52 protein-coding genes (1 of these 52 only partly in view) are annotated in these 56,126 nt (G+C 70.5%); 20 read left to right on the top strand and 32 right to left on the bottom strand.

Annotation, left to right across the window (positions count from 1 at the left end):
* Together SPOPO_RS29315 and SPOPO_RS0112665 are read right to left on the bottom strand one after the other, a co-directional pair.
* Nucleotides 1-2,063 carry the 5' portion of an acyl-CoA dehydrogenase family protein gene (locus SPOPO_RS29315; RefSeq protein ID WP_019875174.1) on the bottom strand. Its footprint begins 181 nt before the window's first position, so only the first 2,063 of its 2,244 coding nucleotides appear in the window; its start codon is at nt 2,061-2,063; its stop codon lies beyond the left edge, outside the window.
* A gap of 10 nt (nt 2,064-2,073) precedes the next feature.
* Nucleotides 2,074-3,231: an acetyl-CoA C-acetyltransferase gene (locus tag SPOPO_RS0112665; RefSeq protein ID WP_019875173.1), complete on the bottom strand. Its 1,158-nt coding sequence runs from the start codon at nt 3,229-3,231 to the stop codon at nt 2,074-2,076.
* A 135-nt stretch (nt 3,232-3,366) separates the two neighbouring features.
* On the opposite strand from SPOPO_RS0112665, the gene SPOPO_RS0112660 reads away from it, so the two are divergent.
* Complete coding sequence (locus SPOPO_RS0112660; protein WP_019875172.1) at nt 3,367-4,005, top strand: TetR/AcrR family transcriptional regulator; 639 nt, start codon at nt 3,367-3,369, stop codon at nt 4,003-4,005.
* A 24-nt stretch (nt 4,006-4,029) separates the two neighbouring features.
* Here SPOPO_RS0112660 and SPOPO_RS32795 read toward each other — a convergent pair whose 3' ends face one another.
* Nucleotides 4,030-4,665 (bottom strand): TetR/AcrR family transcriptional regulator, encoded by a 636-nt coding sequence (locus SPOPO_RS32795; protein ID WP_084671053.1) that lies wholly within the window; start codon nt 4,663-4,665, stop codon nt 4,030-4,032.
* Between the two features lie 63 nt (nt 4,666-4,728).
* On the opposite strand from SPOPO_RS32795, the gene SPOPO_RS0112650 reads away from it, so the two are divergent.
* From SPOPO_RS0112650 to SPOPO_RS0112635, 4 genes are read left to right on the top strand one after another with little or no spacing between them, the layout of a single operon-like run.
* The gene (locus SPOPO_RS0112650; RefSeq protein WP_019875170.1) at nt 4,729-5,778 is read left to right on the top strand and encodes a phosphotransferase family protein; all 1,050 of its coding nucleotides are present in this window, start codon (nt 4,729-4,731) and stop codon (nt 5,776-5,778) included.
* Nucleotides 5,760-6,761 (top strand): DUF7064 domain-containing protein, encoded by a 1,002-nt coding sequence (locus SPOPO_RS0112645; RefSeq protein ID WP_019875169.1) that lies wholly within the window; start codon nt 5,760-5,762, stop codon nt 6,759-6,761. The genes SPOPO_RS0112650 and SPOPO_RS0112645 overlap by 19 nt, the downstream gene beginning before the upstream one ends.
* Entirely contained in the window at nt 6,758-8,224 is a 1,467-nt protein-coding gene (locus SPOPO_RS0112640) for an ABC transporter substrate-binding protein (RefSeq protein ID WP_019875168.1), read from the top strand. Before SPOPO_RS0112645 ends, SPOPO_RS0112640 begins: the two co-directional genes overlap by 4 nt.
* Nucleotides 8,225-8,261: 37 nt before the next feature.
* Nucleotides 8,262-9,542, top strand: a complete 1,281-nt coding sequence (locus SPOPO_RS0112635) for a PucR family transcriptional regulator (RefSeq protein WP_019875167.1) — start codon at nt 8,262-8,264, stop codon at nt 9,540-9,542.
* Nucleotides 9,543-9,573: 31 nt separating this feature from the next.
* Here the strand turns inward: SPOPO_RS0112635 and SPOPO_RS0112630 are convergent, their stop codons facing one another.
* From SPOPO_RS0112630 to SPOPO_RS0112600, 7 genes are read right to left on the bottom strand one after another with little or no spacing between them, the layout of a single operon-like run.
* Nucleotides 9,574-9,957 (bottom strand): hypothetical protein, encoded by a 384-nt coding sequence (locus SPOPO_RS0112630; RefSeq protein WP_019875166.1) that lies wholly within the window; start codon nt 9,955-9,957, stop codon nt 9,574-9,576.
* 10 nt (nt 9,958-9,967) lie between these two features.
* Entirely contained in the window at nt 9,968-11,317 is a 1,350-nt protein-coding gene (locus tag SPOPO_RS0112625) for a hypothetical protein (RefSeq protein WP_019875165.1), read from the bottom strand.
* Entirely contained in the window at nt 11,314-12,099 is a 786-nt protein-coding gene (locus tag SPOPO_RS0112620; RefSeq protein WP_019875164.1) for an ABC transporter ATP-binding protein, read from the bottom strand. The genes SPOPO_RS0112625 and SPOPO_RS0112620 overlap by 4 nt, the downstream gene beginning before the upstream one ends.
* Nucleotides 12,096-12,872, bottom strand: a complete 777-nt coding sequence (locus SPOPO_RS0112615) for an ABC transporter ATP-binding protein (RefSeq protein WP_019875163.1) — start codon at nt 12,870-12,872, stop codon at nt 12,096-12,098. The genes SPOPO_RS0112620 and SPOPO_RS0112615 overlap by 4 nt, the downstream gene beginning before the upstream one ends.
* Nucleotides 12,869-14,035, bottom strand: coding sequence for a branched-chain amino acid ABC transporter permease (locus SPOPO_RS32790; protein WP_019875162.1), 1,167 nt, complete (start codon nt 14,033-14,035; stop codon nt 12,869-12,871). The genes SPOPO_RS0112615 and SPOPO_RS32790 overlap by 4 nt, the downstream gene beginning before the upstream one ends.
* The gene (locus SPOPO_RS0112605) at nt 14,035-14,913 is read right to left on the bottom strand and encodes a branched-chain amino acid ABC transporter permease (protein WP_019875161.1); all 879 of its coding nucleotides are present in this window, start codon (nt 14,911-14,913) and stop codon (nt 14,035-14,037) included. The genes SPOPO_RS32790 and SPOPO_RS0112605 overlap by 1 nt, the downstream gene beginning before the upstream one ends.
* Nucleotides 14,914-14,916: 3 nt before the next feature.
* Complete coding sequence (locus SPOPO_RS0112600) at nt 14,917-16,482, bottom strand: ABC transporter substrate-binding protein (protein WP_156869853.1); 1,566 nt, start codon at nt 16,480-16,482, stop codon at nt 14,917-14,919.
* A 279-nt stretch (nt 16,483-16,761) separates the two neighbouring features.
* On the opposite strand from SPOPO_RS0112600, the gene SPOPO_RS0112595 reads away from it, so the two are divergent.
* From SPOPO_RS0112595 to SPOPO_RS0112585, 3 genes are all read left to right on the top strand, one after another.
* On the top strand, nt 16,762-18,039 hold the full coding sequence (locus SPOPO_RS0112595; RefSeq protein ID WP_019875159.1) for a PucR family transcriptional regulator: 1,278 nt from the start codon (nt 16,762-16,764) through the stop codon (nt 18,037-18,039).
* A gap of 135 nt (nt 18,040-18,174) precedes the next feature.
* Nucleotides 18,175-19,497: a cytochrome P450 gene (locus SPOPO_RS0112590; RefSeq protein ID WP_019875158.1), complete on the top strand. Its 1,323-nt coding sequence runs from the start codon at nt 18,175-18,177 to the stop codon at nt 19,495-19,497.
* 49 nt (nt 19,498-19,546) lie between these two features.
* A complete protein-coding gene (locus tag SPOPO_RS0112585; protein ID WP_028984739.1) occupies nt 19,547-21,010 on the top strand; it encodes a flavin-containing monooxygenase in 1,464 nt (487 codons plus the stop codon).
* Here the strand turns inward: SPOPO_RS0112585 and SPOPO_RS32785 are convergent.
* Nucleotides 21,007-21,606, bottom strand: coding sequence for an acyl-CoA-like ligand-binding transcription factor (locus SPOPO_RS32785; RefSeq protein WP_019875156.1), 600 nt, complete (start codon nt 21,604-21,606; stop codon nt 21,007-21,009). The two genes, SPOPO_RS0112585 and SPOPO_RS32785, sit on opposite strands and share 4 nt — an antisense overlap.
* Nucleotides 21,607-21,682: 76 nt before the next feature.
* Between SPOPO_RS32785 and SPOPO_RS32780 the strand changes: the two genes are divergently transcribed.
* Entirely contained in the window at nt 21,683-22,831 is a 1,149-nt protein-coding gene (locus SPOPO_RS32780) for an aromatic ring-hydroxylating oxygenase subunit alpha (RefSeq protein WP_019875155.1), read from the top strand.
* On the opposite strand, the gene SPOPO_RS0112570 is transcribed toward SPOPO_RS32780, so the two are convergent.
* From SPOPO_RS0112570 to SPOPO_RS0112550, 5 genes are read right to left on the bottom strand one after another with little or no spacing between them, the layout of a single operon-like run.
* Nucleotides 22,825-23,058: a hypothetical protein gene (locus tag SPOPO_RS0112570; protein ID WP_019875154.1), complete on the bottom strand. Its 234-nt coding sequence runs from the start codon at nt 23,056-23,058 to the stop codon at nt 22,825-22,827. The two genes, SPOPO_RS32780 and SPOPO_RS0112570, sit on opposite strands and share 7 nt — an antisense overlap.
* A 13-nt stretch (nt 23,059-23,071) precedes the next feature.
* Nucleotides 23,072-23,596 carry an aromatic-ring-hydroxylating dioxygenase subunit beta gene (locus SPOPO_RS0112565; protein ID WP_019875152.1) on the bottom strand — a complete coding sequence of 175 codons (525 nt, stop codon included), beginning with the start codon at nt 23,594-23,596 and terminating at the stop codon, nt 23,072-23,074.
* A complete protein-coding gene (locus tag SPOPO_RS0112560; protein ID WP_019875151.1) occupies nt 23,596-24,846 on the bottom strand; it encodes an aromatic ring-hydroxylating oxygenase subunit alpha in 1,251 nt (416 codons plus the stop codon). Before SPOPO_RS0112560 ends, SPOPO_RS0112565 begins: the two co-directional genes overlap by 1 nt.
* A complete protein-coding gene (locus SPOPO_RS0112555) occupies nt 24,843-26,030 on the bottom strand; it encodes an acetyl-CoA acetyltransferase (RefSeq protein WP_019875150.1) in 1,188 nt (395 codons plus the stop codon). The genes SPOPO_RS0112560 and SPOPO_RS0112555 overlap by 4 nt, the downstream gene beginning before the upstream one ends.
* Nucleotides 26,020-27,408, bottom strand: a complete 1,389-nt coding sequence (locus SPOPO_RS0112550; RefSeq protein ID WP_019875149.1) for an OB-fold domain-containing protein — start codon at nt 27,406-27,408, stop codon at nt 26,020-26,022. The genes SPOPO_RS0112555 and SPOPO_RS0112550 overlap by 11 nt, the downstream gene beginning before the upstream one ends.
* Before the next feature lie 263 nt (nt 27,409-27,671).
* Between SPOPO_RS0112550 and SPOPO_RS0112545 the strand changes: the two genes are divergently transcribed.
* From SPOPO_RS0112545 to SPOPO_RS0112530, 4 genes are all read left to right on the top strand, one after another.
* Nucleotides 27,672-28,847, top strand: coding sequence for an enoyl-CoA hydratase-related protein (locus SPOPO_RS0112545; protein ID WP_019875148.1), 1,176 nt, complete (start codon nt 27,672-27,674; stop codon nt 28,845-28,847).
* Between the two features lie 65 nt (nt 28,848-28,912).
* Nucleotides 28,913-30,076 (top strand): acyl-CoA dehydrogenase family protein, encoded by a 1,164-nt coding sequence (locus SPOPO_RS0112540; RefSeq protein ID WP_019875147.1) that lies wholly within the window; start codon nt 28,913-28,915, stop codon nt 30,074-30,076.
* A 32-nt stretch (nt 30,077-30,108) separates the two neighbouring features.
* Nucleotides 30,109-30,729, top strand: a complete 621-nt coding sequence (locus SPOPO_RS0112535; RefSeq protein ID WP_019875146.1) for a TetR/AcrR family transcriptional regulator — start codon at nt 30,109-30,111, stop codon at nt 30,727-30,729.
* Nucleotides 30,726-32,009, top strand: coding sequence for a phytoene desaturase family protein (locus SPOPO_RS0112530; protein WP_019875145.1), 1,284 nt, complete (start codon nt 30,726-30,728; stop codon nt 32,007-32,009). Before SPOPO_RS0112535 ends, SPOPO_RS0112530 begins: the two co-directional genes overlap by 4 nt.
* Before the next feature lie 164 nt (nt 32,010-32,173).
* Here the strand turns inward: SPOPO_RS0112530 and SPOPO_RS0112525 are convergent, their stop codons facing one another.
* Genes SPOPO_RS0112525 through SPOPO_RS0112505 form a run of 5 tightly spaced genes read right to left on the bottom strand, consistent with a single transcriptional unit; the run spans nt 32,174 to nt 36,214 of the window.
* Nucleotides 32,174-32,911 carry an SDR family NAD(P)-dependent oxidoreductase gene (locus SPOPO_RS0112525; protein WP_019875144.1) on the bottom strand — a complete coding sequence of 246 codons (738 nt, stop codon included), beginning with the start codon at nt 32,909-32,911 and terminating at the stop codon, nt 32,174-32,176.
* Nucleotides 32,911-33,729: an enoyl-CoA hydratase/isomerase family protein gene (locus tag SPOPO_RS0112520; protein WP_019875143.1), complete on the bottom strand. Its 819-nt coding sequence runs from the start codon at nt 33,727-33,729 to the stop codon at nt 32,911-32,913. Before SPOPO_RS0112520 ends, SPOPO_RS0112525 begins: the two co-directional genes overlap by 1 nt.
* The gene (locus SPOPO_RS0112515) at nt 33,726-34,487 is read right to left on the bottom strand and encodes an enoyl-CoA hydratase/isomerase family protein (protein ID WP_019875142.1); all 762 of its coding nucleotides are present in this window, start codon (nt 34,485-34,487) and stop codon (nt 33,726-33,728) included. The genes SPOPO_RS0112520 and SPOPO_RS0112515 overlap by 4 nt, the downstream gene beginning before the upstream one ends.
* Nucleotides 34,484-34,936 (bottom strand): MaoC family dehydratase, encoded by a 453-nt coding sequence (locus SPOPO_RS0112510; RefSeq protein WP_019875141.1) that lies wholly within the window; start codon nt 34,934-34,936, stop codon nt 34,484-34,486. The genes SPOPO_RS0112515 and SPOPO_RS0112510 overlap by 4 nt, the downstream gene beginning before the upstream one ends.
* 21 nt (nt 34,937-34,957) lie before the next feature.
* The gene (locus tag SPOPO_RS0112505) at nt 34,958-36,214 is read right to left on the bottom strand and encodes a cytochrome P450 (protein ID WP_019875140.1); all 1,257 of its coding nucleotides are present in this window, start codon (nt 36,212-36,214) and stop codon (nt 34,958-34,960) included.
* 149 nt (nt 36,215-36,363) lie between these two features.
* Here SPOPO_RS0112505 and SPOPO_RS32775 point away from each other — a divergent pair, with 149 nt between their 5' ends.
* From SPOPO_RS32775 to SPOPO_RS0112490, 3 genes are read left to right on the top strand one after another with little or no spacing between them, the layout of a single operon-like run.
* Nucleotides 36,364-37,098, top strand: a complete 735-nt coding sequence (locus tag SPOPO_RS32775; RefSeq protein WP_019875139.1) for a hypothetical protein — start codon at nt 36,364-36,366, stop codon at nt 37,096-37,098.
* Nucleotides 37,095-37,685 carry a cytochrome c oxidase subunit 3 gene (locus SPOPO_RS0112495; protein WP_019875136.1) on the top strand — a complete coding sequence of 197 codons (591 nt, stop codon included), beginning with the start codon at nt 37,095-37,097 and terminating at the stop codon, nt 37,683-37,685. The genes SPOPO_RS32775 and SPOPO_RS0112495 overlap by 4 nt, the downstream gene beginning before the upstream one ends.
* Before the next feature lie 3 nt (nt 37,686-37,688).
* Nucleotides 37,689-37,985: a cytochrome C oxidase subunit IV family protein gene (locus SPOPO_RS0112490; RefSeq protein WP_051098357.1), complete on the top strand. Its 297-nt coding sequence runs from the start codon at nt 37,689-37,691 to the stop codon at nt 37,983-37,985.
* 18 nt (nt 37,986-38,003) lie between these two features.
* Here SPOPO_RS0112490 and SPOPO_RS32770 read toward each other — a convergent pair whose 3' ends face one another.
* From SPOPO_RS32770 to SPOPO_RS0112460, 6 genes are all read right to left on the bottom strand, one after another.
* Nucleotides 38,004-38,696: a TetR/AcrR family transcriptional regulator gene (locus SPOPO_RS32770; protein WP_019875132.1), complete on the bottom strand. Its 693-nt coding sequence runs from the start codon at nt 38,694-38,696 to the stop codon at nt 38,004-38,006.
* Between the two features lie 61 nt (nt 38,697-38,757).
* Entirely contained in the window at nt 38,758-40,311 is a 1,554-nt protein-coding gene (locus SPOPO_RS0112480) for an ABC transporter substrate-binding protein (protein WP_019875130.1), read from the bottom strand.
* On the bottom strand, nt 40,308-42,260 hold the full coding sequence (locus SPOPO_RS29280; protein WP_156869849.1) for a branched-chain amino acid ABC transporter permease: 1,953 nt from the start codon (nt 42,258-42,260) through the stop codon (nt 40,308-40,310). Before SPOPO_RS29280 ends, SPOPO_RS0112480 begins: the two co-directional genes overlap by 4 nt.
* Nucleotides 42,257-42,862, bottom strand: coding sequence for a hypothetical protein (locus SPOPO_RS0112470; RefSeq protein ID WP_019875126.1), 606 nt, complete (start codon nt 42,860-42,862; stop codon nt 42,257-42,259). Before SPOPO_RS0112470 ends, SPOPO_RS29280 begins: the two co-directional genes overlap by 4 nt.
* 19 nt (nt 42,863-42,881) lie before the next feature.
* Nucleotides 42,882-43,196, bottom strand: a complete 315-nt coding sequence (locus SPOPO_RS0112465) for a hypothetical protein (RefSeq protein WP_019875124.1) — start codon at nt 43,194-43,196, stop codon at nt 42,882-42,884.
* Entirely contained in the window at nt 43,184-44,629 is a 1,446-nt protein-coding gene (locus SPOPO_RS0112460) for a hypothetical protein (protein ID WP_156869847.1), read from the bottom strand. The genes SPOPO_RS0112465 and SPOPO_RS0112460 overlap by 13 nt, the downstream gene beginning before the upstream one ends.
* 207 nt (nt 44,630-44,836) lie before the next feature.
* On the opposite strand from SPOPO_RS0112460, the gene SPOPO_RS0112455 reads away from it, so the two are divergent.
* Nucleotides 44,837-45,655, top strand: coding sequence for an ABC transporter ATP-binding protein (locus SPOPO_RS0112455; protein WP_156869845.1), 819 nt, complete (start codon nt 44,837-44,839; stop codon nt 45,653-45,655).
* A 30-nt stretch (nt 45,656-45,685) separates the two neighbouring features.
* Nucleotides 45,686-46,387, top strand: a complete 702-nt coding sequence (locus SPOPO_RS0112450; RefSeq protein ID WP_019875118.1) for an ABC transporter ATP-binding protein — start codon at nt 45,686-45,688, stop codon at nt 46,385-46,387.
* A 47-nt stretch (nt 46,388-46,434) separates the two neighbouring features.
* Here SPOPO_RS0112450 and SPOPO_RS0112445 read toward each other — a convergent pair whose 3' ends face one another.
* The gene (locus SPOPO_RS0112445) at nt 46,435-47,901 is read right to left on the bottom strand and encodes an ABC transporter substrate-binding protein (protein WP_019875116.1); all 1,467 of its coding nucleotides are present in this window, start codon (nt 47,899-47,901) and stop codon (nt 46,435-46,437) included.
* A 109-nt stretch (nt 47,902-48,010) separates the two neighbouring features.
* Between SPOPO_RS0112445 and SPOPO_RS32765 the strand changes: the two genes are divergently transcribed.
* A complete protein-coding gene (locus tag SPOPO_RS32765; protein WP_211210892.1) occupies nt 48,011-48,625 on the top strand; it encodes a TetR/AcrR family transcriptional regulator in 615 nt (204 codons plus the stop codon).
* Nucleotides 48,626-48,703: 78 nt separating this feature from the next.
* Here SPOPO_RS32765 and SPOPO_RS0112435 read toward each other — a convergent pair whose 3' ends face one another.
* From SPOPO_RS0112435 to SPOPO_RS0112420, 4 genes are all read right to left on the bottom strand, one after another.
* Entirely contained in the window at nt 48,704-50,119 is a 1,416-nt protein-coding gene (locus tag SPOPO_RS0112435) for a phytoene desaturase family protein (RefSeq protein ID WP_019875112.1), read from the bottom strand.
* A gap of 13 nt (nt 50,120-50,132) precedes the next feature.
* Nucleotides 50,133-51,995 (bottom strand): DUF3556 domain-containing protein, encoded by a 1,863-nt coding sequence (locus SPOPO_RS0112430; RefSeq protein WP_019875111.1) that lies wholly within the window; start codon nt 51,993-51,995, stop codon nt 50,133-50,135.
* 140 nt (nt 51,996-52,135) lie between these two features.
* Complete coding sequence (gene menD, locus SPOPO_RS0112425; RefSeq protein ID WP_019875110.1) at nt 52,136-53,797, bottom strand: 2-succinyl-5-enolpyruvyl-6-hydroxy-3-cyclohexene-1-carboxylic-acid synthase; 1,662 nt, start codon at nt 53,795-53,797, stop codon at nt 52,136-52,138.
* Nucleotides 53,794-54,753: an o-succinylbenzoate synthase gene (locus SPOPO_RS0112420; RefSeq protein ID WP_084671037.1), complete on the bottom strand. Its 960-nt coding sequence runs from the start codon at nt 54,751-54,753 to the stop codon at nt 53,794-53,796. Before SPOPO_RS0112420 ends, menD begins: the two co-directional genes overlap by 4 nt.
* Before the next feature lie 67 nt (nt 54,754-54,820).
* On the opposite strand from SPOPO_RS0112420, the gene SPOPO_RS0112415 reads away from it, so the two are divergent.
* The gene (locus tag SPOPO_RS0112415; RefSeq protein ID WP_019875108.1) at nt 54,821-55,720 is read left to right on the top strand and encodes a 1,4-dihydroxy-2-naphthoyl-CoA synthase; all 900 of its coding nucleotides are present in this window, start codon (nt 54,821-54,823) and stop codon (nt 55,718-55,720) included.
* The last annotated feature ends 406 nt before the right edge of the window (nt 55,721-56,126 follow it).

Genomic DNA, 56,126 nt, shown 5'->3' with positions numbered 1-56,126 from the left:
GTGAACCGGGCGAGGTGCGCGGCGCCCATCTTCGAGATCGAGGCGAAAGGACCCGGGTCCTGACCCGGCTTCAGGGACGCTGCGACCTTGTGCCCGAGCAGCTGCAGACCCCGTTCGAGGACGAACACCTCGGCGAGCTGAGTGCGCGCCGTCGCGTCCTCGCCGAGCCCGCGCTCGACGATCAGCTCCCGCAGCATCGCGAAGTTGACCGGCGGGCTCATCGAGAGCGGGTCGCGCCCGATCTGCACGCGCTCATTCATCAGCATGACGAGCGCGGCGGTCCAGCCGCCGTTGAGCTCGCCGACGATCGCGCTGTTGGGGACGCGGACCTCGTCGAGGAAGATCTCGTTGAACTCCGCGTCGCCGGTCATCTGCCGCAGCGGCCGCGCCGTGATCCCCGGCGCCTTCATGTCGAGCACGAACATCGTGATGCCCTTGTGCTTCGGGGCGTCCGGGTCCGTGCGCGCGAGCACGAGGCCGTAGTCGGCGTGGTGGGCGTAGGTGGTCCAGACCTTCTGGCCGGACAGCACCCAGTCAGCGTCCGGGCCCGAGCCGTCGCGCACTGCCTTCGTCCGCAGTGACGCGACGTCAGAACCGGCCCCGGGCTCGCTGAACAGCTGGCACCAGATCTGCTCGCCGCGGAGCAACGGCCCGATGTAGGCCTGCTTCTGCTCCTCGGTGCCGAGCGTGAGCAGCACCGGCACGCACATGCCGATCCCGATCCCGCAGACGTCCTCGAAGGTGTGCATGCCGCGCGCGGCGAGGGCCACCGCGGTGTCGTGCGCGATCGACAGACCCTGGCCGCCGTACTCCTTCGGCACCGTGACGCCCGCGAGCCCGGCATCGGCGAGGGCCGCCCGGAACGCACGGGCCGCGGCGACGTGGGCGGCCTCGTCGGCGTCCCGACCGCGCGCGTGACCGTGGGTCGCGAAGAACCCGCGGGCCCGCTCGGCGATCGCGGCGACGTCGTCGCTGGTCGCCCGCACCGGTTCGGCGATCCCCTTGCCGGCGATCAGCAGTTCGGCGAGCGCGTCCTTGACGGTCGCGGTCGACCCGGTGAGGACCGCATTGGCGCGAGCGCGCCGGAAGTACAGGTGGGCGTCGTGCTCCCAGGTGAAGCCGATGCCGCCGAGGACCTGCACCGCGCCCTGGGTCGCCTGCGCGGCGGCCTCGGCGCACGCGACCGCGGCCGCGTTCAGCGCCGTCCGGGCCGGGCCCGAAACCTCCCCGCGGCAGAGGTCGACCGCGGAGACCAGCAGCGCGCGGGCGACCTCGGTCGCGAAGAACATCTCCGCGCACAGGTGCTTCACGGCCTGGAAGGTGCCGATCTTCACGCCGAACTGCTCGCGGGTCTTGGCGTACTCGACCGCGGTCGCAACGCACCAGTCGGCGATACCGAGGTTCTCCGCCGCGAGCAGCAGCCGCGCGACCTGCCGGGCCGCCGACAACGCCGGCTTGGCGTCGGCCGCCAGTTCGCGGGCGCGCGTGCCGTCGAACTCGACGCGGGCCTGCGGCCGGCCGAGGTCGAGGGTGTGCAGCGGCGTGCGGCGCACGGTCGAGGCCTCGACCACGAACAGCGCGACCCCGCCGGCGGCCTTGGCCACGACCACGAGGACGTCCGCGGTCAGGGCGTCGACGACGTCGACCGAGCCGGTCAGCGTTCCGCCGACCGCGGTCACGGTGACCGGCGAGCCGTCGAGCGGCGCGGCGAGCACCGCGGAGCGCTCGCCGCTCGCCACCACCGGCAGCACCTCGGTGTCACCCACCGCCGTGAGCGCCGTCGTGGCGATCGCGGTGGACAGGAACGGGACCGCCGAGCAGGCCTTGCCGATCTGCTCCGCGACCGCCGCCAGCGCGCCGACGTCCGCGCCCGCACCGCCGCGGTCCTCGTCGACGGCGAGCCCGGCCGCACCGAGCTGCGTCGCCAGCTGCTTCCACGCGACGTCGTGCCGGATGTCCGTCGGCTGGACCGCCGCCTTCAGGTCCTCACGGGAGGCGGTGCGCTCGAGGAGCCGCGCGACCTCGGTCGCGAGTGCGGCCTCGTCCTCGGTGGGCCAGGTCATGGTCGTCCCCTCAGAGCCGCTCGAGGATGGTCACGTTGGCGACGCCGCCGCCCTCGCACATGGTCTGCAGGCCGTAGCGGCCGCCGGTGCGCTCGAGCTCGTGGAGCAGCGTCGTCATGATGCGAGCACCCGAGGCACCCACGGGGTGTCCGATCGCGATCGCGCCGCCGTTGACGTTGACCTTCTCGTGCGGGATGCCGAGCTCCTTCTCCCAGGCCATCGGCACGGAGGCGAAGGCCTCGTTGCACTCGAAGAGGTCGATGTCGTCGATGCTCAGGCCGGTGCGCTCCAGGGCGCGCTTGGTCGCGGGGATCGGCGCGGTCAGCATGAGCACCGGGTCGGCACCCATCACCGAGATGTGGTGGATGCGGGCGCGCGGCGTGAGGTTGTGCGCCTTCACCGCGGCCTCGGACGCGACGAGCAGCGCGGCCGCGCCGTCGGAGATCTGTGACGAGACGCCCGCCGTGAGCTTGCCGCCCGGCGCGAGTTCCTTGAGCCCGGCGAGCTTCTCCAGGCTGGTGTCGGCGCGCGGACCTTCGTCGGCGGTGATGGTGTCGAAGGCGAGGATCTCGCGGTCGAAGTGGCCGTTCTTCTGGGCGTCGAGCGCGCGCTGATGCGACGTCAGCGCGAACTGCTCCATCTCCTCGCGGGTGATGTTCCACTTGTCCGCGATGCCCTCGGCGCCGGCGAACTGCGAGAGGACGTCGGTGCCGTAGCGGGCAGCCCACTTCTCGGAGCCGGTCCACGGGTCGGTGCGGCCGAGGCCGTAGTGCTCACCGGCGGCGAAGGCGCACAGGATCGTGTACTGCGTCATGTTCTGGATGCCGCCGGCGATGATCAGGTCGTTCGTCCCGCTCATCACGGCCTGCGCGGCGAAGTGCACGGCCTGCTGGGAGGACCCGCACTGGCGGTCGATCGTCACGCCCGGCACGGCCTCGGGCAGCCCGGCCGCGAGCGCCGCGGTGCGGCCGATGTTGCCGGCCTGCGAGCCGAGATTGTCCAGGCAGCCCAGAATCACGTCGTCGATCGCGTTCGGGTCGACGTTGTTGCGCTCGACCACGGCGGAGATGACGTGGGCGCCCATGTCCGCGGGGTGGACCTCGGCGAAACCGCCCTTGCGGCGCCCGACCGGGGTGCGGATGGCATCAACGATGTAGGCCTCGGGCACGACAGAACTCCTCGACAGCAGGGCTCGGAATCGGACGGTGCGTCCAGACACATCCTACGACCCGTGGCCAAAATCTCGGACATCCCGTCCAGACACATAGTGGATCCGGACCGTCCGTTCGGTCACAATGCGCCCATGCCCTCGATCACGCGCAAGGCCCAGAGCAGCCGGGCGCAGCGGCGCGACGACATCCGCGCGAAGCTGCTCACCGCCGTCGAGCAGATGCTGGCCGAGGGCGAGAGCTTCACCGAGCTCTCCGTCGAACGCCTCGTCGCCCAGGCCGGCGTCGCCCGCTCCACGTTCTACGTGTACTTCGAGGACAAGGGCGAGCTGCTCCGCGCCTGGCTCGAGGACATCACCGACTCCCTCGACGACTCCGCCACCGACTGGTGGAACCTCGACGCAGCCGCCGACCGCGACGACCTGCGCAAGGCCCTGTCCCGGATCGTCATGATCTACCGGCCCCACACCAACCTGATGGCCGCCGCCTTCGACGCTGCCGCGTACGACCCGGCCGTCCGCGAGGCCGCGATGGGCCTGATCGCCCACAACACCGCCGGCCTCCGCAAGCACATCAAGGTCGGCCAGCGCGAGGGCTTCGTAGACCCGGACCTCCCCGCCGCCGAGGTCGCCCAGTGGCTGACCTGGATGGCCGAGCGCGGACTCCACCAGCTCGTCCGCGGCGCCACCGACGCCACCGTCGAGTCCCTGATCGACGCCTACACCGCGATCGTCTGGAACACCCTGTACGCCCCCTGCAAGGGCGTCGCCTGACAGACCTCACCCGTCCCAGCGAGGTCAGTGGGACAGCGGGGCGTCGGGGTCGCGAAGGCGGCTGAGGATCGCGGCGGTCATCTCGGCCTCGAGGCGGGCGTCGGAGGGACGGTCGGCGCCGCGGGGGAAGATCAGGTCGTCGAGGAGCGCCATTCCGAGCACCATGGCGGCGGCGCTCGCGCGGGTCGCAGGGCCGACGGGACCGAAGCCGGGAACCTCGGTGAGCTCGCCGATGCCGAGGATCTTCTGCAGCTCGGCGGCGAGCCGGTCGAGCAGGTCGTCCTCGGCCGGGCCGGTGCCGTCGAGGCGGTGACTGATCGCCGCGATCAGGATCGGGCGGTACTCGCGCGCCAGCGCGGACAGGTGGTCGACGAACCGTTCGACGCGTTCGGCCGGTGAGGAGTTCTGCGGGTCGTTGCGCGCGTCGAGGTACTCGGCGACGACCTCGCCGAACGGGCTGACGAACGCCTCGGTGAACAACCCGGTCTTGTCGCCGAACTGGTTGAAGATCACCGTCTCCGAGACCTCGGCCCGGGCGGCGATCGCCTTCGTGGTCGCTCCCGCGTAGCCCTTCGCCAGGAACTCGTCCCGGGCCGCGCGCAGCAAAAGCTCCCGCACGTCGGCGGACGCGCGGCGCGGTCGTTTCGTCGTCGGAGCCATTGACTAGTGACACTACACAAGTCCACGATGTGGTGCGGCACTACACAAGAACTGGGAGACGACGTGGCCCTGGCGAATCGGATCGACCCGGCGACCGCCGCCGCGACCCTCGAACGCTGGATGGGCGCGCCGGTCCGCGACCTGTCCGTCCCCACCGCGAGCGGGCTGTCCTGCGAGACCGTGCTGTTCACCGCGGGCGGGCGCCCGTACGTCGCCCGCGTCGCGCCACCGGACGGCACCGGCCTGTTCCCGACGTACCGGCTCGAGGACGAGGCCCGCATCATGCGGACGCTGGCGGACTCGACGCCGGTGCCCGCCCCGCACGTCGTGGGCGTCGAGCTCGACCCGACCGTCCTCGGCGACCGGTTCCTCGTCATGGACCGCATCGCCGGCCGTGTGCCACCGGACGACCCGCCGTACTCGCTCGCCGGGTGGGTCCTCGACCTCTCCCCCGCCGAGCAGCACCGCCTGCTCGACAACGCACTGGCCACGATCGTCTCCGTCGCGCAGGTCGACTGGGCCGCGCTCGACCTGGGCCTGCGCCGCGTCGGGATCGGTGAACAGATCGGCTTCCTCGAGCACCTCTATGTGACGGGCCATCGGAACCGGCCGCACCCGGTCATCGAGGCCGGCCTCGAACACCTGCGCACGCACGCGCCGACGGACGAGCGGCTGGCGCTCTCGTGGGGCGACGCCCGCATCGGCAACATGCTCTTCGCCGACGACCTCACCGTCGCCGGCGCCCTGGACTGGGAGCTCGCCTCGATCGGGAGTCCCGAGGTCGACCTCGCGTACTTCCTCTACGCGCTACGCCTGTGGTCCGAGGGCTACGGCGCCCCGAGCCCCCCCGGATTCCCCGGCCGGGACGCGATCCTGGCGCGCTGGACCGAACTGTCCGGCCATACGCCGCAGCACCTGGACTACTACGAGCGTTACGCAGCGACGTTCGGCGCGCTCGCCGTGATGCGGGCCGGCATCCTGATGACCAAGGCCGGAATCCTGCCGCCGGACTCGACGATGTGGTTGATCAACCCGGCCAGCGTGATGCTCGCCGACTACCTCGGCGTCGAGGTCCCCGCCGGCGAGGTCACCGGATGGGCGGGGCACCGCTGATGACCCATCACCTCCTGCCCGGCGAGACCGACCTGATCGGCCTCGACCCCCGCGAGCACGCCGGCGCCTACGCACCCCACACCACGCACACGCACTACTTCGGGTTCCAGATCCCCGAGGCGGAGATCGGCTGCTACAGCTACATCCGCTACCAGCCGTACTTCCCGCTGATGCAGGGCAGCGTGCAGATCTTCCAGGGCCTGGACAACTCCTGCGTCCTCGACATGGCACACCTCGACTACTCGATGACGCTCCCCTGGCCCGAGGTCGACGGCAACGTCATCACCACCAGCCGTGGTTACCGCATCGAGTTCGGCGAACTCGGCCGCAAGGCCCGGATCACCTACCGCAGCGCGGACGGCCGCGCTGCGTTCGAGATCGAGCAGACGGCGCTCAGCCCCCTCGTCGGCCGCGCCGCCGTCATTCCCGGCGAAAACCTCGTCGGCCCGATCAGACCCGGCGGCAGCGAGCAGTTCATGCACTGCGTCGGCGAACTGACGCTGCACGGGCGGACGTACGGGATCGACTGCAACACGATCCGCGACCGCTCGTGGAACCAGGACCGGACCGAGGACCGCCGCGGCCGGTTCGACGCCCCGATCTCGTGGACGCCGGTGTACCTCGACGACGGCCGGTACTTCAACCAGGTCGGGTTCGAGGGCCCGAACGCGATGTTCTCCTTCCTCGGCCGCGGCGACGAGATCCGCGAACTCGTCCGCGTCGAACGCACCGTCACCGAGATCCACCCGCAGCTGTTCTACCCGCTCGCACAGGAGATCGAGGCCGAGGACGCGGCGGGTCACGTGCTGCGTCTGACCGGCCGGGCGATCGCCGGATCCCCGATCGTCTCCTGGCCGCACGCCTTCACCTACGACAGCGTCTACCGCTGGGAGACCGACGACGGCGGGGTCGGCTTCGGCCCGTGCCAGGGCATCTGGTTCGAGGCGCATCAGCACGCGATGAGAGGACACGCGTCCCGATGAGGCGTCAGGTTTCCGCCCTCATCGGCGTTCTGACGCTGAGTCTCGCGCTCGGCGGCTGCGGGACGCGGATGTCGGAGGACGCGATCGAGGCGGCCGACGGGACCGCCGCGATGCGCGCCGCCGCTGCGGCCCCGGTCCACGCGAGCGCGTCCCTCCCGGCCGAGCGGGACGTCGCAGCACCGCCGACGACCGGCGGGGGCGCCACCGGCGATCGGCCCGCCACCACCACGGCCGCCGGCACGACGACCGCCGCCGCACCCGCGGCCCGGCGCGACCGACCGGCACCAGAGATGTTCTCTCCAGTGCAGGCGGGGGCGGCCTCGCCCTGCACGACGGCACTGGCGCCCGTCGTCATCGGCCAGACCGCGCCGAGCTCGGGAATCATCGGTGCCTCGAACTTCAACATGCGCACCGGGCTCGCGCTCTGGCTGCGCGACGTGAACGCCCGCGGCGGGGTGCAGTGCCACCCGGTGCAGCTGTACCAGATGGACGACGCCGCGGACCCCGCGCGCGTGACGTCGAACCTCAACGAGCTCGTGCACAACAAGAAGGCGATCGCGATCGTCGGGGCCGGGGTCCCGACCACCTTCGCCGCCGCGAAGCGGTTCGCCGAGCAGCACGAGGTGCCGTTCGTCGGCGGCGACCTGATCGAGGCGCCGTGGTTCTCCAGCCCCTGGTTCTTCCCTCAGGGCGGCGGGCCGCTCGCCGCGTACGCCGGAGCGATGAAGGAGGCGGCGCGCGCCGCGCGGTCGGACCGGATCGGGCTCGTCTACTGCGTCGAGGCCTCGATCTGCGGCCAGATCAACGCCAACTTCGAGGCGATGGCGAAGGCGTCGCGTCTGCAGGTCGTGCTGCGCAAGATCTCGTCGATCACCTCGCCCGACTACACGGCCGAGTGCCAGGCCCTGAAGTCCGCCGGCGCCGACGCGGTCTTCGTCGCGCTCGAGGGCTCCGGCAACGCGCGCTTCGCGCGGTCCTGCCTCTCGCTCGGATACACCCCCGCCGTCGCGACCTCCGCCCTGGCGGTCACCGCCGAGGCGGCGCTCGACCCCAACGTCCGCAGGCTCGGCGCGTTCCTCGGCGCCGGCAACGTCCCGTTCCTCGCGACCGAGGGTGTGGGTGTCCGCGCGTTCCGGGCCGCCTACGAACGCTTCGCCCCGGGCACCTCGATCGACCAGAACACGATCAGCCAGTACACCTCGGGACGGCTGTTCGAGCAGGCGTTCGCGAACGTCGCGACGCAGGCCCGCGCCGGTGCCCTGACCCGGGGACTGCTGCTCGAGGGACTGTGGCAGGTCCGGAACGAAACCCTGGACGGACTCGCGCCGCGCATCACGTTCCACCGCGAAGCGCCTCCATCGCCCAACGACTGTTACGGCCTGCTCCACCTGACGAACACCGGCTACACCGCGCCCAGCGGAGGCCGGTTCACCTGCCTCTCAGGTCTTCCGAAGGGCTTTTGAACCCGACTCATCAACAGCCCGGCGTATATTGCGCCCCATGCCAGTCGACGTCGACGCGGTCGTCTCCGAGATCGCGCGCGTCATCGACACCAATCTGCCTGAGCTGACGACCGAACTGACGGACTACTTCGTCGAGGTCATCCCCGAGTTCCAGCACGACGAGACCGTGCGGCAGCTGATGGTCGCGAGCACCTCCTCCAACCTGGAGGCCATCGTCGACGTGCTCGCCCACAAGATTCCCGTCGACAGCATCGCGGTCCCGGCCGCCGCCGCCGAGTACGCCCGTCGGTTCGCCCAGCACGAGCTCTCGCTCGAGGCCCTGCTGCGGGCCTACCGGCTGGGTCAGCACCGGCTCACCGAGTGGTCCCTCGCGCTGCTGCGCGAGATGCCTGACCTCGAGACGGACCGCGCGCTCGCCGCCGTCGCCGAGATCACCCAGCGCGTCAACCGCTACATCGACCAGGTCATCGCCGGGCTGATCGACATCTACGAGGCCGAGCTGCGACGCTGGAACAGCCGCACGGGCGCGGCCCGCACCGCCCAGGTGCGCACGATCCTGGAGAACGAGAACCTGACGGACAGCTCGGCCGAGCACCTGCTGGGCACCCCGCTCTCGGGTCGGCACCAGGCCGCGATCGTGTGGGTGGCGCCGGCGACGCCCGATCCGGACGCCGCGTTGCAGGCGGCGAACCGCCTGCTGATCGAGGCCTCGGGCCGCAATCCCCTGACTCTGCTGGCCGACGACCACACCATGTGGGCCTGGCTCAGCGGACCGAGCGAGCCGCTCGTCGACCTCCCGCTGCTCCGGGAGCGCCTGATCGCCCACCCGGGACTGCGTATCGCGCTGGGTTCGCCGGGGGCCCGGCTGAGCGGGTTCCGGAGCACGCTGCGCGAGGCCCAACGGGCCCGCAAGGTGGCCGAGACGATGAGCGGCAACGACCAGCTCGTTGTGTTCGACGAGGTCGCGATCGCGGCGTTGCTGACCGACCACCCGGACGAACTGTGGAACTGGACCGAGCGCGTCCTCGGCGGTCTCGCCGCGACGGACGACTCCACCGCTCGGCTCCGCGCGACCGTCCGCTGCTTCCTCGACGCCAACGGCAGCTTCACCGAGGCTGCCGCCCGGCTGCATCTGCACAAGAACACCGTCAGCTACCGGATCCGCAAGGCCGAGGAGGTGCGCGGCCGGCCTCTCGGCGACGGCCGCCTCGACCTCGAGGTGGCCCTGCTGGTGTGCGACCTGCTGTGGAATCGCGTCATCGCGATTGCGGCACCGGCCCCCAGCACGCCGAAGTCCCGCAGCGTCCGCTCGGTCTGAGCGGCGCTACGGGACTCGACGGGGGTAATTGCTAGACGTGGTCCCGGGGGGCGCCGACGCTGCTGTTCTCCAGGCGGTGGGCCGGTGCCGGGTTGCGGACCTCGAGCTCGAGGGTCGCGCTCTCGAGGAAGGCGCGCAGCTCCGCGAGAGCCGCTTCCTTCCACTCCTCCAGCGACTCGGTCACCGCCGCGGCCCGCCGGCTCTGTTCCTGCATCTGCTGCTGGATCATCACCATGGCGCCGAGGCCGATCAGCGCCAGCCCCACCAGGCCACCGGACGCGAGGTACGGCATCTGGAGCACGATGTCGTCGTTGCGGCGCACACCGAGGAACCCGAGCAGCACGCCCACCAGGCCGCTCAGGACCAGAGCACCGGCGAGTGCCTTCAGTCGGAGATCTCTCACGCGGTCGTTCATCGGTGCTCCTCTATGCGATGGGGCGCTTGCGAAGGATGGCGAGCAGGCCGGCTATGCCCAGCGCCGCTGCCAGGAGCAGGTAGCGGTACCCGTCCTTGAACTGGTCCGGGGCGAGGCTGGGCCGGGTGAGGGTGAAGCCGACCGGAGCCGCGGCGGCCGGGGCGGCGGCGTTGATGCCCACGGTCGGCAACGCGCCGGCCGTGGCCGGCAGCGCGCCGAGGTCGGCCGTGGCGGGGAGGTCCGCGCCGGTGGCGGTGTCGACGCCCGGGAGCGCCGAGCCGTCGGTCCCGGCGGCCGGCGCCAGGTCGGGACCGCCGAGCGAACCGAGGGCGCGCGAGGTCACCTTGGCGGTGACCTTGCCGTACTCGAACGTCTCGTCCGACCCGATGTCGCTGGGCTTCTCGATGTCCGACTCCGGGAGCTTGTACCGGAAGGTGAAGGCCGACCCGTACAGCTCGGCCTCTCCGTCGCCCACCTTCACGGTCTCCGTCGAGGCCATGAAGGTCAGGCCCTGTTCCGCCAGTCCGGCCACGCCCGCGTTGAAGGCCGCGATGCTGGAGGCCGGGAGCGGGATCTGGTCCGAGATCCGCAGGCCGTTCTTGTCGAGGATGACCGGCACGCCGGCCAACGACGCTCCGGACGTGTGCACCTGCAGCGAGGTGACCGGCTTCTGACCCGGCGCGATGGTGATCGTCGCGATGCTGTCGACGTTCGCGATCTTCAAGCCCGTCGGGCCACCGATCAGGAGGTTCTGGATCGAGCTGATCGCCTTGGTCTGGACGGTGCCGTCCGGCAGGACCGCGCTCTCGCTGCGCGAGATGCCCGCGCCGGCCGTGTACACCGGCGTGGTGACGCTCTGCCCGGAGGCACTGGCGATGGCGTTCGGGCTGTCACTGGCGCGCGCGGACAGGTCGGCGTTGCGGACCTCGCTGCCCAGGCTCGGGCCGCCGCCGTTGCCGGCGGACAGCGAGTTCTCGCGCGGCGCGAGCTCCGACGGCGGGTCCTGTGCGTTGACGACGGTCGGGAACTGGGTCATCGTGCCGGGCGGCGCCGAGGTGACCACGAACGCGTCGCCGAGCGGACCGAGGGTGAACCCGGCGGCCAGGGCCTGGGACTTGCCGAGCTGTACCGAGCTCTGCGAGAGCAGGTAGCCACCGGCCGTCTCGACGGGCACGCGGCTGACCACACTGGCCGGGGTCGCCTGGCTGGCGGCGTAGTACACCGCGAGGTTGTCCGGTGCCGCGGCCCGGGCGGGAGCGTCCCACAGGATGGCCACGCCGGCGGTGAGCAGCAGGGCGGTCGATCCCGCCGCCGTCTGCACTCCCCGCTTTCGCAGCAGCTGTCTCTTCGAGTTGCTCATAGGTGGTAGGCCTCCTCGACCGCGCCGATCCGGATGGCAGCCGCCGGTGTTCCGCTGAACGCCACGTGCCCCTTCTTCAAGACGTACACCCGGTCCGACACGTCCATGGCCCGGTGCACGAACTGCTCGATGAGCAGGATGGACAGTCCTTCCTTGTTCAGCTCCAGGAGCCGGGCAAGGATCTCGTCGACCACGAGAGGGGACAGACCGAGGCTGAGCTCGTCGATGAGCAGCAGCTTCGGATCACTCATGAGCGCCCGGGCGATGGCGAGCATCTGCTGCTCGCCGCCGGACATCGAGCCGGCGAGCTGCGCGCGGCGCTCGGCCAGGCGGGGGAACAACGCGTAGGCGTCGGCGAGGCGCGACTCGACGACCTTCGACCGGCGACGCACGGACCAGGCCCCGAGGCGCAGGTTGTCCGCCACGCTCATCTCGGGGAACACCCGGCGGCCCTCGGGCACGTGCGCGAGCCCGGCCTGCACGGCCACGGCCGGGCCGCGGTTGTCGATCCGGACGCCGTTGACACTGACGGTTCCGGCCTGCGGCCGCACCAGACCGGTGATGCCACGGAGGCTGGAGGTCTTGCCCGCGCCGTTGGGTCCGAGGAGAGCGACGATCTCGCCGGGGTTGACCTGGAGTGTGAGCCGACGGACGGCGAGCACGTTGCCGTACCCGACGTCGAGCGCGCGGGTGGCGAGAATCGGCTTGGCCGCCCCGGTCACGGCGGCGACGGCAGCGGGAACCGGGGAGCTGACCGGATCGCTCTGCGACGTGACTGTCATACCGCGGCCTCCTGGACCGTGCTCCCGAAGTACGCCGCACGGACCTCGGCGTTGGCCCGGATGTCGGCCGGGGTGCCCTGGGCGAGCAGCTTGCCGAAATTCAGAACGTAAATTCGGTCGCAGATCGACAGGATCATCGCGACATCGTGCTCGATGATAAGCACCGACATGTTCCGTTCACGGCTGATTCGGGCAAGAAGTGCCCCGAAATAGGCCGATTCGGTGCTGTCCATCCCGGCGCCGGGCTCGTCGACCAGCAGCACCGTGGGTTCGAGCACGATTGCTCGTGCCACCTCCACCATCCGCTGGGTGCCGAAGGGCAGGTCGCCCACGGGGGCTTCGAGCACGTCGGTGAGCCCGCACTGGGCGGCGATCGAGTGGACGATCTCGCGCGACTTGCGCTCCGCGGCGCCGGCGAGGCCGAGTGCCGCCCGAAGCGCGCCCGCGCGGTAGTGGCGGTGGCGGCCGAGCAGCAGGTTCTCCTCCACCGACAGATGCTTGAAGAGCTGCGCCTGCTGGAAGGTGCGGGCCAGGCCCATGTTCGCCCGCTCGCTCGCGGGCATGTTCGAGATGTCCGTACCGTCGAGCGTGATCGAACCTGACGTCAGTTTCTGAGCACCGGTCAGGCAGTTGAAGCAGGTCGTCTTGCCGGCACCGTTCGGGCCGATCAGCCCGACGATCTCGCCCGGGCGGACCTCGATGTCGACGTTGTCGTTCGCCACGAGGCCTGCGTACCGCTTCGTCAGGCCGGTGCCGATCAGATGGCCACTCATGAACGCACCCCCGGCACGAGCCGAACCCGAAGAACGCTGCCCACCGGCGGGGGGCTGTCGGAGACCGTGGCGTGCACCCGCGGCGGCGTGTGATCCACCTCGTCGTGCGGGACGAACGAGCCGTAGCGCACCGGTTCGCCGCGCACCGCGTCCGCCACGGCCTTGCGAGCCGCCTTCAGGGCGCCGGTGACGCCGTCGAAGCCGGAGAGCAGGGTCAGGAGCAGCGCGATCGACGTCACCAGGAACAGGCGGACGTCGAACATGTTGACCAGCGGCTGACCGACGGCGAGGAAGGTCCCGCCGACGAGGGCCCCGAGCAGCGCCTCGGCACCGCCGAGCACCGGCATGGCCAGGTAGAACAGCGACTGCAGCACGCTGAACTGCTCGGGAGCCGGCGTCGCCTGGAACAACATCCCGTAGAACAGACCCGCGATGGAGGCCAGCGCCGCGGACGCCGCGAACAGGCCGATCTTGTACGGCGCGATCTTGATCGCCATGGCCTGGGCGGCCTGCTCGGAGTCACGGATGGCGAACAGCACGCGGCCGACGTCGGTGCGTCGGGTGTTGTAGGCCAGCACCAGGGCGATCGCCAGGATCACCAGGACCGCGTAGTACAGGCCGCGGTCGGAGGTCGTCTGGATGCCCACCAGGTTCGCACGCGGGACCTGGTCGGCGGCGATCCCACGAACCTCGGGGCGGGTGAAGAAGTACTGCTGGCACGCGGCGCCGAACGCCAGCGTGGCGATCGTGAAGTACACGCCGCGGAGCCGCAGGGAGGGAATGCCGAGGATCAGGCTGACGGCGGCACCGATGAGCCCGATCAGAGGAACCGTCAGAACCAGGGGCACGTCGTTGTTCAGCAACTTGGCGCCGAAGTAGCACCCGACCCCGACGAAGGCCGCGTGCCCGAGACTGATCTGGCCCGTCCACCCGACGAGGATCACCAGCGAGAGACCGATCAGCGCGTAGATCGCCGACAGGCTGCCGTAGAAGTGCGCGACCTGCGGGGTCAGCAGTGGCCAGACCAGCAGGCCGATCGCGATCGCCGTGACGGTGCCCACTTCGAGGGCCTTGCCGTTCATCAACGGACCGCCGGTGAGCCGAACGCCGCGATCCGCCGCGTTCTGGACGCTCTTCACGCCCGCCTGCACGCCCCCAGCCATCAGAACTCCGAAACGACGTCGAGGGTCGGCTTGTTCGACCGCACCAGCAGGACTCCCAGCAGCGCGATGAAGACCAGCAGTTGGCCGATGCCCGCGACCGGCTGGTACCCCTGGCCGAAGCTGAAGATCAGCCCGACCGCGACCCCGCCCGCGCCGGCCAGCGGCAGGCTGTTGAACCCGCCGAGAGCCGCCGCGACCAGGGAGGAGATCAGCACGAAGGTCAGGCTGATCTGGTCGAGGCTGTTGAGGTGGATGTACATCAGGCCGGCCAACGCGGCGCTCGCGCCGCCGATGGCCCAGGTCAGCGTGACGATGGAGCGGACCGGTAGCCCGACGATGCGGGCCGCACCCGGGTCCTGCGCGATGGCGGTGATGCCGACACCGACCCAGGTCTTGGCGAGCATCCAGTAGAGCGCCCCCGCCAGCGCGATGACCAGGCCGGCCGTCGCAATCTGGTGGACCGTCACACCGGTGTTGCCGATGCGGACGAGCGTGTCCGGGAAGACCGAGGCGATGACCGGGTTGTTCGGGCCCCACAGCTGCACGGTCAGTTCGGTGAGCAGCAGCAGGACGCCGGTAGTGGCGGTCAGGGTCGCGAGCGCGCCGCGCGACTGCACGGGCCGGACGACGAACTTCTCGACCCCCGCACCGAGCACCGCACCGACGAGGATCGCCCCCGCCGTGGCGACCGCGACCGGAAGGCCGAAGTCGCCCATCAGCGTGTAGTGGAAGACGAACGCCGAGAAGACGCCGATCGCACCTTGGGCGAGGTTGATCACCCGGCTGACCCGGTAGATCACCACCACGCCGAGAGCGACCAGGGCGAAGATCGCTCCGTTGGCCAGTCCCGTGACGAGGTATCCGAAGAACCGCTCCATGGATCAGAACGTCCGCGCCGGGGCGATCCGGCTGCGGGTCCGGTCCGCGACGAAGTCCGGACGGACGCTCTCCGAGACGCTGGACTTCGCCCCGGCCGGCGAGAACCGCTTGGACTCGATCTGCCAGGCGAGGTTGTCGTCGGCCTTGAGGATGATCCCGCTCGGCACCGCGTTCTTCAGGTTCGCGAAGTCGAGCTTGAGGCCGAGCCCCACGTCGAAGGAGCGCATGGTCCTGAGCTGCTTGACGAAGTCCGTACGGGTCACCTTCGGGCCGATCGCCTTCAGCGTGGCCACGATCGCGGCGGCGCCGACGTAGGCGGCCTGCTCGTAGAAGTGGTGGAAGGTGTTCGGGTAGTAGAACTCGGTGATCTTCTTGTACTCGCGCAGCCCGGGCGAGTCCGACTTGTAGAAGTCGTACATCGTCAGGCCGTACATGCCCTTGCCGTACGCGCCGGCGGCCAGCGGCACGTCGTCCGCGGCGACGAACCCGCCGAAGAAGATCGGCTTCCAGCCGGTGCGCTGCGCGGCCTGGATGAACTTGATCGTGTTCACCGGGTCGTTGCAGAACAGGACGGAGTCGACGTTCGCGTTCTTCAGCGCCGCGACCTGGCTGTCGAGGCTGGTCTCGACGTCGGCGTTGAGCGCGACCGACACCATCTGGGCCCCGAGGGCCTCGGCGGTGGACTTGACCTTGCCCGTGCAGGACGGACCGGCGCCGTTACGGAGCTGCGAGACGCCGATGCGCTTGACGCCCAGCGTCTTCACCGCGTGGGTGGTGATGAGGGCGCCGACCGAACCGCCGGGGATCTGCGTCGGGTACATCCACGGGCTGGTGAACTCCTGGTCGTACAGACCGGAGGAGCCGACCCACGGCAGCTTGTTGTCGGCCAGGGTCTTCTGGACGATGTCCAGGTTGAAGTCCAGGGACGGGCCCATCATGAAGACCTTGTCCTGGGCGGCCAGCTTGGACAGGCAGCCGGTCGTGCCGTCGGCGGTCCCGCCGGTGTCGCACGGCGAGTAGACGATCTTGCGCCCGCAGATGCCGCCCTGGCTGTTGATGTAGTTGAAGTAGGCGGTGGCCGCGTTCTGCGAGACCTGGCTGTACTTGTCCAGGAAGCCGCCGTTGAAGAACGTGGCGCCGATCTTGATGGTCGTCTCGGTGACCCCGGTGTCCGTGGCGCCGCCGTTGCCGCCGGCCGGCGCGGCCGCGCCACAGGCGACGGTGCCGCCGGCCGGCTTGGTGGCCGTGGCGCCGGTGTCGTTGGTCGTCGCCGACTTGTTCTTGTCGCCGGCGGCGGCCGCGTCGGGGGCGGTGGCGGGGCCGGCGCCCTGGGCCGCCGGCGCCGCGCCCGCGCCGGGGACGACCGCTCCCGGAACGTCGGCGCCGGCCGCCGGGGCCGCCGCGCCGCCACCGAGGTCCGGCCCCGCGGCACCGGCGGCCGGACCGGCCGCCCGCTGCGCGGCGACGGACTCCTTGACCTCCTGGGAGGCACCACAGGCAGTGACCAGGGCACCGGCCGCGAGGAGCGCGACCAGTCGGACCGATGAGAGCGAGCGGGAGGAGGGCACGTTCAACTCCGGGGACTTGTTGTGCTGCGGGACCAAAGACGTGTGGTCAAAGGTACGAATCGACGTGATTGGGGTCACTGTCACACGGGCACAATCTCCGTCGCCCCCTTTGGGCTCACCGGACCAGCCCCGCGGACGCCCGGGGCCGGCCCGACCGTTCGGTTGCACAATCGTGACGAAATCGGACACCGAATCGCGCGCCGGCGACTGCGGAGTGTGAGATCGGGAATTCGAGCGGACGCCGGTGACCTGGGTCGCGGGACGTGGTTGTGTGGGGGCGTGTCCGGCGGCGCTGACCTGACCGCGGCCGCGCAGATCGCCGCGGCGGTCCGACGTCTCGCGGCCTCCCGTGCGGCACTGACCGCGGACCTGGTCGCGCTGTTCGCCGCCGAGATCGCGCCGCTGCAGCACGACGACCCGATGCGCAGCCTGCTGGCTGCGTCCACCGACGAGAGCGTGGCCGCCGGCCTGTACGTGCTGGAGCAGGGCGTGGACCCCCGCCTGCTCGGTGCGCCGCCGGCCGCGCTCGCCTACGCGCGCCGACTCGCCCAGCGGGGCATCCCGGTGTCCGCCCTGCTGCGCGCCTACCGCCTGGGCCACGCGGCCTTCATCGAGGCCGCCCTGTCCGAACTGGCCGCCGATCCCGACTGCAGCCCGGCCGAGACCGCGGCCGCGGGGGTGCACCTGCTGCGCGTCTCCACCGCCTACGTCGACTCGGTCTCCGAGCTCCTCGTCGTCGCGTACGAGGAGGAACGCGCCACGTGGACGCAGCACCGCTCGTTCGTGCGGACCGCGCGGATCGCTGCGCTCCTGGACGGCGAACCGGTGGACCTCGCCGCCACCGAGACCGCGCTCGGGTACCGGCTCGGGCAGACGCATCTGGCCGCCCTGCTCTGGTTCGAGGCGCCGTCCGCCGAACCCGGCGAGCAGCTGCGCCGACTCGAGCAGCTGACGGCGGCGGCCGCGGCCGTCCACCAGGGGCAGCATCTTTTCCTGCCGACCGACGAGGCCAGCGCTTCGGTCTGGATCAGCGTGCCGGACGAGTTGGAGGACCTCGACGACCTCGTACGGGTGCTGGGCGGACGAGCGGGGGCCCTGGGGGAACCTGCCCCGCGGGTCGCGCTCGGCCGCCCCGAGTTCGGGGTGGACGGTTTCCGCGCCAGCCACCGGCAGGCCGACCAGGCCCGGAGTGTTGCGCTCGCGGCCGGTCCCGCCGCAGCCCGGGTCACCTCGTTCTCCGACGTCGGGGCGATCGCGCTGCTGTGCGCCGATCTGGCGGCCACCCGGGTCTGGGTGGCCGACACCCTCGGCGCGCTCGCCGTCGACGACGAGGACACCGAACGCCTGCGCGAGACCGTTCGCGTGTTCCTCAACCTCGGGTCCAGCCACACCGCCGCGGCCCGGACGCTGAACCTGCACAAGAACTCCGTGCAGTACCGGATCGCGAAGGCCGAGGCGCTGCGCGGGCGGCCCTTCCGCTCGGACCGCGCGGACATCGAGCTGGCGCTGCGCGCCTGCCGGGTGCTCGGACCGGCCGTGCTACGGCCGTCGACGTGACGCCCCGTCAACAGCTGTTGTGCCCCGGCCACGGCGGACCGGGCGACCTCTGGTGCGGCGGACCATGGGCACCGGGTGTCGTCAGTTCCTAGCGTCGTACCACCCGAACTGCAGCGCTGCGGAAGGTGACGGCCGATGACCACCGACATCTGGTTCGACAACGAGGAACTGTCGAACGCGAGCGGCAATCCCGACCGGCCCTACGACGAGATCAACCTGTCGGCGGAGGCCTTCTGGTGGGCGACCGCGGCCGAGCGGGAGAAGACATTCGCGGTGCTGCGCCGGGAGCGGCCGATCACCTGGCAGCCGCCGTTCGAGGCGCAGCTGATCGAGGTTCCGGACGACTACGGGTACTGGGCGATCACGACCCACCGTCACCTGATCGAGGTCACCCGCCGGCCGGAGGACTTCCGCTCCGCGCCGTCGATCCTGATGGAGAATCTGCCGGTCCAGGTCATCGACGCCGCGCAGTCGATCATCGCGATGGACCCGCCGCGGCACACCGGCCTACGCCGGTTGCTCGCGTCGGCCTTCACCCCCAAGCAGATGCGCCGGATCGAGGATCAGATCCACGCGAACGCGGCGCGGGTCGTCGACAACCTGATCCAGAAGGCGAAGGAGTCACCGGACGGGTGGGTGGACTTCGTCGCCGAGTGCGCCTCGCTCCTGCCGATGCACAACATCAACGACATGATGGGCATCCCGGACGGCCAGCGGCAGGAAGCCGCCGAGTGGATGATGAAGGCGACCTCCTGGGGCGATCCGGAGTACGCGGAGACTCAGGACGAGACGATCGAGATGCTCTTCGACGCCGTCGTGTACATGCACGACCTCGCCGAGGACCTCATCGAGCAGCGCCGGGTGAACCCGGGACCGGACCTGTTCTCCTCGCTCGTCCTCGCCGAGGTCGACGGTGAGCGACTGACCAACCACGAGATCGGGTCGTTCTTCGTCCTGCTGACGATCGCCGGCAACGACACGACCCGACAGTCGATCGCGCACGGGCTCAAGGCGCTGACGGACTTCCCCGAGCAGCGCGCGTGGCTGCTCGAGGACCTGCCGAACCGGATGGGCACCGCGGTCGAGGAGATCGTGCGCTGGGCGACCCCGATCGCGACGTTCCGCCGCACCGCCGCCCGCGACTGCGAGCTCGACGGCGTCCAGATCACGCAGGGCGACAAGGTCGTGCTGTTCTACTCCTCCGCCAACCGCGACGAGCTGGCGATCGAGCGCCCGCACGAGCTGGACCTGTCCCGGCACCCGAACCCGCACGTCGGGTTCGGCGGCGGCGGGATCCACCACTGCCTGGGCAACCAGCTCGCCCGGTTCCAGGTCCGGGCCCTGTTCTCCGAGCTGCTGACGCGGTGCCCGGACATCGTCGCCGGGGAGCCGGAGATGACGCCCAGCAACTTCTTCCACATCGTGAAGCGGATGCCCTGCCGGCCGTTCCCGGCCTGATCGGACATTGGTACTTACTCGGAGTAAGAAACGGGGTTATGGTGGTCTCATGAGCGATTCCGTGGACGTCCTCATCATCGGCGCGGGCCTGTCCGGCATCGGGACCGCGACGCGCCTGCAGCGCGAACGGCCGGGCAGCACGTACGAGATCCTCGAGGCCCGGGACGCGATCGGCGGGACCTGGGACCTGTTCCAGTACCCCGGCATCCGCTCCGACACGGACGCCTTCACCATGGGCTACTCGTTCCGGCCCTGGCGCGGGCGCGAGTCCATCACCTCCGGCGACTCGCTCCGCACGTACATCCGCGACATGGCCCGGGACGCCGGCGTCGAGCAGCACATCCGCTTCCGCACCAAGGCGCTCGGGGCGTCGTGGTCCTCGGAGACCGCGCGGTGGACCGTGCGCGCCGAGAGCGACGGACAGCCCGTCGAGATCACCGCGAGCTTCCTCTACGTGTGCGCGGGCTACTACGACTACGACAAGGGCCACACGCCACACTTCCCCGGCCAGGAGGAGTTCGCCGGGACGCTCGTGTACCCGCAGTTCTGGCCGAAGGACCTCGACTACGCGGGCAAGCGCGTCGTCGTCATCGGCAGCGGCGCCACGGCGATCACGCTCGTGCCGTCAATGGCCCCGACGGCCGCTCACGTGACGATGCTTCAGCGCACGCCGACGTGGGTGCTCTCGCTCCCCGAGGTCGACAAGGTCGCCGTCGGCCTGCAGAAGGTGCTGCCGGCGTCGGCCGCGCACCGGATCGTGCGGGCGAAGAACGTCCTGACGCTGCAGACGATGTACGCGCTCAGCCGGCGGCGCCCGCAGACGTTCAAGAACATCTGCCGCAAGACCGCGCTGCACTTCCTCAAGGACCCGGCGTACGTCGACGAGCACTTCACACCGCCGTACGAGCCGTGGGACCAGCGGCTGTGCCTGGTGCCGAACGGCGACCTGTTCAAGGCGATCCGCGACGGCTCCGTCGACGTGGTCACCGACCACATCGAGCGGTTCGAGCAGGCCGGCATCCGCCTGAAGTCGGGCCAGTTCCTGGAGGCGGACGTCATCGTCTCCGCGACCGGCCTCACCCTCAAGCCGCTCGGTGGCCTGACCCTCGACGTCGACGGCCGACGGGTCGACATCTCCGACACCGTCGCCTACCGCGCCTGGATGCTGTCGGGCGTCCCGAACTTCGGGTTCTGCTTCGGCTACTCCAACAACTCCTGGACGCTGCGCGCCGACCTGTCGGCCCGGTACCTGATCCGCCTCCTCGACCACATGGAGGCTCACGGGTTTCGCACCGCGCTCCCGACCCCGCCGCCGGGCATGGAGCGCCGGCCGTTCCTGGATCTGACGTCGGGTTACGTCCAGCGGGGCATCGACCAGTTCCCGAAGTCCGGCACCGTCGGGCCGTGGGTCGTCACCCAGAACTACCTGGGCGACCTCCTCGCCTCCCGCCGCGCCGACGTCACCGAGGACATCGTGTTCTCCGCGACCGCGAAGGTCCCGGCACCGGCCTAACGTCCGCCGGGGCGGCGCAGGCCCTGTTCGAGGAGTGTGATCGCTCGCGCGACGCGGTCGGTGAAACTGTCGCGCTCCTGACCGTGCGCGTAGACACAGGCCCGCAGCGAGCTGACGATCGCGCCGCCGACGACGTGGCAGTACAGGTCGGCTCGCTTGCGCCCGGTCGCCGTCGCGAAGGTGGCCGCGATGATCTCCTCCCACTTCAGGAGGTTGGTCGCCATGGGACCCTGCAGCGCCGGGTCGGTGAGCCAGAGCGCGAACTGAGCGGCGAAGAAGTCCGGATCGGCTTCGGTGAAGCTCTCGACCGCCGCGATCACGGCGTCGCGGACGACCGGCCAGGCGTCGTCCCCACGCTTCACCACGGCGCACGCGGCCCGGAACCCCTCGGTCGCCTCGGGAACGCCGAGGAAGACGGCCTCCTCCTTGGTCGCGAAGTACCGGAAGAAGCTGCTCGGGTGATAGTCGGCGGCCTGGGCGATCTCGGCAACGGTCGTCGCGTCGAACCCCTGCTCGGTCATGAGCGTCACGGCGCGGTGCGCGAGATCCCGCCGGACCCGGGAGCGGCGCAGTTCGACCTTCGTCCGTCCGGGCACGTCGTCGACTGTAGGCCATCGCAAGATTACGAGTGACTCTTGTTATTGCGAGTCACTCTTACTTAGGCTGTCGCTCATGGACCGCGCCCTCGAGATCGACGTCACCACACAGCTGCTCGACCTGATGGCCAATCCCTCGATGGCGATCGGCGACGAGATGACAGAAGTGCCGGTCGCCGTCTACACCGACCCGGAACGCTTCGCCCGGGAGCAGCAGCGCCTGTTCGCCGGCCTCCCGCTGCTGGCCGGGCTCTCCGGCGAGCTGCCGGAACCGGGCGACTGGAAGTTGTTCGAGCCGCCCGGGACGTCCCTGCTGCTGGTGCGCGGCGACGACGGGGTGGTCCGCGGGTTGCGGAACGCCTGCCGTCATCGCGGCGCCCCGGTCGTCGAGGAGGCGAGCGGATCCAACCGGAGCTTCACCTGCCCGTACCACTCGTGGACCTACAACCGCGCCGGCGAACTCGTCGGCGTCCCGCAGGCGGAGACGTTCCCCGGGTTGTGCCGGGAGGCGCGCGGCCTGTCGGCCGTGTCGGTCGCCGAGCGCGCCGGCGTCCTGTGGGTGCTGCCGACCTCGCAGGGCGAGCCGTTCGACCTCGACACCCACCTCGGTCCGTTCGACGCCGAGCTCCACCGGTGGAACCTCGGCGACCTGCACTACTTCGACCGTCGCGTGCACCGCATCGCGGCGAACTGGAAGCTGGCGGTGGACACCTTCACCGAGGGCTACCACATCCCGAACCTGCACCAGAACACGATCAACATGTTCGCCGCCAACGGGCTGCTACTGGCGGACAGCTTCGGCCGGCACCACCGGCAGGCCGTCGCGATGCGCTGCCTGACCGACTCCACCGAGGGTCCGACCGAGACCTGGACCGGCTTCGACGACGGCGGCATCGGGTTCGTCTACCTGATCTTCCCAAACACGATCCTGCTGTTCTTCGGCGACCACGCCGAGCTGTTCCAGGTCTTCCCCGACGGCATCGACCACTCGGTCACCGTGCAGTCGCTGTACTCCTACGACCCGATCGAGACCGAGGACCAGCGCATCATTCTCGAGACCGCCCTCGACTTCTTCTACGAGATCATCGGCTCCCAGGACTACCGCATGGCCGCCGGCGTCCAGCGCCTGATCGCCACCGGGGCGAACGAGACCTATCTCCTCGGGCGGTGCGAGGCCCTGACCCAGGCCCTCCACCGCGACTGGGCCGCCGCGACCGGCTACTGACTGCGATCGCGCCAGCGGTCGTTGGACGGATCGAGGAGGGCGCGGATGCGGTCGTCGTCGGCCCAGGCGAGGGCTTCGAGGGTGAGGGCGTCGAGATAGCCGACGTGCTCGGTGGTCAGGTCCTCGATGCGCAGCCGCGGCCCGTTGCCGCGGCGGTCGATCGAGAGATGGACGGCCGCGAACTCGTTCTCGACGACGCCCAGCGGCTCGAGCTCCGGTTCCTCCATGAGATCGACCCGATCAGATCAGGAACGAGAGCGTGTACAGGGGCATGTCCCGGTCGACGAGCGTGACCTTCTTCCAGGACAGTTTGATCTCGTCGCCCACCCGACGCAGGCGGTACTCGACACGGCCGGCCCAGAGCACGGTGCCGCGCTCGCGGCACTCGACCGCGAGCAGAGCGGCGGCGACCTCGGTGTCGCCGTTCTCGTGCCGGCCGAGGATCTCGACGTTGCTGATCGAGTGGACGACGTTCGACTTCGGGATCTGCGAGTGCCGCTTGCCCGACTTCAACTGACGGACGCGGGTGCCGATCCGGGACCGGTTGTCGAACAGCACGGAGACCTGGGTGGTGGGGTCCTCGGCGGACTCACCGCCGGCGGGCACCCAGTAGATGGCGTCGTCGGTCCACAGCGCCTCCCACCCGTCGTAGTCGTGGGCGTCGGAGAGCCGGGCCTCCCGGTAGACGAACTGCTCCGCCTCGGTGAGCGGAATGACGCCCGGGCCGGTCGAACGATCGGCCAGCCGTTCGGACACCGCCGTCATCACTTCTCCATCAGGGACTTGTAGTGGCGCCAGATCGCGCGGATCGGCACCTCGTCGGTGTTGTAGCCGATGAGCTTGCCGTTCTCGTCGACCCGCTCGCGGTTGGCGCCGCGGTTGACGACCAGCCACTCGGGGTCGCGGGCCCGGACGCCGCGCTGGTTGCGCTCGTACATCTCGGAGTCGTCGGCGAGCAGGAAGCCGGCCGGGCCGACCGAGCCGATCGTCTGCTGAAGCAGACGGCGGTTCATCTCCTCGCCGCCGTCGAGCTGAATGGCCGTCACGTGCTGCACGGTCTCGTCGACCGCCATCGGTTGGATGACGAAGATCTGGATCTCGGCGATGAACAGGTTGGGGAAGACCATGAGGTGCGGCGAGCCCTCGATGAGGATCTCGTCGGTCTTGTCCCCGTGAACCTCGCGCATCTTCGCGATGTAGTTGGGGACCTTGTCCGGGGTGGTGCCGAACCAGCCCATGACGTTGCCGAGCCGCCGGAACTCGGGGCGCAGGTCGTTCTCGGTGTGCCCGTTGCCGAGGTCACGGCTGACGGCCTCCGCGGTGTCGGAGTACAGCGCGCCGATGCCGCTCTCGGCGGAGACGAAGACCGAGGAGTGCACGAACTGCGGGTGGTACCCGTCGGTCTCGTTCTCCAGCAGCATCTTCCAGTTGGCCTTGACCTTGTGCTTCAGCCAGCCGGCGGTCAGTTGGATCTTGCCGTTCGGCGAGAGGCGGACGAGGCGGTCGATCTCCTTCGCCGCGTCCCCGAGGTGCTCCAGCAGTGACGGGGCGTCCGGGTTGAAGCAGCCGAAGACGAAGCCCTGGTAGGACTCGACGCGCGGGACGCGGCCAAGGCCGAGCTTCGACTTGTCGACGATGCCCTCGTACCCCTTCTTGTAGGGGAAGCCGAGCAGGTCGCCGTTGTTGGCGTACGTCCAGCCGTGGTACTGGCAGCGGAAGCCGGTGGCGTTGCCCTTCGGCGCCTCGCAGACGAGGTTCGCGCGGTGCGCGCAGCGGTTCTGGAGCAGGTGGATCGAGCCGTCCTTCGCGCGGCTCATGATCACCGTCTGCGGACCGAACGGCTTGACGACGTAGTCGTTGATCTCGGCGATCTCGGACTCGTGCCCGACGTACACCCACGTCGAGTAGAAGATCTTGGCCATCTCGTCGGCGAAGATCTCGGGGTCGGTGTACAGCGAGCCGTGGATCCGGTCGGGCCGGATCAGCTCGTCGTACTTACTGCCCGTGGTGGTCATGACAGCTCCTTGCCGACGATGGACACGAACGAGACGCAGCTGCCCGGGCGGCCGCCCAGGTTGTGCGTGAGACCGAGCTTCGGGTCGTCGAGCTGGCGCTCGCCCGCCTCCCCGCGGAACTGCAACCAGCACTCGAACAGCATCCGGAGACCGGACGCGCCGACCGGGTGGCCGAAGGACTTCAGCCCGCCGTCGGGGTTGACCGAGATGCGGCCGCCGAGGTCGAAGTCCCCGTTGAGGACGTCCTTCCAGGCGCTGCCGCGCGGGGAGAACCCGAGGTCCTCCATCAGCACGATCTCGGTCGGGGTGAAGCAGTCGTGCACCTCGGCGAGGTCGAGGTCGGTGCCACTGATGCCGGCCTGCCGGTAGGCGTCCTCGGCGCTGACCACGACCTCGGGGAACGAGGTGTAGTCGTAGCCCGGGTCGGCGGCTCCGCTGCCCGGCCCGGCCACCATCGACAGACCCTTCACGTACATCGGACGGTCGGTGTAGCGGTGGGCGTCCTCGGCGCGGACGATCAACGCGGCCGCCGCGCCGTCGGAGACGCCGGAGCAGTCGAAGACCCCGAGCCGACCGGCCACCAACGGCGAGCCGGAGATCTTCTCCTTCGCCACCGGCTTGCGGAACTGCGCCCGCGGGTTCTTCGCGCCGTTCTGATGGTTCTTCCACGCGACGTGGGTCATCGCGTCCCGGAAGGCCTGCGGATCGACGCCGTACTTCCGGCAGTACGCGGGGTCGAGCAGCGAGAAGGCCGCCGGTGCGGTGAGCGTGAGGTCGGGGCTGGTGCCGTCGTTCGCGACGGCGGGCCGGACCAGTCCGGAGTAACCGGAGTCCTTGAGCTTCTCGACGCCAACCGCCATCGCGACGTCGTAGGCCCCGGAGGCCACGGCGTAGCAGGCGTTGCGGAAGGCCTCGGATCCCGTGGCGCAGAAGTTCTCGACGCGGGTGACCGGCTTGTACTCCAGCGCCAGCGGCTTGGCCAGGATCATGCCGGACAGGCCCGACGCCATCGTGCCGAGCCAGTAGGCGTCGACGTCCGCGGACGTGAGTCCGTTGGTCGAGGCGTAGCACTCGGTGGTCGCGTCGAGAAGCATGTCGTCGACGCTGCGGTCCCAGTGCTCGCCGAACGTCGTGCAGCCCATGCCGACGATCGCGACCTGGTCGCGGATGCCCTTACTCCCCATCGCGAGCCTCCTTGAGGATGCGGGCCTTCCAGAAGTAGTTGTGCACGCCACCGGAGGTGTAGAGCTTCCGGAAGGTCAGGCCCACCCGGGAGCCGACGGTGATGTCCTCAGGTTTGGCGTCCGCCAGCTCGAGCAGGGTGCGGCCACCGCCGTCGAAGTCGACGACGGCGTCGATCACCGGCGGCGACATCGAGTACGCGAGCCGGTCGACGGTGAAGGTGACGACGGTGCCGGTCGCGTCCGCGAGCGGGGTCGGCGTCATCTGGTCGGCGACCCGGCAGGAGACGCAGACCCGCGACGGGGGCAGGTGCAGGAAGCCGCACTTGTCGCAGCGGCTGCCGACGAAGCCGAACTTCCAGTCGAGCCCGCGCGCGCTCGGCGGTCCGGCCGGGCGCTCGGGATCGGGGCGGCGCGGGCCCTCGCGCTCGAGCAGACCGCGCCAGGTCAGGTAGGTGCCGTAGCCGACCTCCCGGCCGCCGGCGAGCTGTTCGCGGAGCGGGCTGCTCGCCCGGTGGCCGGCGATGCGGTCGGCGACCCGCCAGACGGTCGCGTCGGCGCCGTCGACCGCGGAGATCGTCAGCACCGTCTGACCGGGCTCGGCGCGGTCGAGGACGTCGGCGAGCCGGAGCCCGAGGTCGGCCGCCCCGGCCTGACCAAGCGTCAGGTCGGCGCCGACGTCCGCACCGCCGTGCGCGGCGCGGGCGGCCGTCGCGGTCCGGGTGTGCGGGCAGGAGACGACGACGTGGTCGGTGGCGCTCAGCCCCGCCGCGGCCAGGGCCTGCGTCGTGGCGGCCTCGATCAGGGGCGTGTACATCTCCTGACCAAAGCGCTCCTCCCAGCTCGAGGCCGAGTGGTCGCCGGGGGCGCGCCAGCGGTCGAGGAACTCGCCAGTCACGGAGGCCGTGGCGACCGGGACCAGGAGCGCCTCGTCCTCCGGGCCGAACAGGAACGCGGCCGCCCCGTCGGCGTTCTGGAGCTCGTCCGCGGAGCCGGGGGTGCCGACGCGGACATCGGAGAGGACGGCCAGGCCACCGGGCTGAGCCGCCGCCGCCCGGAGCGCGCCCTGCGCCGACCGGGCCGACCCCGCGACGTCGACCGCGAACCCGTCGCTCCCGAGCCCGAGCGCCGCGTGGATCGCGGAGGCGTTGGTCTTCTCGGCGTAGGCCGGGGACGTCGTCGCGAACCAGATCGAGGCGGGCCGCCGGCCCGCCAGCGCCGCCCGCGCAGCCTCGACCGCGAGCGTCGTCGAGTCCTCGTCGTAGGAGGCCACCACCCGGGTGCCCTTGCCCCGCCCGGCCCCCAGGGTCGCGGCCACATCGGCCAGCGCGAGCCGGTGGGCGGGCAGGTACGCGGCGTACGCCACGATCCCCTGCGACATGCGGGTCCTCCGGTGGTGGGCGACGTGCGGCGGCACTGCCCGGAGAGTTTCTCGGTCACACTGCTCGGACAGTGTGTCCAGACTACCGCTCCGCCGGACCCCTGCCAAGCGGCCCCCGCCTTAGCCCGGCCGCGCTTCACTCGCTGGGGCTGTGCCTCACTCGCCAGGCCGGGCGAGTGAAGCCTGGCTGCGGCGAGTGAAGCGCGTCCCCCGGAGGCCCCACACGTTGACGACGTGACAGTTTTGAATCTACATTCAAAACTGTGAGTTCCTCCGAGGACGTCGTCCGACGGCTCTACGACGCGCTCGCCGCGGGTGACACCGCGACGATCGGGGCTCTGCTGCACCCGGAGTTCGAGGGCGTGATCGCCGACGGGATGCCCGCCGGGGCCGGGGAGCACGCGGGCGCGGGCGCGATGTGGGACGACGGCTGGAAGCAGATCGGCCGGGCGTTCGCCGCGGGCCCGAAGCCGACGGAGTTCGCGCCCCTGGCCGACGGGCGGCTGCTCGTCACCGGCCGGTACACCGGCCACGGACGGCGCGGGGGCGGACCGCTCGACGCGGCGTTCACGCACCTGTTCAGCTTCCGCGACGGCCGCATCTCCCGGCTGGAGCAGGTCACCGACACCGCCCGGTGGCGGGAGGCGGCAGCACCGCTGTGGACGATGACGCTCGAACTCGCCGACGGCGTCGCGACCGTCACGCTGAACCGGCCCGAGGTCGGGAACGCCTTCGACGTCGCGATGACCGACGACATCCTCGAACTCTCGACCCGCCTCTCCCGCGAGACCGACCTGCGGTGCGTCCTGCTCCGCTCGAAGGGCCCGTTCACCGTCGGGGGCAACCTCGATTTCCTCGGCCCGCAGGAGCAGGACGAGCGCGCGGCGACGCTGCACCGGATGATCGGCGACTACCACGTCGCGCTCGAGCGTCTCGCCGCTCTGGACGCACCGCTGGTCGCCGCCGTCAGCGGTTCGGCCGGTGGCGGCGGGCTCGGCCTGGTCTGCGCGGCCGACGTCGCCATCGCTGCCGACGACGCCGCCTTCGCGCTCGGGTACGCCGCACTCGGCATGACGTCCGACGGCGGCAACAGCTGGTACCTGCCGCGCCTGATCGGGCTGCGCCGGACGCAACAGCTCTACCTGCTCAACCGCCGCCTCACCGCCGCCGAGGCACTCGAGTGGGGCCTGCTCACCGACGTCGTCCCCGCGGCCGAGGTCGACGCCGAGGCCGCCCGCATCGCCGCGAAGCTCGCCGCCGGCCCGACGCGCGCGTTCGCCGCGATGCGCCGGCTCCTGCGCGACAGCTTCGATCACTCCCTGCGCGACCAGCTCGCCGCCGAACTGCGCGAGGTGGACGAGATCGCCCGCACGTCCGACCTCGGCGAGGGCATGAGCGCCTTCGCCGCCCGCCGCCGCCCGGACTTCCGCGGCCGTTGATCGTTGCGTCCGAACATCTGGTCGCTATTGCAGCCACTTCTTCGGACGTCAGGAGGGAGAGCACCGTGGACAGCAGCCTGATCGTCGACAGCCCGGAGCGCGCGGCGCTGCGCGCGGCCGTCGGGAAGCTCGTCGGCAAGTACGGCCACGAGTACTTCGCCGACTGCGCGACGCGGCACGTCGAGCCGACCGAGCTGTGGAAGGACCTCGGCGCGGCCGGGTTCCTCGGCATCCACCTGTCCGAGGAGTACGGCGGCGGGGGCGGCACGATGGGCGACCTCGCGGTCGCGATCGAGGAAACCGCGACGCAGGGCTGCCCGCTGCTTCTGAGCGTCATCTCCCCCGCGATCTGCGGCACGATCCTCGACAAGCACGGCAGCCACGAGCTCAAGTCGCGTTGGCTGCCCGGCATCGCCGACGGCTCGCGAAAGATGGCGTTCGCGATCACCGAGCCCGACGCCGGGTCGAACAGCCACGTCATCACGACGACGGCGCGGCCGGACGGCGACGGCTGGCGGATCAACGGCACCAAGTACTGGACGTCCGCCATCGACGAGGCGGACGCCGTCCTCGTGGTGGTGCGGCAGCCCGAGCCGGACGCGAAGGGCAAGCACCCGCTCTCGCTGTTCGTCGTCCCCACCGACGCACCCGGCCTGAGCTGGACCCCGATCCCGGCGGCGCTGTCCCAGCCGGAGCACCAGTTCACCGTCTTCTTCGACGACGTCGCGATCGGGCCGGAGGCGCTGATCGGCGTCGAGGGCCAGGGGCTGCGGCAGGTGTTCTCCGGCCTGAACCCGGAGCGCATCACCGCCGCGTGCATCAGCAACGGCATCGCGCGGTACGCGCTCAACAAGGCGGTCCGGTACGCGACGGAGCGTCAGGTCTGGAACGTGCCGATCGGTTCACACCAGGGCGTCTCGCACCCGCTCGCCGAGTGCTACATCGGCACCCAGACGGCGCGGCTCGTGACGTACCGCGCGGCCGAGCTCTACGACCTCGGGCTCGAGGCCGGCGAGGCGTCGAACATCGCGAAGTTCGTCTCGGCCGACTCGTCGCTGCGGACGCTCGACCAGGCGATGCAGGTCCACGGCGGCAACGGGATGTCGCTCGAATACGGTCTCGCCGATCTCTGGTTCGTCGCCCGCATGCTCAAGACGGCCCCGGTGAGCCGGGAGATGGTGCTCAACTTCGTCGCCCAGCACAGCCTCAAGCTCCCGGCCTCGTACTAGTCCTGACGATCCGACTGACGGAGGCTCACCCGATGGCCACACCGGCACGCGCCCAGTCGAAGTCCGAGGCCACCCGCGAGCGCATCCTCGACGCCACCGCCGAGGTGCTCAACGCCAAGGGCTACGCCGGCACGCGCCTGTCCGACATCGCGGAGCTCGCCCGGGTCCAGCCGACGGCCGTCTACTACTACTTCAACTCGCGCGACGAGGTCATCGGCGAGGCGGTCCAGGAAGGTGTGCGCCGCGTCCTCGCGTCCGTCGAGCGGGAGCTGGCGGCGCTCCCGGCGAGCGCGACCCCGATGGACCGCATCGAGGCCGCCGTCGCCGGTCACCTGCAGGCCACGCTGCGCGACTCGAAGTACGGCGCGGTCGCGATCCGGCTGGCGTCGTCGCTGCCGCCCGCGCTGCGCGAGGCCCAGCTCGTCGACGAGCGCCGGTACGGCGTGCTCTGGCGGACGCTGATCGCGGACGCCACCCGCACGGGCCAGCTCAACCCCGCCCTCGACCCGGCGGCCGCCCGCATGTTCGTCCTCGGTGCCCTCAACTGGGCGGCCGAGTGGTTCAACCCGTCCCGCGGGTCACTGGCCCGCACCATCTCGACCGCTCAGCTGATGATCCGTCAGGGTCTGAGCGCCCCCTCGGAGGAGACATGACGGACTACGACGTCCTCGTCATCGGAGCCGGTGCCGGCGGCCTGTTCGCGGCGGCCCGCCTGGCGCACGCCGGGCGATCGGTCCTGGTGGTCGAGCGTCTCGACAAGGTCGGCGGCCGCGCGTCGACGACCGAGGTCGAGGGCTTTCAGGTCAACGACGGCGCGATCGTCATCGAGGTCGGTGGCATCACCGAGGAGACCTGTCGGGAGGTGGGTGCGCGCTTCGACATCCGCGAGCCGTCCCCGCCGATCCTCTACCGCGTCGGGAAGAAGGACGTCGATGTCACCGGCGGTGGCTGGGGTCTGCTGCTGTCGAAGATGTCGCGCTCCGGCGCGAAGATCCTCGGCGGCATCGGCGCCGCCCGGTCCGACGACGGCCTGCCCGAGCACGAACTCACCCTCGAGCAGTGGCTGAACAAGTACACGAAGAACGAGTCGGTGCACGGGATCTTCCGGAACATGTGTGCCTCGATCTTCGCGGTGGGTTCTGACGAGCTCCCCGCCCGTGTGTTCCTCACCTACTTCACCCGCAAGAGCGCGTTCAAGCGGTTCGGCTTCCACCCCGAGGGGACGATCGGCCTCTGGAGGGCCTTGGCCGACGCCATCACCCAGCACGGCGGCGAGGTCCGCCTCTCCACCGAAGTCACGTCGCTTCAGATCTCGCCGGACTCCGCGACTGCGACGCTCGGCGACGGCAGCACGGTCACCGCGCGGGTCGTCCTCAGCAACGTCGGCCCGGCCAACACGGTCCGTCTGGTCGGTGAGGACGCCTTCGACGCCGACTACCTGATGGCGGTCAAGCGCGCGGACCGACCGAGCGCGATGGTCACCGTCAACTTCGCGAGCCAGGAGCGGCTGCTAGAGATGCCGGGCATGCTCGGCTTCGCGAAGTCCCGCCGCCTGGCGTACATGGCCAACTTCACCGACCTCTGCCCGGAGATGGCCCCACCCGGCTGGAACCTCTACGTCGCGACGGCGGTCCCGCGGCCGGCGGTCGGCGACTTCGACAACGACGCCGAACTCGCGCTGCTGTACGAGGACATCCGCGAGCACATCCCGGACTTCGACACCCGGGCCCGGGTCCTCTCCGAGGTCATCACCCGCGACGCCTGGCCGCCGCAGCGCGCCGTCGCCGGCTTCGACCTGACACCCGAGACGCCACTGCCGAACCTCTGGAACCTCGGCGACGGCGTCAAGGAGTACGCCAACGGCGGCACGACCGCGTGCGCCGAGACCGCCAAGATCGTCGTCGACCGCGTCCTGGCGCGCTTGTCCGCCTGACGAGCGCCCCCCTGCGTCGACAAGGGGTGACACCCCTTATCAACACAGCCGGTTGACAAAGGGTGACACCCCTAATCAACACAGCCCGGTCCACAAAGGGTGACACCCTTTTGTCAACACAGCCGGGCGACGGAGCCGGTCGACACAGCCGGTCGGCGAGGGGGTCAGCCGGCGCCGATGCCCATGCCGCCGGAGACGCCGAGGGTCTCGCCGGTGATGTAGGCGGCCTCCTCGGAGCAAAGGAACGCGACGGCGTCGGCGACCTCGCGGGGTTCGCCGAGCCGGCCGAGGGGCGTCAGGCGCTTCATGGCGGCGATCATGTCGTCACCCTTGGGGTGGGCGCGGACCTGATCGAGCAGCGGGGTGTCGATCGGGCCGGGCAGGATCGTGTTCGACGTGATCGAGAACCGCGCGTTCTCCAACGCGATCGACTTCGAGAACACGATGACGCCGCCCTTGGTCGCGGCGTAGACGGCGTTGCCCTTCGACCCGATGCGCCCGGCCTCGGAGGCGACGTTCACGATCCGGCCGTAGCGCCGCTCCTGCATCCCGCGCAGCACCGCGTGGGTGCACGCGAAGACGCCCTCCAGGTTCACCGAGACCAGGCGCCGCCAGTACTCCGGAGTCGCCTCGGTGAACCAGCAATGCTCGTCGAAGCCGGCGTTGTTGACGAGGATGTCGGCGCCGATCGCGGACAGCCGCTCCTCCACCGCGGCGAAGTCGGAGACGTCGAGCACGACGGGCGTCCCGCCGGTCTCGGCCGCGACCTTCTCGGCGGGCTCGGCGTCCCGGTCGACGACGTGGACGGACGCGCCGCCCGCGGCCAGGGCGCGGCAGATCGCCTCGCCGATCCCCCGGCCGCCGCCGGTGACGATCGCGGTCCGCCCGGTGAAGTCGGGCATCAGCGACCCTCGAACGTCGGGGTCCGCTTCTCGATGACGGCGGCGAGCGCCTCGCGCGCGTCCGCGGTGCCGGACAGCGCCGACACCGTGCGGGACTCGTCCGGGAACGCCTCCTCGATGGAGCGGCCGACGCCGTCCCAGAGCAGCCGCTTCGCCCCGGCCATCGCGAGCGGGGCGCCGGCCGCGAGGGTACGCGCCATCTCGAACGCGGACTCCAGGACCGCCTCGTCGTCGACCACGCGGTTGACGAGCCCGATCGCGAGGGCGTCGTCGGCGGTCAGCGTCGGGTTGAGCAGCACAATCTCCATCGCCCTGCGGAACCCGACGATCCGCTGCAGCGCGACGGTCGACCCGGCGTCCGGTGCCATGCCGGCGCGCGTCGCGCCCGACATGAACTTGGCCTTGCGCCCGGCGACGACGAGGTCGCCGGCGCACACCAGCCCGAGCCCACCGCCGCCGGCCGCGTAACCCTGCACCGCGACGACAACGGGCTGCTGCAGCCGGACCAGCGCACCGGCCACCATGCCGAGCCAGGTTGTGGCCTCGCGCAGGTAGTCCGGCAGTCCCTCACCCTTGGAGGCGAAGTCCTTCACGTCGCCGCCGGCGCAGAAGTGCCGCCCCTCGCCGGAGAGCACGACGGCCCGCATCGACGCGTCGCCGTGACACACCATCACCGCGTCGAACAACGCCTTGAGGAACTCGTTGCTCATCGCGTTCGACGCCTCGGGCCGGTTCAGCCGCAGGTGCCCCACGCCGTCGGGGTGGAGGTCGAGCAGGACGAGGCCGTCCCCGATCAGGGCCTTCGGTTCCGAGGTCACGCACTGTCCTTCCGGTTGCTGAAGGCGTCCACGGCCGCGGCGCCGGCGTCGCCCAGAATGTGGTCGAGGACCGCTTCGAGCTCGAGGTCGAGCGCGTCGTCGAGCGGCAGCTCCAGACCGCCGCGGAGAAGCCGCTTGGACTGCGCGCGGGCCGCACGGGAGCCCCGCGAGAGTCGCTTGATCAGGCTGGCCAGCGCGGCGTCCACGTCCTCGGCGACCTCGTACACCAGGCCCCACTCCTGCGCCTGACGAGCCGTCAGGGCGTCGCCGGTGAGTACGAGCGCGGACGCCCGGGCGCGCCCGACCAGCCGCGAGAGCAGCTGGGTCCCGCCGCCGCCCGGGATCTGCCCGAACCGGGAGTGGATGTCGGCGAACGTGGCGGACTCCGCGGCGAGGACGATGTCGCACGAGCAGGCGAGCTCGAACCCGCCCGCGACCGCGTGGCCCTCGACGACCGCGACGACCGGCACCTCGGCCTGGGCGATCGCGGCCCGGGCGTCGCGGAACGCGGTGAACATCGTCGCGAGGTCCACGCGTCCCTTCGCCCGCAGCGCGTCGAGCTGCGCGACGTCGCCGCCGGCACAGAAGGTCCCGCCCGCGCCGCGGACGACGAGAACGTCGACCTCCGGCTCCAGCTCGCGCACCCCCGCGGCCAGCCCGTGGCTGAGCTCGACGGTGATCGCGTTCTTCGCCTCCGGCCGGTTCAGAGTGATGTACCCGACCCGGCCGTCGGCGCGGACGAGTACCTCGTCGCTCACTTCACGTACCGGACGATCGCCTCGAGCACCGCCGCGGGCTTGGCGGCGCCCTTGACCTCGATGGTCGCGCCCATGACCGCCTGCGCGCCGCCGTCGAAGGTCGACACCTCGTTGATCGACAGCGACATGCGGACCTCGGAGTTCACCGGGACCGGCGAGGGGAACCGCACCTTGTTGAAGCCGTAGTTCACGCCCATCGAGACGTTCCGGACCTCGTAGATCTGCAGCATCAGCGCGGGGTACAGCGACAGCGTCAGCAGACCGTGCGCGATCGTCGCGCCGAAGGGGCCCTCCGCGGCCCGCTCCGGGTCGACGTGGATCCACTGGTGGTCACCGGTCGCGTCGGCGAAGGTGTCGATCCGCTTCTGGTCGACGAGGACCCAGTCGGAGGAACCGAGGTCGGTCCCGGCGGCGGCGACGAACTCGTCGAGGTTCTCGAACACCCGCATGGGAGGGCTCGCTTTCGTGAGTCAGAGGTTGAGCTGGTACGGAAGCCGCTTGGTGGCGCACATGAAGTTACCGACCAAGTACTCCGGCTCGCCCACCTCGAAGTTCGGCGCGCGGGTGAGGATCTCCTTCCACAGGTGCCGCAGCTGGGTCTTGGCCAGCATCGACCCCATGCAGAAGTGCGGCCCGCCGCCGCCGAAGCCGACGTGCGGGTTGGGGTCGCGGCGGACGTCGAAGACCCACGGATCGGCGAAGACCGCCTCGTCCCGGTTCCCCGACTCGTAGAACATGCCGATCCAGTCTCCTTGCGAGATCTGGATCCCGTTCAGCTCGCAGTCGCGGGTCGCGGTGCGCCGGAACGTCATGACCGGCGTCGCCCAGCGGACCATCTCCTCGACCGCGGTGGGCGCGTACGCGTCGAAGTCCTCGATCAGGAGCTTGCGCGCCTCGGGGAAGTCGGTCAGCGCCTTCGCGGTCTGCGAGGTCGTGTTGCGCGTGGTGTCGTTGCCGGCCACGGCGAGCAGACAGAAGTAGCCGGCGATCTCGTCCTCGGTCAGCTTGCCGCCGTCGACCTCGGCCTGGACCAGGTTGGTCATCAGGTCGTCCTGCGGGTTCTCGCGCCGGTCGGCGATCAGCGTCGTCGCGACGCGCAGCAGCGAGAGCAGGGACTCCATGAGGAGCTCCTCGGGCGCGAGACCGGCCCGGACCTCGTCGTCCGCCCAGGCGACCATTCCCTCGACACCGCGGACGGTGTCGGCGTGGAACTCCTCCGGGACGCCCATCATGTCGAAGATCGTCTGCATCGGGAGCTTCATCGAGACCTGGCGGACCCAGTCCCCTTCGGGGTGCTCCAGCAGGTCGTCCACGATCTTCACGGCGCGTGCGTGGATCTGCTCCTCGATGATCCGGACGCGGCGGGGCGTGAACGCCGACGAGACGAGCTTGCGCAGCTTGGTGTGCCGCGGGGCGTCCATCGCGAGGAACGAGGAGACGGTCTCGAGGATCTCGGTCGGGACCTCCTCGAGCGTGATCCCGTTGCCCGAACAGAAGTCCTCCGGCCGGGTGGAGACCTCCTTGATGAGGGCGTTGGACGTGACCGCCCAGAACCCCTCCTGCTGTTCGTCGGGCTCCATCATCGAGCCCTCCGCCGGCGGGTGCCAGCTCAGCGGGCGCTCCCGCCGCAGGATCGAGAGCTCCTCGTCGCGACCCCGTGGATCCTTCGACCAGAACGCGAGCGGCGACAACGACACCGAGTCGTAGGCCGGCTTCGGGTGACCCATGGAACGTCCCTTCCGAGCGGGGGCGGCAGCGCAACTACAGGAAGTCTGGACACATTGTCCGAGATCGGGTCTACTGTGGTCAACCTCCAGCGTTTCTGGAGTACATTTTCACTATTGAATCGCCGTTACAAAAAATCTAGGTTGGTCAGATGACGCCGGGAATCCAACGCGCGTGCCTCTGGAGCGGACCGGTCTTCATCGCGGTGTTCTTCGGTGGCATCCTCGCGGCCGGGTGGCTGCCGCCGCCCGAGGCCAACATGTCCGCCGACGAGATCGCGGAGATGTACCGCTCGAACACCGACGGCATCCGCACCGGTGCGCTCCTCATCGGCCTGTCGAGCTTCTTCCAGGGTGTGTGGATCGCACTGATGAGCCGACAGCTGCGCCGCATCGAGGGGGACCGCCCCCTGTTCACCTACACGCAGCTCGCCGCCGGCGGGGCCGGGATCATGGTCGTCATCGTCCCGGCCTTCACCTTTGCCGCTGCCGCGTACGCCCCGGAGCGGGACCCGGAGATCACCGCCGCGTTCCACAGTCTGGGCATCCTCTGCATGGTGGGCATCGGCTGGCCCGCGATCCTGCAGTGCGTCTCAGTCGGCGTGGCCACGCTCGGCGACAAGCGGGAACGCCCGCTCTTTCCTCGCTGGTTCGGCTACGCGAACCTCTGGGTCGCGTTCGCTTTCCTGCCCGGCCCGTTCATCATCTACTTCCACACCGGAGCGTTCGCGTGGAACGGGTTCGCCACCTTCTGGATCCCGGCCAACGTCTTCGGCGTCTGGTTCGCCCTGTGGTTCGTGATGCTGCGGCGCGCGATCGAGGACGAAGCCGCGGAGGACGCGATGGCTGAACTCTCCGACGTCGAGTTTCAGGTGCAGCGCGGATGACCCTCACCGAGAACCCCCGCGACGTCCGCACCGACCGGCCCGCGGCGATCCCCGGCGAGCCGGGCCTGTGGCTCTTCATGTTCGCGGACATGCTGCTGTTCGCCGCGTTGTTCGGCATCGTGATCTACGTTCGGGACGACCAGCCCGCGATGTTCGCGGAGTCCCAGGCGACGTTGAACCAGACGCTGGGCCTGATCAACACGTTGCTGCTGCTCACCGGTTCGCTGTTCGTGGCCATGGCCGTGCACGGGAACCGCACCGGCGCCGGCCGCCCCGACCGACTCGTGCTGGGGGCCATCGGGTGCGGCTTCGGCTTCCTGGCGATCAAGGCTCTGGAGTGGGGGTCGAGCATTGCGGACGGTCACACCGTCTCGACCAACGACTTCTTCCAGGCCTACTACATGTTGACCGGGATCCACCTGGCCCACGTGACGATCGGCCTCGGCTTGCTGTTCGCAATGTGGCGCGAGCTCGGCCGTCCGCAACCCCGGCGCGGCTTCCTCGAAGGTAGCGGCTGCTACTGGCACCTCGTCGACCTGCTCTGGGTCGTCCTGTTCCCGCTCATCTACCTGACGCCGGTGGGCTGACCGATGGCTCTTAACCCGTCCAACTCGCACACGGTGACGTTCCTGCGCACGTCGATCGGGACGACCTGGCTGGCGCTCATCGCCGCCACCCTGATCGCGTGGTGGGTCGGCACCGACCACGGTCTCAGTGACCCGACCGCCGCAGCCTCGCTCGTGCTCGGCGTCGCGGTCGTGAAGATCTACCTGATCGGCATGGAGTTCATGGAACTCCGGCACGCGGATCCCCGCCTGCGGACGGCCTTCGCGGCCTACTGCGCGCTGGTCGGGGTCGGTCTGATCGGAATGCTCGTCATCCTCTGACGGGTCATCCTCGACGGGTCACCTCCGGACGGGGCCGCCGTTCGGGCCGCGGATGCCGAAGACCACGAGGTCGGTCATCTCGCGCGCGATCGTCTCCTCGGACGGTGGCCGCGTGACACCGCTGAAGAACCAGTCGTCGAGCACGGCCATCGACAGCACCATGCCGAACGTGGCGCGCACGGCGACGGTCGGGTTCGCGCCGAGCCCGCGGCCGGCCATCTCGCGGCGGGTGAAGCGCTCCAGCCGTTCGAGCGGCTTGGCGAACGCGTCGGAGAGCGGGTCGCCGTCCGGGTCGTGCTCGGCGTCGAACGAGTTGGCGCCGATGAGCGCGACGATCAGCTCCCGGTGCTCGCGCATCATGTCGTGCAGGGCGTGTATCCACGCACCGGTGAGGCCCTCGGTCGACATGCTGTTGGCGATGTAGGTCGCCTGCCAGGAGTCGACGAAGTCGTCGATCAGGGTGCGAAAGGGCTCCACCACCGCCGCGCGGAACAGACCGACCTTGTTCCCGAAGTGACGGAAGATCAGGGCCTCGTTGACGCCGGCATCAGCCGCGATCTCTCGCGTGCTGGCGCCGGCGTAACCACGAGCGGCGAACAGACGGCGGGCACTGTCGAGCAGGAGGCCACGGACGACCGCGGAGGGCCGGCGCACCGGGCGCCGGGCCAGCACCTCGCGCTCTGATCCGGGCACCCGGGCCTCCGTCGTCATGGACCGTCGTTCACCTATTGTGCGTCAGATTGTCTCAAGATGCTGTGTCGGAAATGTTGCCTCAGAATCCCTTCGGCAGGCCCTTGAAGCACTCGAACTTCGAGCCCTTCGGGGCCGTGTACCCCTCGGTCGTGAGGTTCAGCAGCGCGTAGCAGTCGTTCTGGTCCGGCGGCGCCTGCTTGTTGAAGCTGATCCCCGGGGCGAGGCCGTCGAGCTTCTCGTTCTTGATCATCCAGAGGCCTTCGAGCAGCAGGTCGCGGGTGATCGGGCCGCTGCGGGCCTTCTCGAAGACGTTGGCGATCGCCTTCTCGAACAACTTGCCCGAGGTCCACTGGCTGATCGTGTTCTGGTCGATCGACGAGCCCGGCGCGAACCGGTCGTACGCCGCCCGGAACGCCTTCACGCCCGGGTTGTCGTTCGCCTGGTAGGGCGCGTTGCCGGTGCCGAGGTAGACGCCGAGCTTGCGGAAGTTCGGGTCGAGAGCCGCCTCGGCCGAGACCGACAGGGCCGACGTCGCCGACGGCGGCGCATAGCCGAGCGACAGGCAGGAGCGCGCGAACCGGGCGTCGCCCGACCCTTCGAGGGCCACGAACACGGCCTCGGCGCCGGCGGCCTTGAGAGCCTGGCACTCCGCCGTGTAGTCCGGCGAGGTGATCGAGGAGACCTTGCGGAGCACGACCTCGAGGTTGGAGGCCTTGGCCATCGCCTCGAAGTTCTCGTTGATCGTTCCGCAGATCGCGGCCTCGACGCAGTAGATCAGGCCGACCTTCTTGGTGTTGGCCTTGAGCGCGGCTTCCTTGGTCGCGCCGGCGTAGGCGGCCAGCGGGCCGCCGCCCTGCGGGAAGAACCACTGGCTGGAGAACCAGGGCGCCTCGATCATGTCGCCACCGACGAACGGCACCTTGTTCTGCTCGGCGAACCGCTTCGCCGCGGAGAACGTGGTGGGGATGCCGGCGCCGACGATCGCGATCGCCTTCTTGTTGTTCACCATGTCGTTCAAGTTCGACGTCACGCGCGCGGGGTCGGCGGCGTCGTCCATCTGGTACAGCTGCACCGGGTGGCACTGCACGCCGCCGGCGGCGTTGACCGCCCGCGCCCACAGCGCGAGTCCGGCGCGCATGTTGAACGTCGAGGCGCCGATGATGCCCGACGACGGCGACGTCTGACCGAGAATCACCGGAGCGAGCGTCTGCTTGCACGGGGCGTTCGGCCCGCTCACGTCGGCCGCGCCGGCGGCCGCGCTCTTGGCCCCCGAGTTCGTCTTCGCACCGGTCGCCGCAGCGGGACCGGCGGCGGCCGCGGCCCCCGTCGTCCCGGTGGTCGCCCCGCCGGTGGTGGCGGCGCCGGTGGTGCCCGGCGCCGCGGCGAGACCGGCGGCGCTCGGGTCGACGGCGCCGGGGGCGATGACCCCGGTGTCGCCGGTGAGGGCCCCGGCCGCGCCGTTGGCGGCCTGGGCGGAGATGGCGGACCCGTCGGCCGCCGAGATCGCCTCCGAGGACATGCGGGTACCGCAGCCGGACAGCGGCACGACGAGCGCCAGCAGACCCGCGACCGCAGCGACGCGGCGGTTGCGTACGAACTGCTTCCCCAGGTGGGGGCGAGGGGTGAGGGTCATCGGGATGCTCCAACGGGTTCGCGGTCATCCGCCGGTGCAGGGCGGCAGACCTTCTTGGCGAGGTAGTCCTCGACCCGGACGGACGCCGGGCCGGAGCGACGGGAGGAGTGACGTGCCGCGGTCGCGGCGTACCAGCGGTCGAACGCGCCCTGGGAACCGATGGCGGCGGCGATCGCGGCGAGACCGAAGAACATCTGGAGGCACTGGAAGAAGTCCTCGTTGGTGATGTAGTTCGGCACGACGTAGAGCAGGATCGGCGCGACGATCGCGGCGACGACGGTGCGCCGGCCGGAGATCGCGAGCACCGCGAGCACGATCAGCGACTGGACGAAGAAGTAGCTCTCCGCGCTGACCGAGCCGAACATCGAGGCATACAGGGCCCCGGAGATGCCGGCGAGGAAGCCGGCGATGCAGAACACGATCGTGCGGGAGATGTTGACCGCCAGACCGAGGGTGGACAGCGCGACCGGGGCATCGGCCATGCCGCGCAGCAGCCGGCCCAGGCGGGAGCGCTCGATCCAGAGCACCAGGGCGACGCAGGCGGCGGCGATTCCGAGCAACAGGTAGTAGTAGTGCGACTCGGAGGTGTCCATGTCCCAGAACGTGGGCCGCTCGGTGTCGACCGAGCCGAACCCGAACATGTAGTCCTTGGCGTAGAAGAACTGGTTGAGCACGATGCCGAACCCGAGCGTCGCGAGGCCGAGGTAGAGCCCGGACAGGCGGATCGCGGGGACGGCGATCACGAGGGAGACCGGCACGCAGATCAGGCCGGCGACCAGCAGCGCGAGCGGCCAGGGCATGCCCCGACCGAGCATGTGCGCGAAGGTCGAGGCCCCGATCGCGGCGAAGCCGATCTGCCCGAGGGAGATCTGCCCGGAGATGCGCACCAAAAGGTGCAGGGACATGAACAGCCCGACCTGGGTGAGCGCGACGTTCCAGGCGATCTGGTGCGTGCCCGAGAACGCCGGCACGGTCAGCGCCGCGGCCAGCACGAGGCCGAGGATGATCCGCCGGTCGCGCAGCGAGACCCGGCTCTCCTTGGCGGCGCGGGGCTTGACCTGCCGCCCGACCTCGACCAGGTGCCGGCGCGGGATCACCAGCAGACCGATGAACAGCACGATGAACGGAACCGTGAGGTCCAGACCGGCGAGCTGCTCGGAGGAGGTCGACAGGTCCTTGGACACCAGCTTCTGGGCCAGCGCCACGATGACGCCACCGACGAAACACATCGGCAGGTTGCGGAACAGGGCGATCGTCGCGGCGCCGAAGGCCTGGACGATGAGGATCGCGAGGACGTTGACGTCGACCTGCTGCTGCGTGGAGGCGAACAGGATGCCGGACGCCGAGGCGAAGATCGAGCCGATCACCCAGGCGGTCCGCCGCACCTTGGTCGGGGACTCACCGGTCATGTCGAGCAGTTGCGGGTCATCGACCACACCGCGGATCGCGGTGCCCAACCGGGTGTAGCGGAAGAAGGCGAACAGCCCGATCGCGGCGGCCGCGCCGATGCCGACGGTGATGCACTGGTCCACGGTCACGCCGACGCCCGAGATCGAGAACGCCTCGTCCTGCGGGAGGAAGTAGTCGAACCGGCGGCCCTGACCGGTGTACCGCAGGACGATGAGCGCCTGGATGAACACCAGCAGACCGACGGTGCCCACGATCTTGTAGGCCGTGGAGACCGGCGCCAGGCCCGCGGCCAGCCGCTCCATCACCAGACCGACCAACGGGCCGATCACGAACACGACCACGAACGCGGCCACCGGCCACGACAAGCCCTGCTGCTGTCGCAGGTCGAAGAAGGCGTAGGCCGACAGGGCGCAGACCGCGCCGTGACCGAAGTTGAACACGCCCGAGGTCTTGTAGGTCAGCACCAGACCCATGGCGCAGATGCCGTAGATCGAACCGGTGACCACACCGAAGATCAGATAGGGCAGGTACTCGTTCATGAGCGGCACACCCCACAACTGCTCAGACTCCGGGCGGCCGCGTCGGCGGCGCTGATCGGTTCGACCGGCTTGTTCCGCGCGATCGGGCACTCACTGCGGTGCACCATCGTCATACCCGGGCCCACCACGAGCGCGTCAGGACCAGAAACCACCACGTCCTCGACGTCCTCGACGTCCTCGACCTCAGCGGCCGCGTGCAACTGCAGCCGGCCGCGCTTGGTCACCGTCACCGACCAGCCCATCACGTCGGCGAGGTCGAACATCAGCTGACGCTGACCCAGGCGCACCTCACGCGAGGCGACGGTCAGGAAGTACACGGCACCGCAGGCGGCCACGGCCGCGCCGAAGCACGCCACCACCACCCAGATCTCCTGCTCACGCAGGCGGACCTCGCCGCTGACACCGATCCAGGCCCAGACGCCGATCCCCGCACCGAGCACCGCGAGCACCAGCGCGCGGGTCAGGTCCGACCGCCGCCACGGCACCGGCTCGCGCAAATACCGCCGCCGGCGCCGCGGACTCGACGGCCCCGCCGTGGCCGGGCGACCGACCTCGTCCGACCGGGTGACGTCGGCAGCGTCGGCGTTCACGGCACCGCTCACCGCAGTCGTCCCGGAGGTCTCAACTGCGGACATGGGCGCCCGCGCCGCGCGCATCCAGCTCCCGAGCACCGAGTTCGCGCTCCAGGAGGTTGCCGACCCGGCGCAGCTCACGCCACTCGTCCCGCAGGTCCGCGGTGATCCACAGCACCGCCGCGACGCCGAGGAGGAACACCCCGGTCAGACCGGCCGAGACGATGTAGGGCAACTGCTCGGCCACGTGCTCGGTGCCGGACGTGCCGATCCACCCGATGAGCAAGGCCACCGCGCCCGCAAGAGCGCAGGCGATCGCGATCGTGCGGTCCCACTGGGACCGAACCAGGTTCAGGAATTCCATCGCGCCGACACTCCCTTGGCACCGAGGACCGCTGCGGCCAGCAGACCGATCAGCGTGAGACCGACCAGGGCCAGATAGATGGCCGAGAAGTCGCTGGACAGGAAGGCGGGCAACCCCGCCGACATCAGGGCCGCGCCGACGCCTGACGCGGCGTCACCGGCACCGGCCTGAGGCGCGAAGTCGACCGTGGGGATCCCCCCGGCCGGAGTTGCGGGCAGCGCTCCGATGCCCGCGAGGTCGGTGGCGGGGGCGGGCGCCAACGGCAGACCGCCGGTGCCGGCACCGGCCGCGTCGACGGCCGGGACGGCGCCCAGACCGCCCTCGGGACCGCCCGCGGTCTCGGGGGCGCGCTGGACCATCGCGGCGGTCGCGCCGACGATGAACGTCGCCGGGGTCTCGCCCTGGTAGAAGGGGTTCTCCGGCGGGGCCGGGAACGTGTAGTTCACCGTGAACACGCCACCGGTGATCCCGTCCTTGAGCTCACGCGGCGCGGTGTAGGCCAGCGTCACGCCTTGGGCCTTGAAAGCCTCGACCACCGCGTCGGCCGGGACCGCGTACTTCTGCGTCTCACCCTCGAAGGGCTGGGTCACGACGAAGTAGCCGTTGACAAAGCCGATCTTCGGCTCGACCAGCGTCGCGCCCCCGTTCGGGATCGGCAACGGCGGAGCCGGGATCGGCTCCGGGGCCGGGACGCCGGGGATCGGCACCGGGAACGGGACCGGGTACGAACTCGGCGTCTGCTCCGGGATCCGCAGCACCAGACCCGGGATCGAGATCTCGTCGATCGTGAAGTTCGAGGTCCGGGTCAGCGTGCCGTTCGCGTCCGCGACCACCGAGACCGCCGAGTCGAAGCCCTTCAGGCTGACCAGCGGACCGAGCACCGTCAGCGGCGAGGACGCCGTCGCGTTCGCGACGACGTTGCCGTCCGGGCTCTCGTCGACCTCGGAATGTGACACCGCGCCAGATCCGGCCGAGCCGGCGATCGCGTCGGCCACCGTGGAGGTCGAACGGCTCGTCGCCGAGAGTTCGATGCCCGGGTAGTTCACTCGCGCCGGCGCGCCGCCGAACGTCGAGGACGCCGTCAACGGGTACGGCGGCACCGGTACCCCGAACAGACCGGACACCACACCGGGCGCGGTCGGCACGTAGTCACCGAAGTACGGGAACGAGGCGTTCGCGTCCCCCTTGTCGAGCGAGGACTGCGCGACGTCGGTCTGCGGCCCACCGCCCTCGGGACGCACGCCGCCGGGGATGGTCGAGTTCGTGAAGTACGCATCGACCACGACCGACCGGGCGCTCGCGTTGTAGAAGGACTCGACGTCCGCGTCCGCGGACGGAGTCCACGCCAGCGTGGTCGCCCCGAGCAGAGCGACGCCGACGAGCCCGGGCATCAGCCAGGACGTGTTCCTCGCGAGCCCTCGTGTGCGCGGCATTCGCCGCCTCCCTTCGCCGGAATCAGCGATGGATCTGGATTGGATCTTGAGACTGGATTGAGTGTCTGGACTCCGTGTAGCCAGCAGGTACTATACAGACGTTTCGTGTGGGTTCAATCACATCTGTGCTAGCTTGGCCGTCCTGTCTGGACACAGTGTTCAGATGCATGGTCCATTTGTCTAGACCCTGTAGGTTCTGGAGGAAAAATGGCAGGTCAGGACGTTGTGGACGGTCTTGCGGTGCGGGAGGTGTCGGTCCGGTACGGCGGTCACCTGGCCGTGGATCGGATCAGCCTGGACGCTCCGAAGGGGCGGATCACGGGCCTGATCGGTCCGAACGGCGCGGGCAAGACGACGACGTTCAACGCCTGCACCGGCCTGCTGCGCCCGACGTCGGGATCGGTGCATCTGTTCGGTGAGGACGTCACCGGTTCGACCCCGCACCACCGCGCGCAGAAGGGTCTGGGCCGCACGTTCCAGCGCATGGAACTGTTCGACTCACTCACGGTGCGGGACAACGTCTCCCTCGGCCGCGAGGCCGGGCTCGCGGGCTCGAAACCGTGGCGGCACATCCTGGGCCGGCGCTCCGACGCCGGGGTCGTGGCCGCCGCCGTCGACGAGGCCATCGAGGCGTGCGGCATCACGAACCTGATCGACCGTCGCCCCGCCGACCTCTCGACCGGTCAGCGCCGTCTGGTCGAACTCGCCCGCTGCATGGCCGGCGGCTTCCAGGTCATGCTGCTCGACGAGCCGTCCTCGGGTCTGGACAAGGCCGAGACCAAGCGGTTCGGGGAGATCCTGCGCTCGCTGGTCGCCGAGCGCGGCGTCGGGATCCTGATCGTCGAGCACGACATGGCGCTGGTCATGAGCACCTGCGACTACATCCACGTCCTTGACTTCGGCAAGCCCATCTTCGAGGGCACCGCACGTGAGGTCGGCACCTCCGACCTGGTCCGCGCGGCCTACCTCGGCAGCGAGGCGGTCGAGGAGTCCCTCGAGGAGAACTTCGACCCGGCGAACGTCTGAGCAGCAGTCTGAGAAGGCAGGTCAGAGGACATGTTCGAGCTTCAGGGTGTCCACGCCGGGTACGCCGGCACCACGGTGCTTCGCGGCGTCGATCTCGTCGTCCCGCCGGGTTCGGTCGTGGCGTTGCTCGGGGCGAACGGCGCCGGCAAGACCACGCTGCTGCGGGTCGCGTCCGGGCTGATCCACGCCACCGAGGGCCGACTGGTCCTCGACGGCGAGGACGTCACCCGCAAAGCCCCGCACCAGCTCGTCAAGCGCGGCATCTGCCACGTCCCCGAAGGCCGCGGCATCTTCCCCACCCTGACCGTGCGGGAAAACCTGGTCCTGCAGTCCCCCGCCGGCCAGGAGAAGGAATCGATCGAGAAGGCCTGCTCCGCCTTCCCCCGCCTCGGCGAGCGACTCAACCAGGCCGCCGGCACGATGTCCGGCGGCGAGCAGCAGATGGTCGCCCTGGCCCGCACCTACGTGCAGAACCCCAAGGTCGCCCTGCTCGACGAGGTCTCGATGGGTCTCGCCCCCAAGATCGTCGACGAGATCTTCGAATTCCTCGCCCTGCTCCGCGACCAGGGTTCCTCCCTGCTCCTGGTCGAGCAGTACGTCACCCGCGCTCTCGAGGTCGCCGACTACGTCTACCTGCTCAACAAGGGCGAGGTCGCCTTCGTCGGCCAACCCAGCGAACTCGACGGCGCCGACGTCTTCGCCGAATACGTCGGCGTCGACGTCGGCCACTGACCCCCACCCCGGGCCGTGCACTGGAGATGTCATCTCCAGTGCACGGGTCAGAACCCCTTCGGCAGACCCCGGAGGCAGGTGACCTTGCTGCCACGGGGTGAGCCGTACCCGCGGTCGGTGATCGTCAGGCTGTAGTAGCAGTCGCTGAGCTTCGGCGGTGCACCCTTGCTGAACGTGATGCCGGGCGCGAGGCCGTCGAGGGTCTCGCCGGCGACCTGCCCGAGCCCGTCGAGGATCAGGGCGGTCGTGATCGCGCCGGCGGCCGCCTTCGCCGCGACCGTCGCGATCGCGGCTTCGAGCAGCTTGCCCGCGGCCCAGCCGTAGATGGTGTTCTGGTCGATCGACGACCCGGGCGCGTAGGTGTCGTAGGCCGCGCGGAAGGCGCGGACCCCGGCGGAGTCGGTGGCGGTGAACGGCGCGTTGCCCGTGCCGAGGTAGAGGCCCATCGCCCGCAGGTTCGGGTCGTTGGACACGGCCTCGCTCACCGAGATGGCGCCGACCGCCACGGCCGGCTCGTACCCGAGCGCACGGCAGGACCGCGCGGCGCGACTGTCGGACGCGCCTTCCATCGCCATAAAGAGCACCTCGACCCCCGCGCTCTTCATCGCCTGGCACTCGGCGGTGTAGTCGGGCGCGGTGATCGAGGTGACCTTCCGCAGGGTGAACTCCAGCCCCGCGGCCTTCACCATCGCCTCGAAGTTCTCGTTGATCTGTCCGCACGCGCCGGCCTCGACGCAGTAGAGCAGTCCGACCTTCGAGCCACCCGTCGCCGCGGCCGCTTCCTTGATCGCCCCGGCGTACGCCGCGAACGGGGTGCCGCCCTGCGGGAACAGGTAGGGGCTCGCGAACCATCCCGGTTCGATCAGATCCCCGCCGACGAAGGGGATCCGGGTCCGCTCCGCGAACTGGCGCGCGGCCGAGAACGTCGTCGGGACGTACGCCGCCACGATGGCGACCGCGCCCTTGTCCTTCACCAGCGTCGTCAGGTTGCTCGTGACGCGGACGGGGTCCGCGGCGTCGTCCATCTGGTGCAGCTGCACCGGGTGGCACGCGAGTCCACCTCGCGCATTGACCACCCGCGCCCACAGCACCAGGCCGGAGCGGGCGTTGGCGGTCGCCGCGCCGATGATGCCGCTCGCGGGCGCCGTCTGCCCGAGGACGACGGGCGCCAACGGCTTGGTGCAACCGGTCGGCGCCGCCGGACCGGGCGCGCCCTCCCGGCGCTCCGACGCCCCCTCGGTGCGGTCCGCGGCTTTCACGGGACCGGACGCGATCACTTTCTGATCCGCCGTCACCGGAACTGCGGCGCCGGGGGCCGCGAGGTCGGCCGTCGACGCGGACCCGGCCGCCTCCGACGCCGGCGCGATGCTCGCCGCGGTCGCGACCGGCTCACCGCCGAGGCCGGACGCCCGCTCGATGCGGTCCTCGGCCACACGCGTCCCGCACCCCGCGAGCAGGCCGACTGCTACGAGCACGGCCCCGACCCGGCGGATCGAACGGTTCGCGCGCGGCATGCAGCCCTCCCGGCAGACGTGGGTGGGCTGAAAGTAGCAATGCTACTCATCTAGGGCAAGATGCTGCTCATAACGGTCTTTCCGCTACTTACGCCGTACGATGCCTGCCATGCCCACGCCTGCCGCCCGACGCTCGTCCGTGGAGGTGCGGCGGGAGCTGCTGCGGGCGGCCGAGACGGTGTTCGCGGCGAAGGGTTACGCCGCCGCGACCAGCCGCGATCTCGCGCGGGCGGCCGGGGTGAGCGAGTCCGTGCTCTACCGGCACTTCGGGTCGAAGGCCGGGCTGTTCGCGGAGTCCGTCGTCGCCCCGTTCGCGGACGTGCTGGAGGCGTTCCCGGGCATGATCGCCCGCACCGTCTCCCATCCGTTCGAGGTCGAGCAGCTGATGCGGCTGTTCCTCTCCGAACTGCTCGCGCAGCTCGGCTCCCACCGCCGGACGCTGCGCATGTTCCTCGCCGTCGAGGACCAGCTCGACGAGGAGACCCGGGCCCTGTTCCACGACCGGTTCAATACCGTCATCACGAAGCTGGCCGAGGTCGTCGAACCGCAGTCCCGCCGGTTCGACCGGCCGCGAAACCCACTCGGCACCGACGGCAACGTCCGCGCCACCTTTGGACTGGTGCTCTCCTTCGTCCTCCTCGACGACTGGCTGCTCCCGCCGGACCGACCCACCACCGACGAGCTGATCGACCACCTGAGCGCCGTCCTGCTCAACGGCGTCTGACCTCGGCCCCGCCCCGCCAGCCCCGCCGACCCACCGGCCCCACTGTGACGGAAGGGGCGGCCGAGACCTCGGTGGGTCTCAGCGGCCGAGGAACCGCAGCGCCCGTTCCGCGGCGAGGGCGCCGCACATCCCGTGGGCGCCGGGGCCCGGCGGGGTGGCGGCCGAGCACAGGTACATGCCGGGGACGCCGGTGTCGTAGGGGTGCGGGGTCAGCCGCGGTCCGAGGAGCAGCTGCGGGGTGCTCTTGGCCCCGGTGACGATGTCGCCGCCGACGAAGTTGGGGTTGTACTGAGCAAACTCCGTCGGCGTACGGACGGCGGTGCCGACGATGCGGTCCCGGAACCCCGGGGCGAACCGTTCGATCTGCGCGGTGATCGCCTCGGTGGCGTCGCCGGTCCAGCCGTGGGGCACGTGGGCGTACGTCCACAGCGGCGTCAGGGTGCCGGCACACCGGCTCGGGTCGGCGACGTGCTGCTGCGCGACGAGCACGAACGGCCGCTCGGGCATCCGCCCCGCGTGGACGGTCTTCTCGTTGGCCGCGATCTCCGCGAACGTCCCGCCGAGGTGGACGGTCCCGGCGCGGGCGACCGCCTCGTGCCGCCACGGGACTCCGCCCTCGACCGCGAAGTCGACCTTGAACGCCCCGGGTCCGTGCTTGAACTTCCGGTAGGCGCGGGCCACGCCGCCCGGCAGGCGGTCGCCCAGGATCTCGGCGAGGGCACCGGGTGCGACGTCGAACAGCGTCACGTCGGCCGGTGGCAGGTCCGTCGCGGCGCGGACGTGCACGTTGACCTCGATGCGCCCGCCATGGTCGGTGACGACGCTCGCGAGCGCGTCCGTGATCGACCGTGAACCGCCCGCGGCGACGGCCCAGCCGTACTTGTGACCCGCCGTCAGGATGCCGAGCCCGATGGCCGAGGTGAACGGCCGGTTGAGCGGTCGGATTGCGTGCGCGGCGACCCCACCCCACAGCGCCCGCGCCTCGTCGGTCGAGAACCCGCGCGCCAGCACGGCAGCGGGCAGAGCCGTCGGGATGCCGAACCGCGCGAGCCGGATCGGGTGGGAGGGGAACCGGATCAGCGGCTGCAGGATGTCCTCGGCGAGGGCGTCGTAGCCGGCCGACGTCCGCTCGAACAACGCCCGCCAGCGCCGGCCGTCCGCGCCGAGCCCGTCGGCGGTCTCGGTCACCGAGCGGTGCAGCAACGCCGCACGGCCGTCGTCGAGCGGATGGGCGCAGTCGATCTCGGGCCACCGCCAACTCAGGCCGCGCTTGTCGAGCTCGAGGTCCCGCAGGACGGTCGAGCCCACCGCGATCGGGTGCACGGCCGAGCAGTGGTCGACGAGCAGCCCCGGGACGATCGGCTCGGACGTGCGGGTGCCACCGCCGATCTCGGCGGTGGCCTCCAGCACGGTGACGTCGACCCCGGCCTTCGCCAGGACCGCGGCGGCGGCGAGCCCGTTCGGGCCCGCCCCCACCACGACGGCGGTGCTCAAGCGCTGTCCAGCGTCAAGCGGGCTGCCCCTCGCGGTCGTCGGCCGACTCCGTCGACTTGGTCGTCGCCGCCGGGGTCGTCGAGCCACCCGGACGCAACGACTCGGGCACGACGTAGTTGCCCGGGCGGACGTAGCCGTCCTTGGTCCAGGTGACGTGCAGGTTGATCGGGCCGTTGGGCAGCCACGGCTGCTCGTTGACGGCCTCCGGAACGCTCCACCAGCCGCGCTCGAGGATCCCGCCCTCGGGGGTGTCGAGCAGACCCACGTCCATGACTTTGTAGGTCTGCGTCGGCTTGTGGATCGGCTGCGACTCGACCCAGACCACGATGAACTCGCCCGGCTCGAAGTGGCACCGCTTCTGGATCGCGGTGAGCAGACGCTCGTCGTGGAAGTGGCCGTCACCGAAGTTGAAGCCGACGATCGAGTTGCAGGCGAACTCGGCCTCGCGGACCGTCCAGCGGTCGAGGTCGGGCACGTGGTGCATGAACAGCGAGTACAGGCCGCGGGCTTGGCTGTGCATCGTCCGCCAGCCGATCGTCTGCTGCATCGTGATCTCGGCGATCGGGTCCGGGTAACCCATGCCCTGGGTCAGCTGGTCGATCTGGTTCAGGTGCGGGCGCGGGGTCAGCTTGTTCAGCTTGGCCTCGACCTCGCGAGACTTGAACGCCCACTGCGCCGACGCCCAGTTCCCGGCGTACTGCCGCATCGACGGCAGGAACGAGACCAGGTCGGGGCGGAGGTTGCCGAGGATCGGGAACGTCAGGCCGATCACGAGGACCAGGAGCAACAGGCCGCCGTTGATGTCGCCGACGCCGAAGCCGTCCTGCGCCGGGAATCCGGCGAAGAGGAACACCGTCGCGTAGGCGAACATGATGTTCCACTCCAGCGGGACCGCGAGCGGGAACGCGGAGACGATGAAGATGTGGAAGATCACCATGCCGACGACCGTGGCGATGGTGAGCTCGCGGTTGGTCGAGAACAGCAGGATCAGCGGCAGTGCCAGCTCGACGAAGGTGCCGCCGCCGTGCGCCAGGAAGTTCGAGATCTTGCCCGGGCGGATGTCCGTCGGGAAGTCGCGGTACATCATCCGCTTGATCTTGCGCGACGGCAGCGCCGGCGAGTTGGACATCATCGGCGCGACCACGCACCCGAAGTGGTGACCGAACTTGGAGACGCCGGCGCCGATCCAGATGATGCAGATCGCGATCTTGACCGCGACGATCATGTCGACGAAGTCGAACACCGCGAAGAAGAAGATCCACGGCGCGTACTGCTCGGTCCGTGCCGCCAGGAAGACGATGGTGTCGCGCAGCCCGATCAGGCCGATGAGGATCAGCGGCGGGAACAGCAGCGCCTCGTTGACCAGGCCGCCGTCCTCCGGCGAGCAGATCGCGATCAGCAGGCTCGCGCAGAACGCCAGGTAGAGCCCGACGTCGACAATCGTGCGGGAGTCACCGGCGGTGAAGGGGACGCGCTTCCACGGGCGCACCCGCAGCGTGCCGACCTTCGCCCAGAACCGGACGCCCGCCGTCATCGGCTTGAAGGTGCCCGAGAGCGGTCCCCAGGAGCCGGCCACGCCCAGGGCCTCCAGGAGCATCGTCCACATGACGAGCTTCTGGAAGACGATCGGCTGGTCCCACCACTGGTCGATCTCCCAGGGCTTCATCCCGATGTCCGAGGTCAGGACCGCCAGGGTGACGCCGATGCCGATGTAGAAGAACAACAGCTTGAAGATGTAGATGGTGTGCACCATCTTCGGCGTCCCGAAGCCGTACTCGCACCAGTGCAGAGCCAGGGTCTTCGTCCGCTCCATGAGCGGCTTCTGCAGGAAGGTCTCTGGGTCGACCGGCGGGAAATCGGGTGTCTTGAATCCCATGCGCGCACTCCCGGGACGTACGTGAACCAAGCGGATCAACAGTGCGCCCCACGCTAGGACAGGCTGTGACGGGGGCCACTAGGCGCAGCTCACGAACTGCCCGCGACTTGTTGTGACTCGGGCACAGTCCTGGCCCGGGATCAGCGCAGGGCCGCGGTGACCGCCTTCTGCAACCGACGTTGCAGGTCAGCGGCGGCATCCCGGTCGGTGCGGACCCGGATCAGGCGCAGACCGGGCCCGGCCCCCAGCGCGGCCTCGAGCTCGGCCGACGTGGTCGCGGTCGTCGCGGGGACGCCGGCCGCGGCCGCGTCGGCGACCAGGTCCAGGGAGTGCGGGGTCCCGAACACACGCTCGAACCCGGCGATCCCCGCCTGCGGGAGCATCGAGAAGATTCCGCCGCCGTCGTTGTCGACGACGACCAGCGTGAGGTCCGGCCGGGGCTCCTCCGGTCCGAGCACCAGGCCGTTGCGGTCGTAGAGATAGGTGAGGTCGCCCATCAGCGCCGCCGCGGCGCCCCCGCCCGCGCCCTGGTGGGCCAGGGCGGCGCCGATCGCCGTCGAGACGACGCCGTCGATGCCGTTGACTCCGCGGTTCCCGAGAACCCGCAGGTCGGCGCGGGCGGGCAGGCACAGCTCGAGGTCCCGCACCGCCCGGCTCGGGCCGGTGACGAGCAGGGCGTCCGCCGGGAGCGCGCAGCCGAGGGTGCGGGCGACGCCGGGCTCGGTGAGCTCGCCGGCGTCCTCCAGGACGGACTCCACCGCGGCGCCGGCCGCGGCGCCGGCCTGCCGCCAGCGGGCGAGCCAGTCGCCCGGGGTGCGGCGGGCGCTGGGCACGGCGGGGAGGACGAATTCGGCGGTGCGCGTCGGGTCGGCCCAACGGGCCGCGGGGTCGACGACGACCTGCCGCGCGGCGCTGCGCACCCACCCGAGCAGCGAACGGGAGAGACCGGGACGGCCGACGGTGACGACCAGGTCCGGGCGGAGACGCGCGAACGCGGGGTCGGCCAGCACCAGCGGGTAGGCGTCGACGGCGTTGGGGCCGAAGCGCGCGTTGCCCGTCGGCTCGGAGAACACCGGCCAACCGCAGGCCTTCGCGAGCGCGACCGCCGCGGCGGGGTCGACCGCGCCGGCTCCGACGACGACCGCGCCCCGCTCGGGCACCTCGCCGCCGAGGATCGCGGCGAGGTCGGGCCGCGGGCCGGGCGTCGGCGGGGCGACCGTGACCCACGGGGCTCCCCCGGCGCGGCCGTCGAGGGACTCGGGCCAGTCCTCGGTGCCGTCGGGCGTCAGCGGTTCGCGGAGCGGGACGTTGAGGTGCACCGGGCCGTCGGCCGCCGCGGCGACGGCGCGGCCGACCAGCGAACGCCAGTACGCGACCTGGCCGGTCACCGGCTCGGGGACGCCGATCTCGGTGAACAGGCGGACGGCGCCGCCGTAGAGGCCGATCTGATCGATGGTCTGACTGGCGCCGGTGCCGCGCAGCTCGGGCGGGCGGTCGGCGGTGAGGACGAGGAGCCCGACCCCGGCGGCGTCGGCCTCGACGACCGCGGGATGGAAGGCGGCGGCTGCAGTACCGGAGGTGCAGACCAGCGGCACGGGGCGCCCGCCCGCCGCGGCGAGACCGAGGGCGAGGAAGGAGGCCGAGCGCTCGTCGATCCGGACGTGGACGCGCAGCCCGGTCTGGTGCAACAGCGCCAGTGCGAGCGGGCCCGAGCGGGAGCCGGGCGCGATGACGGCGTCGGTCACGCCGCAGCGGGCGAGCTCATCGGCCATCACCCGGGCGATCGCGGTCGACGGATTCACGAGAGCGCCTCCACGGCGGCGATTCTCTCGCGCCACCGCGCGGCGGTCTCCGGCGAGGCCGCGAGGGCCTCGAGGCGGGCGGGATCGGGCTCCGGTCGACGCACCGTCAGATATCCGTCGACCGGGAGGAAGGGGTCGGCGACGACGTCGTCGTGGAGCAGCACGACGGTCGCGAGGCCGCAGGCGTAGGGGAGCTCCGGCAGCGCGGCCGCGAGAGCGACCCCGGCCGCGATCCCCACGGAGGTGTCGATCGCGGAGGAGACGACCGCCGGCAGCCCGATCGCGTCGACGATCTCGAGCGCGGCGCCCACTCCGCCGAGCGGCGCGACCTTGACGACCGCGATGTCCGCGGCCTCCGCCTTCGCGACCAGCAAGGGGTCCTCGGCGCGGCGGATCGACTCGTCGGCGGCGATCGGGACGTCGACCCGGCGGCGGACCGCGGCGAGCTCGGGGACGGTCGCGCACGGCTGTTCCACGTACTCGAGCTCGAACCGGTGCAGCAGCGCGATCGCAGCCACGGCTTCGTCGATGTCCCAACCGCCGTTGGCGTCCACCCGGATCCGGCCCGCGGACCCGAGCGCGTCCCGGACGGCCTCCACCCGGGCGAGGTCATCGGCCAGGCTCTGGCCCCGCTCCGCGACCTTGACCTTGGCGGTGCGACAGCCCGAGGCGGCGACGATCTCGAAGGCGCGCTCCGGGTCGCAGGCCGGGACGGTGACGTTGACGGGGATGCGGTCGCGCACCGGGGCGGGCCAGGTGCCGAACGCCGCTTCCTTGGCCGCGCGCAGCCAGGGGCGGCACTCGGTGGGGCCGTAATCCGCGAACGGGGCGAACTCCCCCCACCCGCTCGGGCCCTCGATCAGCACCCCTTCCCGGACGTCGATTCCCCGGAACCGCGTCCGCAGCCCGATCGAGTACACCCGGACGTCCGACGATGTGGCTGCTATTGCGACCACTCCTTCGGACGTTGCGAGCTCCCGGCCCCGCCATTGTCGTGGGACGCCCCGTCAGTACGGTGGCCGGATGGTCAGCGAGATCTTTGACGCCAGCGCGTGGAAGCAGGTCGACGGGTTCGACTTCACCGACATCACCTACCACCGCGCGGTGGACACGGGTGCGGTGCGGATCGCGTTCAACCGCCCGGAGGTCCGCAACGCGTTCCGGCCCGGAACCGTTGACGAGCTGTACCAGGCGCTCGACCACGCGCGGATGACGTCGGACGTCGGGTGCGTGATTCTGACCGGCAACGGGCCCTCGCCGAAGGACGGGGTGTGGTCGTTCTGCTCCGGCGGCGACCAGCGGATCCGCGGGCGCACGGGCTACCAGTACGCGTCCGGCGAGACCGCCGACACCGTCGACCCGGCCCGCGCGGGGCGGCTGCACATTCTCGAAGTGCAGCGGCTGATCCGGTTCATGCCGAAGATCGTTCTCGCCGCGATCCCGGGCTGGGCCGCGGGCGGCGGGCACTCGCTCTACGTCGTCGCCGACCTCGCTCTCGCGTCCGCCGAGCACGCCCGGTTCAAGCAGACCGACGCCGACGTCGGCTCCTTCGACGGCGGCTTCGGCTCCGCGTACCTCGCCCGCCAGGTCGGGCAGAAGTTCGCCCGCGAGATCTTCTTCCTCGGCCAGGAGTACTCCGCCGAGGACGCGTACCGGATGGGCGCGGTCAACCGCGTCGTCCCCCACGCCGAGCTCGAGGCCGAGGCCCTCCGCTGGGCCCGCATCATCAACGGCAAGAGCCCGACCGCCCAGCGGATGCTGAAGTACTCGTTCAACCTGATCGACGACGGCCTCGTCGGCCAGCAGCTCTTCGCCGGCGAGACCACCCGCCTCGCCTACATGACCGACGAAGCGGTCGAGGGCCGCGACTCCTTCCTCGAGAAGCGCGACCCCGACTGGTCCCCGTTCCCCTGGTACTTCTGAGCCCGTCGCTTCCCTCGCGAGAACGCGTTGTCGGCCGCGCGAGAACCCGCTTCACTCGGCCTCGCGAGAACCCGCTTCACTCGGCCTCGCGAGAACCCGCTTCACTCGCCGGCGCCAGGCCTCACTCGCCCGACCTGGCGAGTAAGGCCTTGCTGCAGCGAGTGAAGCGCGAACCTGAGGCCCGGCAACCCACCCCCGGTGCCCGCTTCACTCGCCAGCGCCAGGCTTTACTCGCCCGGCCTGGCGAGTGAAGGCTGGCTGCAGCGAGTGAAGCGCGAACCTGAGGCCCGGCAACCCACCCCCGGTGCCCGCTTCACTCGCCAGCGCCAGGGCTTACTCGCTCGACCTGGCGAGTGAAGGCTGGCTGCAGCGAGTGAAGCGCGCACCCCGGGGGGGCGACGGGAGG

Source organism: Sporichthya polymorpha DSM 43042 (genome assembly GCF_000384115.1).
Lineage (GTDB): Bacteria > Actinomycetota > Actinomycetes > Sporichthyales > Sporichthyaceae > Sporichthya > Sporichthya polymorpha.
The sequence above is the reverse complement of the archived record's forward strand: the minus strand, read 5'-3'. Positions and strand labels throughout refer to the sequence as shown.

Bases quoted from the DNA above. Each gene is read 5' to 3' on its own strand.
- SPOPO_RS0112660 (WP_019875172.1), top strand. From the start codon at position 3,367: ATGCCCTCGATCACGCGCAAGGCCCAGAGCAGCCGGGCGCAGCGGCGC.
- SPOPO_RS32795 (WP_084671053.1), bottom strand. From the start codon at position 4,665: ATGGCTCCGACGACGAAACGACCGCGCCGCGCGTCCGCCGACGTGCGG.
- SPOPO_RS0112645 (WP_019875169.1), top strand. From the start codon at position 5,760: ATGGGCGGGGCACCGCTGATGACCCATCACCTCCTGCCCGGCGAGACC.
- SPOPO_RS0112640 (WP_019875168.1), top strand. From the start codon at position 6,758: ATGAGGCGTCAGGTTTCCGCCCTCATCGGCGTTCTGACGCTGAGTCTC.
- SPOPO_RS0112635 (WP_019875167.1), top strand. From the start codon at position 8,262: ATGCCAGTCGACGTCGACGCGGTCGTCTCCGAGATCGCGCGCGTCATC.
- SPOPO_RS0112630 (WP_019875166.1), bottom strand. From the start codon at position 9,957: ATGAACGACCGCGTGAGAGATCTCCGACTGAAGGCACTCGCCGGTGCT.
- SPOPO_RS0112625 (WP_019875165.1), bottom strand. From the start codon at position 11,317: ATGAGCAACTCGAAGAGACAGCTGCTGCGAAAGCGGGGAGTGCAGACG.
- SPOPO_RS0112620 (WP_019875164.1), bottom strand. From the start codon at position 12,099: ATGACAGTCACGTCGCAGAGCGATCCGGTCAGCTCCCCGGTTCCCGCT.
- SPOPO_RS0112615 (WP_019875163.1), bottom strand. From the start codon at position 12,872: ATGAGTGGCCATCTGATCGGCACCGGCCTGACGAAGCGGTACGCAGGC.
- SPOPO_RS32790 (WP_019875162.1), bottom strand. From the start codon at position 14,035: ATGGCTGGGGGCGTGCAGGCGGGCGTGAAGAGCGTCCAGAACGCGGCG.
- SPOPO_RS0112605 (WP_019875161.1), bottom strand. From the start codon at position 14,913: ATGGAGCGGTTCTTCGGATACCTCGTCACGGGACTGGCCAACGGAGCG.
- SPOPO_RS0112590 (WP_019875158.1), top strand. From the start codon at position 18,175: ATGACCACCGACATCTGGTTCGACAACGAGGAACTGTCGAACGCGAGC.
- SPOPO_RS0112585 (WP_028984739.1), top strand. From the start codon at position 19,547: ATGAGCGATTCCGTGGACGTCCTCATCATCGGCGCGGGCCTGTCCGGC.
- SPOPO_RS32780 (WP_019875155.1), top strand. From the start codon at position 21,683: ATGGACCGCGCCCTCGAGATCGACGTCACCACACAGCTGCTCGACCTG.
- SPOPO_RS0112570 (WP_019875154.1), bottom strand. From the start codon at position 23,058: ATGGAGGAACCGGAGCTCGAGCCGCTGGGCGTCGTCGAGAACGAGTTC.
- SPOPO_RS0112565 (WP_019875152.1), bottom strand. From the start codon at position 23,596: ATGACGGCGGTGTCCGAACGGCTGGCCGATCGTTCGACCGGCCCGGGC.
- SPOPO_RS0112560 (WP_019875151.1), bottom strand. From the start codon at position 24,846: ATGACCACCACGGGCAGTAAGTACGACGAGCTGATCCGGCCCGACCGG.
- SPOPO_RS0112555 (WP_019875150.1), bottom strand. From the start codon at position 26,030: ATGGGGAGTAAGGGCATCCGCGACCAGGTCGCGATCGTCGGCATGGGC.
- SPOPO_RS0112550 (WP_019875149.1), bottom strand. From the start codon at position 27,408: ATGTCGCAGGGGATCGTGGCGTACGCCGCGTACCTGCCCGCCCACCGG.
- SPOPO_RS0112535 (WP_019875146.1), top strand. From the start codon at position 30,109: ATGGCCACACCGGCACGCGCCCAGTCGAAGTCCGAGGCCACCCGCGAG.
- SPOPO_RS0112530 (WP_019875145.1), top strand. From the start codon at position 30,726: ATGACGGACTACGACGTCCTCGTCATCGGAGCCGGTGCCGGCGGCCTG.
- SPOPO_RS0112525 (WP_019875144.1), bottom strand. From the start codon at position 32,911: ATGCCCGACTTCACCGGGCGGACCGCGATCGTCACCGGCGGCGGCCGG.
- SPOPO_RS0112510 (WP_019875141.1), bottom strand. From the start codon at position 34,936: ATGCGGGTGTTCGAGAACCTCGACGAGTTCGTCGCCGCCGCCGGGACC.
- SPOPO_RS0112505 (WP_019875140.1), bottom strand. From the start codon at position 36,214: ATGGGTCACCCGAAGCCGGCCTACGACTCGGTGTCGTTGTCGCCGCTC.
- SPOPO_RS32775 (WP_019875139.1), top strand. From the start codon at position 36,364: ATGACGCCGGGAATCCAACGCGCGTGCCTCTGGAGCGGACCGGTCTTC.
- SPOPO_RS0112495 (WP_019875136.1), top strand. From the start codon at position 37,095: ATGACCCTCACCGAGAACCCCCGCGACGTCCGCACCGACCGGCCCGCG.
- SPOPO_RS0112490 (WP_051098357.1), top strand. From the start codon at position 37,689: ATGGCTCTTAACCCGTCCAACTCGCACACGGTGACGTTCCTGCGCACG.
- SPOPO_RS32770 (WP_019875132.1), bottom strand. From the start codon at position 38,696: ATGACGACGGAGGCCCGGGTGCCCGGATCAGAGCGCGAGGTGCTGGCC.
- SPOPO_RS0112480 (WP_019875130.1), bottom strand. From the start codon at position 40,311: ATGACCCTCACCCCTCGCCCCCACCTGGGGAAGCAGTTCGTACGCAAC.
- SPOPO_RS29280 (WP_156869849.1), bottom strand. From the start codon at position 42,260: ATGAACGAGTACCTGCCCTATCTGATCTTCGGTGTGGTCACCGGTTCG.
- SPOPO_RS0112465 (WP_019875124.1), bottom strand. From the start codon at position 43,196: ATGGAATTCCTGAACCTGGTTCGGTCCCAGTGGGACCGCACGATCGCG.
- SPOPO_RS0112460 (WP_156869847.1), bottom strand. From the start codon at position 44,629: ATGCCGCGCACACGAGGGCTCGCGAGGAACACGTCCTGGCTGATGCCC.
- SPOPO_RS0112455 (WP_156869845.1), top strand. From the start codon at position 44,837: ATGGCAGGTCAGGACGTTGTGGACGGTCTTGCGGTGCGGGAGGTGTCG.
- SPOPO_RS0112450 (WP_019875118.1), top strand. From the start codon at position 45,686: ATGTTCGAGCTTCAGGGTGTCCACGCCGGGTACGCCGGCACCACGGTG.
- SPOPO_RS0112445 (WP_019875116.1), bottom strand. From the start codon at position 47,901: ATGCCGCGCGCGAACCGTTCGATCCGCCGGGTCGGGGCCGTGCTCGTA.
- SPOPO_RS32765 (WP_211210892.1), top strand. From the start codon at position 48,011: ATGCCCACGCCTGCCGCCCGACGCTCGTCCGTGGAGGTGCGGCGGGAG.
- SPOPO_RS0112430 (WP_019875111.1), bottom strand. From the start codon at position 51,995: ATGGGATTCAAGACACCCGATTTCCCGCCGGTCGACCCAGAGACCTTC.
- SPOPO_RS0112415 (WP_019875108.1), top strand. From the start codon at position 54,821: ATGGTCAGCGAGATCTTTGACGCCAGCGCGTGGAAGCAGGTCGACGGG.